58 protein-coding genes and 1 tRNA gene (2 of these 59 running past the window's edge) are annotated in these 57,671 nt (G+C 48.7%); 32 read left to right on the forward strand and 27 right to left on the reverse strand.

Annotated features, from left to right (window positions below; all coding sequences use genetic code 11):
- Both PV02_RS11115 and PV02_RS11120 read right to left on the reverse strand, forming a co-directional pair.
- On the reverse strand, positions 1–64 hold the beginning of the coding sequence (locus PV02_RS11115) for an acyl-CoA thioesterase (RefSeq protein WP_256623488.1). Its footprint begins 356 nt before the window's first position; only the first 64 of its 420 coding nucleotides appear in the window; its start codon is at positions 62–64; the stop codon falls past the left edge of the window.
- A 13-nt stretch (positions 65–77) separates the two neighbouring features.
- Positions 78–653, reverse strand: coding sequence for a helix-turn-helix domain-containing protein (locus tag PV02_RS11120; RefSeq protein WP_256623489.1), 576 nt, complete (start codon positions 651–653; stop codon positions 78–80).
- 248 nt (positions 654–901) lie between these two features.
- On the opposite strand from PV02_RS11120, the gene PV02_RS11125 reads away from it, so the two are divergent.
- Complete coding sequence (locus PV02_RS11125; protein WP_256623490.1) at positions 902–2,836, forward strand: hydantoinase/oxoprolinase family protein; 1,935 nt, start codon at positions 902–904, stop codon at positions 2,834–2,836.
- Positions 2,837–2,862: 26 nt separating this feature from the next.
- On the opposite strand, the gene PV02_RS11130 is transcribed toward PV02_RS11125, so the two are convergent.
- Complete coding sequence (locus PV02_RS11130) at positions 2,863–6,171, reverse strand: GAF domain-containing protein (protein WP_256623491.1); 3,309 nt, start codon at positions 6,169–6,171, stop codon at positions 2,863–2,865.
- Positions 6,172–6,478: 307 nt separating this feature from the next.
- Between PV02_RS11130 and PV02_RS11135 the strand changes: the two genes are divergently transcribed.
- The gene (locus tag PV02_RS11135; protein WP_256623492.1) at positions 6,479–7,282 is read left to right on the forward strand and encodes an SIR2 family NAD-dependent protein deacylase; all 804 of its coding nucleotides are present in this window, start codon (positions 6,479–6,481) and stop codon (positions 7,280–7,282) included.
- Positions 7,283–7,299: 17 nt separating this feature from the next.
- Here the strand turns inward: PV02_RS11135 and PV02_RS11140 are convergent, their stop codons facing one another.
- Positions 7,300–7,803: an Hsp20/alpha crystallin family protein gene (locus PV02_RS11140; protein ID WP_256623493.1), complete on the reverse strand. Its 504-nt coding sequence runs from the start codon at positions 7,801–7,803 to the stop codon at positions 7,300–7,302.
- A 198-nt stretch (positions 7,804–8,001) separates the two neighbouring features.
- Between PV02_RS11140 and PV02_RS11145 the strand changes: the two genes are divergently transcribed.
- From PV02_RS11145 to PV02_RS11165, 5 genes are all read left to right on the forward strand, one after another.
- Positions 8,002–9,261, forward strand: coding sequence for a diaminopimelate decarboxylase family protein (locus tag PV02_RS11145; RefSeq protein ID WP_256623494.1), 1,260 nt, complete (start codon positions 8,002–8,004; stop codon positions 9,259–9,261).
- A gap of 195 nt (positions 9,262–9,456) precedes the next feature.
- On the forward strand, positions 9,457–11,022 hold the full coding sequence (locus PV02_RS11150) for a S8 family peptidase (protein ID WP_256623495.1): 1,566 nt from the start codon (positions 9,457–9,459) through the stop codon (positions 11,020–11,022).
- Between the two features lie 324 nt (positions 11,023–11,346).
- Positions 11,347–11,415 (forward strand): hypothetical protein, encoded by a 69-nt coding sequence (locus PV02_RS11155; protein WP_256623653.1) that lies wholly within the window; start codon positions 11,347–11,349, stop codon positions 11,413–11,415.
- On the forward strand, positions 11,396–11,527 hold the full coding sequence (locus PV02_RS11160) for a hypothetical protein (RefSeq protein WP_256623496.1): 132 nt from the start codon (positions 11,396–11,398) through the stop codon (positions 11,525–11,527). The genes PV02_RS11155 and PV02_RS11160 overlap by 20 nt, the downstream gene beginning before the upstream one ends.
- 196 nt (positions 11,528–11,723) lie before the next feature.
- Positions 11,724–12,116 carry a secondary thiamine-phosphate synthase enzyme YjbQ gene (locus tag PV02_RS11165; protein WP_256623497.1) on the forward strand — a complete coding sequence of 131 codons (393 nt, stop codon included), beginning with the start codon at positions 11,724–11,726 and terminating at the stop codon, positions 12,114–12,116.
- 56 nt (positions 12,117–12,172) lie between these two features.
- On the opposite strand, the gene PV02_RS11170 is transcribed toward PV02_RS11165, so the two are convergent.
- Both PV02_RS11170 and PV02_RS11175 read right to left on the reverse strand, forming a co-directional pair.
- Positions 12,173–12,355, reverse strand: a complete 183-nt coding sequence (locus tag PV02_RS11170) for a MarR family transcriptional regulator (protein WP_256623498.1) — start codon at positions 12,353–12,355, stop codon at positions 12,173–12,175.
- A gap of 77 nt (positions 12,356–12,432) precedes the next feature.
- Positions 12,433–12,846 (reverse strand): HIT family protein, encoded by a 414-nt coding sequence (locus PV02_RS11175; RefSeq protein ID WP_256623499.1) that lies wholly within the window; start codon positions 12,844–12,846, stop codon positions 12,433–12,435.
- Positions 12,847–13,028: 182 nt separating this feature from the next.
- Between PV02_RS11175 and PV02_RS11180 the strand changes: the two genes are divergently transcribed.
- Positions 13,029–13,487, forward strand: coding sequence for a hypothetical protein (locus tag PV02_RS11180; protein WP_256623500.1), 459 nt, complete (start codon positions 13,029–13,031; stop codon positions 13,485–13,487).
- A 153-nt stretch (positions 13,488–13,640) separates the two neighbouring features.
- Positions 13,641–14,270 (forward strand): diacylglycerol/polyprenol kinase family protein, encoded by a 630-nt coding sequence (locus PV02_RS11185; protein ID WP_256623501.1) that lies wholly within the window; start codon positions 13,641–13,643, stop codon positions 14,268–14,270.
- A gap of 47 nt (positions 14,271–14,317) precedes the next feature.
- Here PV02_RS11185 and PV02_RS11190 read toward each other — a convergent pair whose 3' ends face one another.
- Positions 14,318–14,809 carry a DUF2892 domain-containing protein gene (locus tag PV02_RS11190; protein ID WP_256623502.1) on the reverse strand — a complete coding sequence of 164 codons (492 nt, stop codon included), beginning with the start codon at positions 14,807–14,809 and terminating at the stop codon, positions 14,318–14,320.
- 140 nt (positions 14,810–14,949) lie between these two features.
- On the opposite strand from PV02_RS11190, the gene PV02_RS11195 reads away from it, so the two are divergent.
- From PV02_RS11195 to PV02_RS11210, 4 genes are read left to right on the forward strand one after another with little or no spacing between them, the layout of a single operon-like run.
- Positions 14,950–15,165, forward strand: a complete 216-nt coding sequence (locus tag PV02_RS11195) for a hypothetical protein (protein ID WP_256623503.1) — start codon at positions 14,950–14,952, stop codon at positions 15,163–15,165.
- Positions 15,147–15,308 (forward strand): hypothetical protein, encoded by a 162-nt coding sequence (locus PV02_RS11200; RefSeq protein ID WP_256623504.1) that lies wholly within the window; start codon positions 15,147–15,149, stop codon positions 15,306–15,308. The genes PV02_RS11195 and PV02_RS11200 overlap by 19 nt, the downstream gene beginning before the upstream one ends.
- Before the next feature lie 21 nt (positions 15,309–15,329).
- Entirely contained in the window at positions 15,330–15,464 is a 135-nt protein-coding gene (locus PV02_RS11205) for a hypothetical protein (protein ID WP_256623505.1), read from the forward strand.
- On the forward strand, positions 15,430–15,675 hold the full coding sequence (locus PV02_RS11210) for a hypothetical protein (RefSeq protein ID WP_256623506.1): 246 nt from the start codon (positions 15,430–15,432) through the stop codon (positions 15,673–15,675). The genes PV02_RS11205 and PV02_RS11210 overlap by 35 nt, the downstream gene beginning before the upstream one ends.
- 122 nt (positions 15,676–15,797) lie before the next feature.
- Here PV02_RS11210 and PV02_RS11215 read toward each other — a convergent pair whose 3' ends face one another.
- On the reverse strand, positions 15,798–16,376 hold the full coding sequence (locus PV02_RS11215) for a flavodoxin family protein (protein ID WP_256623507.1): 579 nt from the start codon (positions 16,374–16,376) through the stop codon (positions 15,798–15,800).
- Between the two features lie 90 nt (positions 16,377–16,466).
- Between PV02_RS11215 and PV02_RS11220 the strand changes: the two genes are divergently transcribed.
- Together PV02_RS11220 and PV02_RS11225 are read left to right on the forward strand one after the other, a co-directional pair.
- Positions 16,467–16,865, forward strand: a complete 399-nt coding sequence (locus PV02_RS11220) for a winged helix-turn-helix transcriptional regulator (protein WP_256623508.1) — start codon at positions 16,467–16,469, stop codon at positions 16,863–16,865.
- Positions 16,866–17,307: 442 nt separating this feature from the next.
- The gene (locus PV02_RS11225; RefSeq protein ID WP_256623509.1) at positions 17,308–18,093 is read left to right on the forward strand and encodes a helix-turn-helix transcriptional regulator; all 786 of its coding nucleotides are present in this window, start codon (positions 17,308–17,310) and stop codon (positions 18,091–18,093) included.
- 42 nt (positions 18,094–18,135) lie between these two features.
- Here the strand turns inward: PV02_RS11225 and PV02_RS11230 are convergent, their stop codons facing one another.
- From PV02_RS11230 to PV02_RS11270, 9 genes are all read right to left on the reverse strand, one after another.
- Positions 18,136–21,177, reverse strand: coding sequence for a histidine kinase N-terminal 7TM domain-containing protein (locus PV02_RS11230; protein WP_256623510.1), 3,042 nt, complete (start codon positions 21,175–21,177; stop codon positions 18,136–18,138).
- Positions 21,178–21,464: 287 nt separating this feature from the next.
- Positions 21,465–23,735 (reverse strand): right-handed parallel beta-helix repeat-containing protein, encoded by a 2,271-nt coding sequence (locus PV02_RS11235; protein ID WP_256623511.1) that lies wholly within the window; start codon positions 23,733–23,735, stop codon positions 21,465–21,467.
- A gap of 285 nt (positions 23,736–24,020) precedes the next feature.
- Entirely contained in the window at positions 24,021–24,755 is a 735-nt protein-coding gene (locus PV02_RS11240; RefSeq protein ID WP_256623512.1) for a DUF3307 domain-containing protein, read from the reverse strand.
- Between the two features lie 27 nt (positions 24,756–24,782).
- A complete protein-coding gene (locus tag PV02_RS11245) occupies positions 24,783–25,472 on the reverse strand; it encodes a SatD family protein (RefSeq protein WP_256623513.1) in 690 nt (229 codons plus the stop codon).
- 140 nt (positions 25,473–25,612) lie between these two features.
- Complete coding sequence (gene sfsA, locus PV02_RS11250) at positions 25,613–26,359, reverse strand: DNA/RNA nuclease SfsA (protein WP_256623514.1); 747 nt, start codon at positions 26,357–26,359, stop codon at positions 25,613–25,615.
- A gap of 1,206 nt (positions 26,360–27,565) precedes the next feature.
- Entirely contained in the window at positions 27,566–28,465 is a 900-nt protein-coding gene (locus tag PV02_RS11255) for a VOC family protein (RefSeq protein ID WP_256623515.1), read from the reverse strand.
- Positions 28,466–29,097: 632 nt separating this feature from the next.
- Positions 29,098–29,183: transfer RNA gene (locus PV02_RS11260), tRNA-Ser, on the reverse strand.
- 105 nt (positions 29,184–29,288) lie between these two features.
- On the reverse strand, positions 29,289–30,023 hold the full coding sequence (locus tag PV02_RS11265) for an FKBP-type peptidyl-prolyl cis-trans isomerase (RefSeq protein ID WP_256623516.1): 735 nt from the start codon (positions 30,021–30,023) through the stop codon (positions 29,289–29,291).
- A gap of 96 nt (positions 30,024–30,119) precedes the next feature.
- Complete coding sequence (locus PV02_RS11270) at positions 30,120–30,881, reverse strand: hypothetical protein (protein ID WP_256623517.1); 762 nt, start codon at positions 30,879–30,881, stop codon at positions 30,120–30,122.
- 198 nt (positions 30,882–31,079) lie between these two features.
- On the opposite strand from PV02_RS11270, the gene PV02_RS11275 reads away from it, so the two are divergent.
- Genes PV02_RS11275 through PV02_RS11285 form a run of 3 tightly spaced genes read left to right on the forward strand, consistent with a single transcriptional unit; the run spans position 31,080 to position 33,272 of the window.
- The gene (locus PV02_RS11275; protein ID WP_256623518.1) at positions 31,080–32,270 is read left to right on the forward strand and encodes a geranylgeranyl reductase family protein; all 1,191 of its coding nucleotides are present in this window, start codon (positions 31,080–31,082) and stop codon (positions 32,268–32,270) included.
- Between the two features lie 2 nt (positions 32,271–32,272).
- Complete coding sequence (locus tag PV02_RS11280) at positions 32,273–32,644, forward strand: gamma-glutamylcyclotransferase family protein (RefSeq protein WP_256623519.1); 372 nt, start codon at positions 32,273–32,275, stop codon at positions 32,642–32,644.
- Positions 32,637–33,272 carry a TatD family nuclease-associated radical SAM protein gene (locus tag PV02_RS11285; RefSeq protein ID WP_256623520.1) on the forward strand — a complete coding sequence of 212 codons (636 nt, stop codon included), beginning with the start codon at positions 32,637–32,639 and terminating at the stop codon, positions 33,270–33,272. Before PV02_RS11280 ends, PV02_RS11285 begins: the two co-directional genes overlap by 8 nt.
- Positions 33,273–33,274: 2 nt before the next feature.
- Here the strand turns inward: PV02_RS11285 and engB are convergent, their stop codons facing one another.
- The 6 genes from engB to PV02_RS11315 are packed head-to-tail and all read right to left on the reverse strand — an operon-like array spanning position 33,275 to position 39,147.
- The gene (gene engB / locus PV02_RS11290; RefSeq protein WP_256623521.1) at positions 33,275–33,901 is read right to left on the reverse strand and encodes a GTP-binding protein EngB; all 627 of its coding nucleotides are present in this window, start codon (positions 33,899–33,901) and stop codon (positions 33,275–33,277) included.
- Positions 33,894–34,937, reverse strand: a complete 1,044-nt coding sequence (locus tag PV02_RS11295; protein ID WP_256623522.1) for a DHHA1 domain-containing protein — start codon at positions 34,935–34,937, stop codon at positions 33,894–33,896. The genes engB and PV02_RS11295 overlap by 8 nt, the downstream gene beginning before the upstream one ends.
- A 31-nt stretch (positions 34,938–34,968) precedes the next feature.
- Positions 34,969–36,234, reverse strand: coding sequence for a DUF11 domain-containing protein (locus PV02_RS11300; protein WP_256623523.1), 1,266 nt, complete (start codon positions 36,232–36,234; stop codon positions 34,969–34,971).
- Between the two features lie 5 nt (positions 36,235–36,239).
- A complete protein-coding gene (locus PV02_RS11305) occupies positions 36,240–37,838 on the reverse strand; it encodes a CARDB domain-containing protein (protein ID WP_256623524.1) in 1,599 nt (532 codons plus the stop codon).
- Between the two features lie 52 nt (positions 37,839–37,890).
- Positions 37,891–38,391 carry a hypothetical protein gene (locus PV02_RS11310; RefSeq protein ID WP_256623525.1) on the reverse strand — a complete coding sequence of 167 codons (501 nt, stop codon included), beginning with the start codon at positions 38,389–38,391 and terminating at the stop codon, positions 37,891–37,893.
- 12 nt (positions 38,392–38,403) lie between these two features.
- Entirely contained in the window at positions 38,404–39,147 is a 744-nt protein-coding gene (locus PV02_RS11315) for an RAD55 family ATPase (protein ID WP_256623526.1), read from the reverse strand.
- 166 nt (positions 39,148–39,313) lie between these two features.
- On the opposite strand from PV02_RS11315, the gene PV02_RS11320 reads away from it, so the two are divergent.
- Positions 39,314–40,054, forward strand: a complete 741-nt coding sequence (locus PV02_RS11320; RefSeq protein ID WP_256623527.1) for a Nif3-like dinuclear metal center hexameric protein — start codon at positions 39,314–39,316, stop codon at positions 40,052–40,054.
- A 12-nt stretch (positions 40,055–40,066) separates the two neighbouring features.
- The gene (locus PV02_RS11325; RefSeq protein WP_256623528.1) at positions 40,067–40,225 is read left to right on the forward strand and encodes a hypothetical protein; all 159 of its coding nucleotides are present in this window, start codon (positions 40,067–40,069) and stop codon (positions 40,223–40,225) included.
- A 20-nt stretch (positions 40,226–40,245) separates the two neighbouring features.
- Here the strand turns inward: PV02_RS11325 and PV02_RS11330 are convergent, their stop codons facing one another.
- From PV02_RS11330 to PV02_RS11340, 3 genes are all read right to left on the reverse strand, one after another.
- Positions 40,246–40,788 carry a tRNA (cytidine(56)-2'-O)-methyltransferase gene (locus tag PV02_RS11330; protein WP_256623529.1) on the reverse strand — a complete coding sequence of 181 codons (543 nt, stop codon included), beginning with the start codon at positions 40,786–40,788 and terminating at the stop codon, positions 40,246–40,248.
- Between the two features lie 11 nt (positions 40,789–40,799).
- Positions 40,800–42,320 (reverse strand): AMP phosphorylase, encoded by a 1,521-nt coding sequence (locus PV02_RS11335; protein ID WP_256623530.1) that lies wholly within the window; start codon positions 42,318–42,320, stop codon positions 40,800–40,802.
- A gap of 121 nt (positions 42,321–42,441) precedes the next feature.
- Positions 42,442–42,735, reverse strand: coding sequence for a DUF4405 domain-containing protein (locus tag PV02_RS11340; protein ID WP_256623531.1), 294 nt, complete (start codon positions 42,733–42,735; stop codon positions 42,442–42,444).
- Between the two features lie 343 nt (positions 42,736–43,078).
- Between PV02_RS11340 and PV02_RS11345 the strand changes: the two genes are divergently transcribed.
- The 12 genes from PV02_RS11345 to PV02_RS11400 all read left to right on the forward strand — a co-directional run bounded on the left by PV02_RS11345 (position 43,079) and on the right by PV02_RS11400 (position 57,256).
- A complete protein-coding gene (locus tag PV02_RS11345; RefSeq protein ID WP_256623532.1) occupies positions 43,079–43,540 on the forward strand; it encodes a nucleoside deaminase in 462 nt (153 codons plus the stop codon).
- Positions 43,541–43,626: 86 nt separating this feature from the next.
- Positions 43,627–44,811: a mechanosensitive ion channel domain-containing protein gene (locus PV02_RS11350; RefSeq protein WP_256623533.1), complete on the forward strand. Its 1,185-nt coding sequence runs from the start codon at positions 43,627–43,629 to the stop codon at positions 44,809–44,811.
- A gap of 91 nt (positions 44,812–44,902) precedes the next feature.
- Positions 44,903–45,790 carry a prephenate dehydratase gene (gene pheA / locus PV02_RS11355; protein WP_256623534.1) on the forward strand — a complete coding sequence of 296 codons (888 nt, stop codon included), beginning with the start codon at positions 44,903–44,905 and terminating at the stop codon, positions 45,788–45,790.
- A 40-nt stretch (positions 45,791–45,830) separates the two neighbouring features.
- A complete protein-coding gene (locus PV02_RS11360) occupies positions 45,831–46,703 on the forward strand; it encodes a DUF7502 family protein (protein ID WP_256623535.1) in 873 nt (290 codons plus the stop codon).
- A 69-nt stretch (positions 46,704–46,772) separates the two neighbouring features.
- Positions 46,773–47,744 carry an AAA family ATPase gene (locus PV02_RS11365; RefSeq protein ID WP_256623536.1) on the forward strand — a complete coding sequence of 324 codons (972 nt, stop codon included), beginning with the start codon at positions 46,773–46,775 and terminating at the stop codon, positions 47,742–47,744.
- 38 nt (positions 47,745–47,782) lie between these two features.
- Complete coding sequence (locus PV02_RS11370) at positions 47,783–48,664, forward strand: DUF58 domain-containing protein (protein WP_256623537.1); 882 nt, start codon at positions 47,783–47,785, stop codon at positions 48,662–48,664.
- Positions 48,664–50,535: a BatA domain-containing protein gene (locus tag PV02_RS11375; protein WP_256623538.1), complete on the forward strand. Its 1,872-nt coding sequence runs from the start codon at positions 48,664–48,666 to the stop codon at positions 50,533–50,535. The genes PV02_RS11370 and PV02_RS11375 overlap by 1 nt, the downstream gene beginning before the upstream one ends.
- Positions 50,535–52,982 carry a vWA domain-containing protein gene (locus PV02_RS11380; RefSeq protein WP_256623539.1) on the forward strand — a complete coding sequence of 816 codons (2,448 nt, stop codon included), beginning with the start codon at positions 50,535–50,537 and terminating at the stop codon, positions 52,980–52,982. The genes PV02_RS11375 and PV02_RS11380 overlap by 1 nt, the downstream gene beginning before the upstream one ends.
- A 283-nt stretch (positions 52,983–53,265) precedes the next feature.
- Positions 53,266–54,564 (forward strand): O-acetylhomoserine aminocarboxypropyltransferase/cysteine synthase family protein, encoded by a 1,299-nt coding sequence (locus PV02_RS11385; protein WP_256623540.1) that lies wholly within the window; start codon positions 53,266–53,268, stop codon positions 54,562–54,564.
- A 1-nt stretch (position 54,565) separates the two neighbouring features.
- Positions 54,566–56,038, forward strand: coding sequence for a homoserine O-acetyltransferase MetX (gene metX / locus PV02_RS11390; protein ID WP_256623541.1), 1,473 nt, complete (start codon positions 54,566–54,568; stop codon positions 56,036–56,038).
- Between the two features lie 147 nt (positions 56,039–56,185).
- The gene (locus tag PV02_RS11395) at positions 56,186–56,557 is read left to right on the forward strand and encodes a MarR family transcriptional regulator (RefSeq protein WP_256623542.1); all 372 of its coding nucleotides are present in this window, start codon (positions 56,186–56,188) and stop codon (positions 56,555–56,557) included.
- 84 nt (positions 56,558–56,641) lie between these two features.
- The gene (locus tag PV02_RS11400) at positions 56,642–57,256 is read left to right on the forward strand and encodes a 4Fe-4S binding protein (RefSeq protein WP_256623543.1); all 615 of its coding nucleotides are present in this window, start codon (positions 56,642–56,644) and stop codon (positions 57,254–57,256) included.
- A 116-nt stretch (positions 57,257–57,372) separates the two neighbouring features.
- Here the strand turns inward: PV02_RS11400 and PV02_RS11405 are convergent, their stop codons facing one another.
- Positions 57,373–57,671 carry the 3' portion of an immunoglobulin-like domain-containing protein gene (locus PV02_RS11405; protein WP_256623544.1) on the reverse strand. 211 nt of this gene lie beyond the right edge of the window, so the window shows 299 of its 510 coding nt (coding positions 212–510); its start codon lies off the right edge, out of view; the stop codon is at positions 57,373–57,375.

Here is a 57,671-nt window from a genome sequence, read left to right on the forward strand (position 1 = left end):
TATTGTTGGCGTGCTTGAGTCCGTCTATATCACCAAACCTGGGAGTGACTGTTGTTTTGAACATGGTCATCTTCCGCTCAGAACGGTGCATATACTACCGCAAGTATCTGTGCATCGGTACCTACGGCATGTACATGGTGAGGGACCACGGAATCATAATAGATGCTGTCGCCTGCAGTAAGAGTATATGTATCTTTTCCGTACAGGATCTCTATCTCTCCCCTGGTAACGAAAATGAACTCTTCACCCTCATGGGAGGACAGTTTGACTTCCCCTGACTTCGGCGGGTGAACATCAATAAGGAAAGGTTCCATGTGACGGTCGGCCTTATCAGAGGCAAGTGAGAAGAAGTCAAGGGTGCTGGTCTCACACTTGTCACAGTTGCCTGAGAAACGCACCACCTTGGTTGATCTGCCTGCCTTTACAACAACCGGCCCTTTTTGCGGAGCGTCGTCCAGGAAAGTGCCAAGACGGACACCAAGAGCCCGCGCTATCTGCAGAAGAGGCGTCAGCGATGGGACAAGAGCTCCTTTTTCAAGCTGGTCGATGAGTTCCACATTTGTATTGCTGGCCTGTGCCAGGTCTGCCACTGACATTTCCTGCGTCTCTCTAATCTGGCGTATCTTACTGCCTATCAGGTTTTTTTCCGACATGGTGATGACCTCACATACTAGAAGAGTTCTAAAGAGCTGAATAACCAAATGAATTGGATAACGTAATGCGTATGGCATTTTGAGTTAAAAACCTATCCTTTTGAGATGAACTAGGCATCTGTTATCCTTAAGACATGCGATATCTACTGTTAACTGCGTTACTCCAAATCTTCCTGTTCAGGTAAACTATTAATAACTCTTATATCCAATGAATTACAAATTATTTTGAAATAAGAACAGGTGACAACATGCATTACGGATTAGGGATAGATGCCGGAGGAACGTACACAGACGCCGTTATAATCCGGGGCTCGGATGGGGCAGTGGTCGATTCGAAAAAGTCATTTACCACTTATCCTGACCTTCAGGAAGGTATAAGGAAAGTATTGGATTCCCTGGACCCGCAGTATCTGAAAGATGTCAACCTTGTCTCTGTCTCAACGACGCTATCCACAAACTCTCTGCTTGAGGGCACAGGCGCACCTGTAGGGCTTATACTTGTAGGCGAACAGACTGTTGAAAAGGTATTTCCCACACAGCATGTCAAATGGGTAGCGGGCGGACACGACACCAGAGGAGATGAGGAATTTCCCCTTGATGTGGATGCAGTCCGGGATTTTGCCCTTAAGAGCAAGGATGTTGTTTCAGCATATGCCGTTTCTGCCTATTTCGGCGCACGTAACCCTGAGCATGAGCTGAAGGTCAAGGAGATCGTAAGGGAGATGACCGGGATGCCTGTGGTCTGCGGACACGAGCTTTCCCTTGAGCTTGGAGCCTACGAGAGGGCTGTGACAGCAGTCCTGAACGCACAGCTGATCCCCATAACCCATCATTTTGTCAGTTCCGTCATGAAGGACATAAAAAGAAGAGGCATCAATGCAAGGATGCTGATGCTCAAATGTGACGGCTCTGTCTACAACATCGAAGACGCGCTGGAAAAGCCCATCGAGACTATCTTTTCAGGGCCTGCTGCCAGCCTGCTGGGTGCATCCTATCTGTCAAAGATAGAGACCTGTGCCGTGATAGACGTTGGCGGTACGAGTACCGACGTGTCCATGCTTCAGAATGGAGTGCCCGAGATCAGTACTTCAGGAGCGGTTGTGGGAGGATGGAAGACAAGGGTCCGGGCAATGAGAATGGAAACTTCGGCAACAGGAGGGGACAGCCATATATGGGTGGCCGATGACATTGTTCACATCGGACCCAGAAGGGTCATCCCTCTGTGTGTGGCATCAGTGCAGTACCCCGATCTTGCGGACAAGTTAAAGAGAAGCAGGACTCTCCCGAGGACCCTGATGGATGAGAATTACCAGCCTACTAAGTTCTTTGTCAGGACAGGCTACGAGGCCGCAGGTCTTGATGAAGAGGAGAAGGACCTGCTTTCCAGGATCGGTCCGGAACCGGTCTCCGTCAATGAGCTCAACATACTGCTCAAGAAGAACCCTCCCACCAGACTACTCGACTCCCTTACAAGGAAACGGCTGATCCAGGGTATCGGTTTCACACCTACCGACGCCCTGCATGTACTGGGAATATACACGCAGTGGGATGTCAGTGCTGCAGAGATGGGATCGGCTCTCCTCTCAAGGTATGTACAGAAGGGGAAATACGAGTTCTGTGCCCACGTAAGGGAACTTGTGGCCAAGAAGATGGCAACCGGCCTTATGTCTTTCATCCTTCCGCATCATCCCGGAGATATGATAGCAGATCTCCTGAACCGCTCCTACCCTGCAAAATTCAAACTTGAGATACCCGTGGTACTGCTGGGGGGACCTGTAAAGGCACACGCCGACGAGCTCAGGTCGATGATCGAAGCTGATGTTGTCGTCCCGGATTTCGCGGAAGTTGGGAACGCCGTGGGTGCCCTTGCAGGAAAAGGGGTAAAGAGGATAGAGATAAACGTAATGCCTGCATCGATCCAGAACCCGGATGAGGACTTCCTGGTGTTTTCCCCGCTTGGAAGGGAGCGTTTCCATTTGTACGCAGATGCCGTGGATTTTGCCACTAGGGTTGGAAAGGATCTCGTGCTGGATTACGAAAAAAGATGCGGCATACTTGAACAGGATACGCAGATAACGGTTTCCAGAAAGACCATATCACCTGAGAACTGGCCTCATCCCCCACTTGAGACCAGGGTCATCATCGTAGGTGTTGGTAATCCCATGATGGTACTGAAGGATTGAAAAAGAGACAGGATCAAAACCGGCTCTCAGAGAAGTACGGGGAAGATTATGTGCACCCTGGTGCCCACATTCTCCTCGCTTTCTATCCAAAGCCTGCCTCCGTGATCCTCTGTGATCTTTTTGCACATACTCAACCCGATACCTGTCCCTCCGTACCTGCGGGACCTTGAGCCATCGATCTGGTAAAAGCTATCAAAGGCCTTCATGATCTTGTTTGCTGGAATACCTATACCAGTATCTTCCACGGTCAGGTGGACAGAGCCATTCTCGTTCCAGCCGGAAACAGAGACCCTGCCACCGGAAGGAGTGAACTTGAAGGCATTGTCCACAAGGTGCATGAATAACTGGGACAGGTAATCCGTATCTCCATTTATAATACTCAGGTCAGATGGGATATCCTTGTGTAAAATAACCTTTTTATCCCTGTTCTCAAGTGATATTATCACTATGGCCTTCTCGACTATAGGCTCAAGGTGCACAGGGTTCATATCATAGGCAAACTGTTTTGCTTCAAGGGAACTCATGAAGATAAGGGATTCTATCAGCCGTTTGAGCTGTCCTGAGCTATGCATTACAGTCTCCATTGCTTTTTTCTGCTCATTACTGAGAGGGCCCAGAGTTCCGTCTGCGACAAGCTCACCAAAACCCAGAATGGGTATAAGCGGCGTTTTAAGCTCGTGACTTATATTGCAGAGGAAATTGTTCTTTAGCTCATCAAGGGACTTGAGCTCTTCATTCAGCTTTGATAGCTCTGTGTTTGCCTCCGAGAGCCTGGATGCATAGTTCCTCAGGGCACTCTCTGCATTCCTGCGCTGTATCAGTCTCCACATGCCGTGCATCAGGAGCGTAAGTTGTCTTGCGTCCGCCTGGTCGTAATCGCAGGTCTTATTGGCAACCCCTGCAAGACCTACGATCTTGTTCCCGTCTACTATGGGAACGGCCATGTAGCGTTCAATACAAATATGCCCTTCCGGGCATCCGGTCTTATGTGAATGAGGAGCATCATAGTCGTTTATTATCACAGGCTGGAGTTGCCTGATGGCATCGGCCCAGAGCCCCGACTCAGAAAGGCGGAACTCAGTATTTGAACAATCCATATTGCATTCTATAATGACATTCTCTGACCATGTGTGCATTATAAGGGACCTGGAATCTTCGCTGAGGAAGCCGATATAGCCGGTTTTGCTGCCTGTGAGCCTGATACCTTCTTCCAGTGCGAAGTCCTCTATCTCACTGACCGAGAGTTCTGTCATCTGGTTCAGTTGCTGCAGGGCCTCCAGACGCGCCTCTTCAAGCAGCAGGGCATCCTCGAACTTCTTCCTTTCCGTGAGATCATGCGCAACAATGATAACCTCATCCGAAGTTCTGGCAAAATGGAAGTCGATGTTCCTTACAGTACCATCCTTACACACCACGTCCGAGTTCCTGACCACGCCCGCATCGTTGCTGTTGAGAATACGCTCCCACTCTTCGTGCCAGTCCTCCCTGTAAACCTCGTCCGGATAAGCATGCAGCCACCAGTCACCGATCGAAGCAATATCTTCCTTTGTATAGCCAAAAGCCTCTATGAACCTCTTGTTACCGTACTCTATCAGGCCCTCAAGGCTTACGATCGCGATAGGCATAGGGGAGTTCTCAACAGTCTTGCGGAACTTTTCCTCGCTCTTCCTGGCGTCCTTTTCAGCATCTCTTACTGCTGTAATGTCGCGTGCCAGCTCCAGGCGCACATCACGCCCGTCAGGCCATTTGATTATTCTGTCAGTGACGGAATAATTTCTCTTATCTGAATCATTATAATGCTCCCAGACACATGATTCGTTCCTTTTTCTCAGGATGACGGGATTGGTGCAGAAGTCACATGGACTCTCCATACCCTGAAATACCTTATAGCACATATCCCCGACAGGGTCTGTTCCGAGCTTTTCCCGGAGCTGCTTGTTCACATACAGGATCTCATATGTTACAGGATCGGAAACATAGACCAGTTCTTCCATACTGTCAAATATGGACAGCAACTGGTCCCTCTCAGTATTAAGTGACTCAACTGCCGTTTTTTCCTGCAGGGCGGATGCGAACATCTGGGCCAGCACCTTTAACAGGCGGACCGATTCATCCGACCACTTTTTCTCCTCTCTGACCGAATCAAAGCCAATGTACCCCAGCAGGTCATTATCAATGACCATCGGAACAAGAATAAGGGACTTGATCCCCTGGGATTCCAGTATGTCTTTTTCAGACTGCGTGTATTCAGGCGTCATGGAGGCTACGGAGATGTGTACTGGCTTGAATGCAGCAAGATCCCTGATGAGCGAGGGGGCATCTGCTGTGGGCATGCTCTGAAGATTGTCTTTTTCCGGCTTTACACCGGAAGCACACCATTCATGAGTATTATGCATCAGGGACTTTCCGTCAGAGAACTGGAACACATAGCTGCGGTCGACACCGGCGAACTCTCCTATCTTCATAAGTGCAAGGTCAATGCCGCGGTCAAGCTCTTCAGCCTTCAGGGAGAGGAATTTTGTTGATATCTCACTTATAAGGCTTTCAAACTCAAGCTGATGCTCAAGCTGGGCCCTGTTCCTTTTTAGAGACTCAAGAGCCTGCTTTTTTTCAAATGCGATTCCCAGGAAACTGGAGAACATGTCAAGCATTCCCTTCATCTCATTCACTGCATTGTTATCCTCATACCTGTACCCCAGAACAATGAAACCTGAAAGCTCTCCACTGGTTATGACCGGATAGGCCACGAGGGACCTTAGCTGCATGCACTTCATGAAAGCCTTCTCAGGGAATGCCTGTGCGGGGAGACCGTCAATACATGCGACTATAACTGTTCTCTCATCTGCTAACCGGGACAGAAGCCACTTGAACTGTATTTCCTCCATGCTCCCGTTCTCATCCGGAAGACGGGTATCCTTTGGTGCGTACCACTGATGCAGAACCGCCTTTGATCCGTCATTCCTTATTACCTTATAAAAAGAAGCTATGTCAGCATGGCGTATAAGAGCCAGTCTTTCAAGCGACTGCCTGATCATATCATCAGTATCTTCGGAAAAGACAAGAATGGAAGAAATGTCGAAGAAGGCTTTTTCGATCTCATTCATGTATATCGGCTTTTCAATGCCATGATCATCCGGTCTGCTCTCAGACCGAAGCTTCCTGTCAATCCTGATCAGTTGCCAGCTGTAAACTAAAAAGAATAACATTAGAAGACTAAGCGACAGTATCCAGAACAAATGGGTGCCCAGTGTCAGCATATGCCACGATCCGATCATCATGAAGCTCAGGATGAACAAATAAATGACAGAGTCTTTCTTTCCCAGGGTCAGCTGCATGTTATCGCCGTTTTAACGATCGGATATGTTTTTTGTCTAGCCAGATAAGTAGAATGATAGTTAGATAGTGGTTTTTCGTAATTCTACATCAATCAGACATCACTAATAATGATATTTAAATCCATGCGGTTATTCCGCAGCGTGCTTTTGCATGAAAATAAGAAAAAAATAAGTTGTCATCAAGTATATTTAATCGGATCTTATACTACAGCAGGATTAGCGGAAATTGTTTATAGGAGTTGGTTCACGGAGCATTATATAAAGTTACCCGCTTGAAAAAATGAGATCATAGAAAGTGTTATAGTGCTTGGGATCCGAACATACAGGGATGGACAGGTTCATTGAACTTCTCGAGGGATCAAGACACTGCGTATTCCTCAGCGGAGCAGGCATCTCAACCTTTTCAGGCATTTTCGACTTCAGAGGAAAGAACGGCATCTACAGAAGATTTGATGCTGACAGGATATTCGACATCGATCACTTCCATTCAAGTCCCGAGTACTTCTATTCACATTCCCGGGAAATGGTTTTCAGTGTTGGCGAAAAGGAGCCAAACTTCATCCACAACACACTTGCAAAGATGGAGACTGCAGGGATGATCAAGACCCTCATTACCCAGAACATTGACATGCTGCACTGGAAAGCCGGCTCCAGGAACCTTATTGAGATCCATGGCTCTGCAAGGGAGAACACATGCCTGTCATGTGGTAAGAAATACTCTTATGAGCATGTAGCAAAAGTGGTCAACAATGGCAGAGTACCGGAATGCGTTTCCTGCGGAGGCCTTATCAAACCCGACATAGTCTTCTTTGGAGAGATGCTTGATGAAGGAACAATAACAAAGGCTATGATCGAGAGTTCCCTCGCCGACCTGTTCGTGGTCATAGGTTCTTCACTGGTGGTGCAGCCGGCAGCCTCACTTCCCCTCTGCTCAATAAGAAACAAAGGGAAACTTGTCATAGTTAACGATATGCCAACCCCGCTGGACGAGTACGCGTACCTCCGATATAACGACCTTGAAGATGTTTTCAGGAAACTGGAGAAACACTTCTTTAGAGGTCAATTGCAAGCCGAACAAAAAGATGAATCTAGCATTAAAGAAAAATTATGAGATGGCTGTACGCCCTTTTACTCGTCATGCTGCGGATACTCAAATGAGATTTCCAGCACGCCGTTCCTGCAGGTTGACCTGGCTGAATCAGGGTCAACTCTTGCCGGCAACCTCACAAGTTTTGAATAACCCACACCATCGACCATGACATTAATCTCTACATGCATATCCGATGGACAGTACTCAATGCTATCTTCATCGGCCCCGAGATCAGCCAGCAGATACACTCTGTCACCTGTCTGCTGAACTTCGATCAAAGGATCTTGCTGCAGGATATAGAAGTCCCCTTCCTTCTCCTCTTCATCACTCGGCTTCACAGACTTTCTCCCCTCAAACCCAAAGATCGTAGGATTCTTACCAGGCTGACTGATGATAGTGAAACCCTGAACAAGAGGCCGGTCAGCATCATCACTGATGCTGTTTTCGAGCATACTCAGGATATGATCTATCAACTGGTCTATCGTTTCGATCTTTATTTCATTGGACTTATCGTCATTTTCATGACGTCTTTTGTCGTCCATGTATTCATCTCCATTCATATTTTCGCGTTCTTCATTTATATGACTATGCTTCCGAAACCGGGTTCGTTTTACCATATACGAACAAGTTCTATAAAAACTAAGCGCACAGATAAAACATTTAATTCTTAGAAAAGTTTCCAATCAACTATTTATTCGTGTATTGACTTGATATGGACAACTCTTAAAAGAGGTAATATCATGGTCTCAAAGGAACTGCCGTTCACTCAAGACAAAATAGCCGAGATAATAACAGAACACCCCACCCCTTTCCACCTGTATGACAAGAAGGGCATCCTGAGCAATGCAAAGGACCTGAAAGAATCTTTCAGTGTAGTGCACGGGTTCAAGGAATTCTTTGCAGTGAAAGCACTGCCAAACCCCTACATCATGAAGATCCTCAGGAAAGAGGGGTTCGGTGCTGACTGCAGTTCAATGGCTGAGCTCCTGCTTGCAGAAAAGGCAGGTATTGTCGGAGAGGACATAATGTTCAGTTCCAATGACACGCCTGCAGAGGAGTTCATCAAGGCCAGGGAACTCGGCGCCATAATAAACCTGGATGATATCAGCCACATAGATTTCCTTGAGAGGACCGCAGGACTGCCTGAACTTGTATGCTGCAGGTACAACCCCGGTCCGCTCAAGGAGGGAAATGCGATCATCGGAAATCCGCAGGAAGCAAAATATGGCTTTACGCGGGAGCAGCTATTTGAAGGATACAGGATGATGAAGGAAAAGGGAGTCAGGCGGTTTGGCCTGCACACCATGGTCGCATCCAATGAGCTGAACCCGGAGTATTTTGTGGAGACTGCAAAGATACTCTTCGATCTCATCGTTGAACTTTCCAGGGAACTGGACATACGCTTTGAGTTCGTGAACCTGGGAGGAGGCATCGGTATCCCCTACAGGCCCGAGCAGCAAAGGGTTTCCTATGATGCCATAGCCACAGGAGTGCAGAAGGCCTATGATGAAAAGATAAGAGCTAACGGGCTGCATCCTCTCCGGATATACCTCGAGTGCGGAAGAGTGATCACCGGACCATACGGATACCTTGTGACAACTGTCAGGCACCTGAAACACATATACAAGGACTATGTGGGTACTGACGCCTCCATGGCAAACCTGATGCGTCCCGGCATCTACGGAGCATATCACCACATTACAGTACTGGGAAAAGAAAAGGAGGCAGCGACGCATATGTACGACGTCACGGGCTCCCTCTGTGAGAATAACGATAAGTTCGCCATCGACAGGAAACTGCCTGAGGTCGAGAGAGGCGATGTGCTGGTCATCCACGACACCGGCGCACACGGATATGCCATGGGATTCAACTATAATGGCAAGCTGAGATCTGCAGAGATCCTGCTGAACGAGGACGGGAGTTTTATCCAGATCAGAAGGGCTGAAACAGTGGACGATTATTTTGCCACCCTTGACTTTGAGGGCCTTGAAAGATTCTGAAAGTAACCCTGCTTCTAACGGATATAGGGATAGTATCTTTTTTAATCCTATGTCCATGATTTTTCTTCCCGTAACGAGCTCTACTGAAGGCGCTTTTTCTTCATGTTTTTTATAAAAATAGCATTTTAATTTCATAAATTATATATATGCGTCCATCAGCCACTTGGATTAATAAGAATCTCAAGTGGTGTTTCAATGGCCCTGAAAAAGATAACATTGTTAGTCATTGCATGTATCCTGCTGTCTTTTCTGGCAGTACCCGCCGTGGCAGTCCAGGAAGAGAAGGATAACGAGAAGATCCCCGTACTGATAAGTTTCAAGGGGAAGGCAAATGCCGAACTTGTGAAAGCGTACGGCGGCAATGTAAAACATGAGTACACTATCGTTCCTGCAGTCGCTGCTGAGCTTCCGCAGAAGGCAATAGATGCCCTTTCGAAGAACCCTAACATCGACTTCATCGAACCCGACGGCCAGGCACAGATCCTTGCCGACGAGGTTCCCTGGGGGATCACCCGTATCAATGCAGTCAACGCTCAATCAAGCGGATTCACAGGCACCGGCATAAAGGTCGCAGTCCTTGACACAGGTATTGATTACACGCATCCCGACCTCATGGCCAACTATCTGGGAGGTTACGATTTCGTTAACCGTGACAACGATCCTATGGATGACCACAGCCACGGAACACATGTTGCGGGAACAGTAGCTGCGGCAAGTAATGGAATAGGAGTGCTCGGAGCAGCGCCCCAGGCAGGACTTTACTCTGTAAAAGTCGCTGACAGTTCCGGGTACTGCTCATACAGCAACATCATAGCAGGCATAAACTGGGCGGTCGATAACAATGCCGATGTGATCACAATGAGCCTTGGAGGCACATCATCATCATCCACGCTGCAGAGCGCATGTGACAATGCATACAGCAAAGGCGTGGTGCTTGTGGGAGCAGCCGGCAATTCAGGCGGCTCTGTTATCTACCCGGCAGCATACAGTTCTGTGATAGCAGTCTCTGCTGTGGATTCCACCAATGCCAAAACCTCATGGTCATGCTATGGTCCCCAGATAGAGTTCGCAGCTCCCGGTGTCAGCATCAAGTCAACAATGCCCGGGGGACTCTACGGTTTCAAGAGCGGCACAAGCATGGCAACACCGCATGTCACAGGAGCCGTGGCCCTGCTGATGAGCACGGATGCTGCAGGTACAAGTTATGATGCCAACAAGAACGGCAACTGGGACCCTGCAGAAGTTCGTTCCAGGTTGCAGAAGACCGCAACAGACCTGGGTGCCACCGGGAAGGATGATTATTACGGCTATGGACTTGTCAATGCCTACGCTGCTGTCAATGGTCTTGAGAATGCACCGGCAGGAGAAAGTACACCGGTCCCGGATACGTCATTAGATACAGAACCGGTAATTGTGCCAGATGCGACCACTGAGAACAAGATCTTTGTTGGAAGCCTCACAGCGGTAAAAGATTCCTCCCTTAAGGGGAAGAACACTTTTGGCTGGGCTGTGTTCACTGTAAAGGTAGTAGATTCCAGTGGCAAGGCTATCCCTGGGGCAAGTGTGAACGGAAGCTGGAGCGGACTGACAAGCGGGACCGTCTCAGGAGTTACAGATGCTGGCGGTGTTGTGAAATTCACATCATCACAGGTAAAGAGTCCGGCAGGTACATTTACATTCACGGTAAATGAGGTCGCATGCAGCGGATACGTGTATGATCCGTCACAGAATGTACTTTCAACCCTTAGCGTAACGTTTTAAAGTGGATTTTAGGAGCGGACCTTGCCAGACAGGGTGCGCTCATTATTTTTATTTGGCTGTATACATATTATTTACTACTATGTTCATTTTTAAGTCATTCAGATGAACATGCAGTAAAAAAGCCAGGCGCCCAGGATAAGATAAAATGCCTGCTTGCCCTGTATAGGCAGCATACAGCTCGGTCATAGCTGCCTCTGCTGTGGATTCCACCAACACCGAAATCTCATGGCCATGCTATGATCCACAGGCTGAGCTTGCAGCACCAGGCATCGGCTTCAAGTCAACAGTGCCCGGGGACTCCACGGTTTCAAGAGAGGCACAAGCATGGCGACACCGCATGTCACAGGAGCCGTGGCCCTGCTGATGAGCACGAATGCAGCAGGCACCATATGATACCAGCAAGAACGGTAAATGGGACCCTGCAGAGCTTCGTTCCCGGCTGCAGAAGACTGCAATCGGCCTGGCTGCCAAGAAAAGGCTAACTGCTACGGCTATGGCCTCGTGAACTCCAATGCGGTTGTGAGCGGACTTAAAGCCTCATAACGCCAATCCTTTAACAGATCAGAAGTAAGGATGCATCCGTAAGGAATACTCCTGTTTTAGTTCATTTTAAGCTGAATATCAGTTTTCATCTATAAGCTACGCAAAACAGAAACCTATGTTTTTAATCCCATGTATCCTAATGCATGTAAAGGGATAATATGCAAGTGAATACCAGCAAACGCACGGAACTCATTGATATAACCGGTAATGTGAAAAGGCATGTCACTGAGAGCGGAGTTAAGAACGGCATCTGCATTGTCAGCACAATGCATACGACCACTGCAATATTCATAAATGAAAATGAACAGGGTCTCGTTGCGGATATCCTGTCAGTGCTGGAGAAGATCATCCCCGAAGGAGCAGGCTATCAGCATGACAGGATAGACAACAATGCCGCTGCACATCTCAGAGCCGTGATGCTGGGAAACAGTGAAAGTATCCCCGTCAGGGATGGAAGGCTTGTGCTGGGAACCTGGCAGAGCGTTTTTCTTGCTGAACTGGACGGCCCCAGGAAAAGGAATATAGATATCACCGTGATCGGCAGGAATTAATGTAGCCGTGGCAAACAAATCAAAAATAAATTCATAAAGCAGGCATTAAAGCCTGCTCATTCGGAAGGTGCATAGAAACATCTTTTCGGCGAGCATATGGTACCGGCATCTTTCATGAACTTCAATGCCTTGCTTACCTCTTTGCTGTCTATGCCGGTCATCTCGACAATATCTCCTGGCCGGAGTGGTTTTCCTGCACTTTTCAATGCCTCAAGGACTTTTTCTTCATTCTGGGTCATTTTTTCCCTCTTTCATTTTTCTGTGATACCTTATTGTCTGAAGTCACTGTTGTAAGTCAATAATCTGAAATTTGTCCTCAGAAAGCCTTTTTGATAATATCGGCCAGCTCCCCTAGATTGCCTGTATCAGGATGCTGGTTCACTATAGTGTGCATGGAACCGCCCTTATCATTCACTCTTCTTGGGATTATGTGCACATGCACATGAGGCACGCTCTGGCCTGCGACCTCTCCGTTGTTGAGGCCGATATTCGATCCTGGGACATCCAGCGCCTCCTCCACTGCCCTGGCTACCTTGCTCACAGAGGCAAAAAGAGAGGACACCTCTGCCTCACTCATTTCTGTGAACCGCATGGAATGTTTTTTAGGAAGGACTATGGTATGCCCTTCGGAAGTGGGATAGATATCCAGAAAAGCATATACAGCGTCATCTTCATAGATCTTGTATGAAGGCACTTCACCTGAAACGATCTTACAGAACAGACAATCCATGAACATCACCTGTAGGAACTTAGATATACGGTTATTTATTGATTCTGATTGGAAGTTCCGTACATAAGTTTCTATTTATATGGACATGGTCTTATAGTATTCATGCGTAGGTTCTATTGATAGGCATGACCATGAACAGGAAACAGATAATAACTGTTGGGGTGTTAATAGCGGGAGTTCTGTTGTTCTCAAATCCTGCCCTGGCAACTACTGCGAAGATTACAGACCAAGATGCATTTGCGAGCCTGACGGCCCCTGATGACCTTTACAGTGAACTGGAAGAACAGATACTGCGTTATAACTCCAGGCTGGATGATGTTCCCTGGATTGTTAAAAGGATAGCAGGGAACGATGTGATACTTTTTGACATAACTACCGCTGAGGGTGAGAAACTTTATGCGCAGGTAATAACCAATAATGGAGAGGTCCTGTACTATGAAAAAGTATCCTCACCTGCCGAGGTCGATCCTTCTGTCACCGTCACGACTGATGAAGAGACAGCCAGGGAGATAATTGATTCAGACAGTCCCTACAATGAATTTAAAGATGCTTTAGGCAGGGAAGAAATATCTGTAGAGACAGAGAGCACCCTGAAGAGGATCGCGCTTGGGACACTCATGACAGTAAATAAAGTACTATAAACATGCTAAGGCGCTACAACAAGCCATCTGGCGGCTGCCCGGGAACACAACACCGCCAGAAGACTATTTTTAACTCCCATACTTAATATACTATAGGTATCTAAAGATATACGTAGGGGATATAACGAGCTCTAAAGGAGAGGCCTTCCACACATGAGTGATAAGAGGCCCTTTTTGACCGGCGAGATCGGACGCCAATTAATACATATGCTGACGGGCGCAGGCTTCATTATTGCCATTTATTTATCGGGAGACCACGCGGTACCGGTATTCGCAGTCCTGCTGGCTGTAGCAGTGTTTATGTCCGTATTGTTCAAACAACCTGATATTTCCAGGAAAACGCCGGGTATTTTCCGCAGATTCGCAAGGCCACGGATACAAACAGTAAAGATGCAGGGAACCATACTGCTGCTCTCAGGAGTACTTGTCACTTTGTTCTTCTTTCCCAGGAACATAGCTTACGCTTCAGTTGCCATAGTTGCTCTTGGTGATTCGATCGCCACTGTAGTAGGCGTACTTATAGGAAGGCATAGGCTGCCCTATTCGAAAAGCAAGACTGTTGAAGGAACAGTGAGCGGACTGGCTGCCGCCTTTGCCGGAGCTCTGCTGTTCGTGAGTCCTGTCCAGGCAGCTGCAGGAGCATTAGGTGGCATGTTCATTGAGAGCGTTATCAAACTGCAGACGGTAAGGAAAGTCAGCCTGACCGGTTTGATAAAGTTCTTTCTTAATGATAATTTCCTGATCCCGGTCTTTTCAGCCATGGTGATGTTTGCCATCAGGTAGAGACAAAAAGCAAATAAGGGCAAGGCACCCTCAGGCATGTAAGGCGTTTAGATACTCGTACTGCTGCTAAACGCTTCCAGCGCACGGTCCCTTCTGTCATCCATGGAAGAGACACCATCAAAGTCTCCACGCAGGGACTTGAGCGCATACTTCTCGACATCTATTTCCTTCCGGGTACGCACTCCCAGCCTCCTGAATAGTGATACAGGAGGACACCAGCCCTGAATAGCATGCTGCAGCAGGAAACCTGTGACTATCCCGGATAGGAGGAACCATCTTTTACTCCTGGAGAATCCAAGCACCACCCCAAGAGAAGCCAGGATACTTGCATTGGTTTCAAGAGTGCGCTCGATATCCCACTCTTTATCCAGTTTCTCGATCCTTCCGGCAACCTCATAATCGGGCCTTTCTGCATAATACATTACACTGTCTTTGATCTCCCTGTTTATTTTCTCGTTTATCTTCCGGGGCGTGTTAGCCCGTACCCTATCCCCTTTGACCAGTTCTTCACGATAGTTCTCGTTAGATATTGATTCCATTATCACCTACTCCCGCCAGTCCCCGACCCAGCACACCTGTTCCGCACACCGGATCATAAAAAGAGTATATGTGCAATCCTATAAAGATGCGGAGGAAACGATTATATAATCCCGTTTAAGAAATTTAGCGGGGACTTTTGTTGGATAACAGGGATATTGCCGATCCTGAGAGCGATGGGACACTGCAGGAAAGAGTGGAGTATCCGAATGTACTACTCACAGGCACTTTCAATTTCCTCAGGGGCATAGCATATCCCAAGAGTTCTATCAAGTTACTTGGCCTGTCAGGGAAAGTAGTAGGGATGGAAGCACTGGGAGGAGCTTTTTTCAGTCCAGGGTGCTGTTCATTGACCTGAGCAGCTTTGAGTCGGAGAATGAAAAGCTCAGGAACGTTATCCGCAAAGCTGCAGAGCGCAGGATCGGAGTACTGTTGCTGGCCCTCCCCAGGGACGCTTTTTTCGGCAGGGAGAACTCCATCAACCTGTGGGTGGAAGATTGAAGCCCTGACTGGGATATCAGCATGGAACTGGGAAATATGGATCTCTCCATTCTCATAGTAGATAAGCTCAAAAAGAACTGGAAAGCAGAGCTCAGAATGATAAGCTGCATGCAGGATCAGCTTGATACCCAGGAAAGCGCAGGAATACCTGAATAACCTTGCCGAGATAGCGAGGATACCGAACGTTATAGCGGAAGTGATACCCGGCGATATGCAGGCCGTCCTATCAAAGGCACCACAGGCCTCCATTAACATATTCAGCCTGGACCTTGGGCCTGATTTTGATCTCATACGCATGGCTGTGGAAAAAACAGGATCATCATGCCTGTTCGCACTGGACCCCGGAGAAGAGAACGCACTTGCATGAGCTTCTTTTCATCCTTGATCGCTGACGTGGAAAATCAAAGAACTCCTGAAGGGATGACGCGGGCCAGGACCCGGTCCCCTTCAGGATCGTCCCGTATGTTTCTTATGCAGCCGGTCTTCCAGCTACTTGAAAAGTGAAGCACCCGCAGCCTTTGCGTCTCCCATCAGCTTTGCGTTCTCCTTCACTCCACCCGGAGCATGATGTCCTGCGTCTATGAAGGTGCCTTTCACGTCCATCCCGAACATGCCCAGGGTTCTTGAGAATTCATCATAGACACCGTTGAAGGAGCCTGCTTCAGGAGCACCGTGTGCGCCCACAATCACAACCTTTTTCCCGACGCTGATACGTGGAGTAAAATCCGGATTCACAAGTGCCCAGCAGCGGTCAATGAACTGGCGCATCTGGCCCGTGAACTGGAAGAAATAGATCGGTGAACCGAATACGAAACCGTCTGCGTTCTTCAGGGCGTCGTATGCCTTTGACATATCATCCCTGATCTTGCAGCCATCGATACTCCTGCAGTAATCACAGCCCTGGCAGCCCTTAAGGTTCATATCGTTTATGTAGAACTTCTCTACCTGAGCTCCTGCCTCCATGGCCCCGTCAAGTACCTGCTGCACCAATACATCCGTATTCCCGTTCTTCCTCGGGCTTCCAACAAAACCAACTACTTTCATTGCGATCATTTCCTTTTTTAACATTCTTGATCTCATGACGCTGTTCTTTAACAGTATCATACAGTATTGGCAGTTAATAAGCAGCGACTATATTTATATATCATACACTCACTTTTGAGAGGAACTAACAAAAAGGATAGTAATGTTATCATGCTCATGGAGAACGAGGCAAAAGATGCCGGAAGATGCAACGGGTACAAGTGTCCTGTGGAAGCAACTCTGGATGTCATAGGAGGAAAATGGAAACCTCTTATCTTGTGGCAGTTGAAGGAAAAGACGTTCCGTTACAACAGCCTGCAGCAAGTCCTGCCAGGCATTTCTCCCAAAATGCTGACCAAGCAACTCAAGGAACTGGAAGAGGACGGCCTTGTAAGGCGCAAAATGTACCCGGAAATACCTCCGCGGGTGGAATATTCGCTTACGGATTTCGGAAGAACTGTCATTCCCGTACTGGAGGAGCTCTGCCGCTGGGGAGAAGGATACATGCAGCAGCGTGAATGCACTGGCAGGTAAGGCATATTATACACCGTAAATTATTAAAAGGATTAGATATTATGTTCAACTGGTATAGTTGGCTTTCTGAGATGTGTATATTTTATCGTACATCCCCTTCAACTTGCCCGTCAGTTTGGCCACATCTCAGGCCACAGCCATGAGGATTCGGCAGGCCTCAACTCTCTTTTCTCTTATCCCTCTGGCTGTCCCTTTCGGGTTCCTTTTTGGCAACATCCATGACCAGGTGATTACATCGCCCGCTTTTGGCCCCGCATACACTGCAATATCTTGGCATATGAACCTGTATTAATGAACCGAGCCCGGGATATAAATGTTGTGCGCCCCGGTATTCCCCAAGAAGGATAAGCAGATCAAACTACGTATAAATAGTACGACTCATATAAACTGAATAGTGGAAAGGGTATATCCGGATTGCAGATTTCTATAGGATGTGCGGGAAATGGAGAAAGCTCTGCTTGACATAGTCTTCAGATCAGAGAAAAGAAAGAATATTCTTCTACTATTGCATGATGGAGCAAGGGAAATGGAAGGTATCTTCAAAACCCTTGGAACAAGCAGGCAGGCATTACTTCCCCAGATGAAGATACTTGAGGAATCATACCTTGTTGTCCACTATGACGACACCTACGAACTCACACCTGTAGGAAAACTGATAGTCGACGAAATGGCGCCTTTCATAGATACTGCAGATGTCTTTGATACCAATATCGAATACTGGGGAACCCGCAGCCTTGACTTCATCCCATCGCATCTGTTTAAAAGAATAAGTGAACTCCGACGATGCGAAGTTGTGAATCCCTCAATAGTGGAGGCACACGAGATAGACAGAAGATTCTATGAAGCAACCAAACGATCCCGGTCACATTCTGCAGTTACTGCGCTGCTTCACCCGAACTTTACGGAAATGGCTTATGAACTGATAGACTGCGGGGTGAGACTGGATTTTGTGATCTACCGGAAGCTGTATGATAAGTTGATCAGGGATAATTATAGCAGCCTTGCAGGACTTCTTCGGAATGATCTTGTCCACATTTTCGTTTTCCCTGGAAAAATGGATTTTAAGTATGTCTCATACAATGACCATTGCATCATGCTGGACCTAATAAGAAATGACGGGAGAATTGATAATAGCTACCTGCTGTGCAGCAGCAATGATGCCCTCCAGTGGGGGAGAGAGTTTTTCGAGTATTATGTAAATCGATCAGTTCCCTTAACAGAGATATGACCGCATTCACATAAGATCGTGCCAGATATAGTAATAAACCGATCAATCGGCACAGATATCCTCCCTTATCAATGCAATTTCATTGCTCATTTCCTGCAATAACATCTCAACTGCCATATCGTTCTTTTCTGCTGCATCTTCAACCTTCGATGCTATTTCTGCCAGCATATTGCAGCCAATGTTCAGAGCGCTTCCCTTTAACTTATGGGCACGCCTCTTTAAGTCCTGCATATCATTTACCTTATAAGCCGCCCTTATATCTGCAAGGTTCTGATTGAAGGCGGCCATTGCAGTGGAAATGAGCGAATTGAACATCTGCAGGTCTCCGCCTATATTGCTCAGCAGTTGCTCTTTGTTGAAGCGATCGCAATCTGAGTTGCTGTCTCCCTCAGGTAACCCAGGCCTGTAATCACAGGTTGGCAACCATTTATGTAAAATATCCCTGATAGTTCCGGCGATAACAGGTTTGGTTATATAGTCATCCATGCCTGCTTCCATGCAGCGTTCCTTTTCCCCTTTCACAGTTCCTGCCGTAAGCGCTATTATAGGTACGCGCCTGTCATTTCCGCCGGTATCTGCCTCTATCTTCCGGATGGCCCTGGAAGCATCATATCCGCTTAGCTCAGGCATCTGGATATCCATGAATACCATATCCGGCCCCGTATCCTTAAATGCCCGGACAGTCTGCTGCCCGTCAGTCGCTTTTATCAGCCTGGCCTGCGGGAACAGGCCCGAGATTATCGTGGATGCCAGGATCATGTTGATCTCATTATCCTCAGCGAGTAGTATCGTATATTTGTCACAAGGCTCTCCTTCCGGTCTTTCCGGTCTGGTTTCGGTCCCTGCTGTGAGGAAAGTCTCTTCAGTGGAGCGGACGTGAGCAAGCGTCCTGAAGAACTCTGTGATCCTGACCGGTTTGGTGATAACGGACCGGATGCCCAATTCCTTGCATCCGTTGTGAACAAGGGAACTGTCCGGTAAGTTATGCATTACTATGAACGATCCCATATCCCGGGAAAATGCGGATTTGTCCCTGAAGGCGCGCACGAGATCAAGACCGTTCATCAGAGGCATATCATAATCCACGATAAAAAGATCGTAATCGTGCTCGTCAGCCATGCAGAGAGCCTCTGCCCCATTGCCTGCAAGATCGACTTTGATACCTGCTGAGCGCAGCAGCCTCTCCAGAATGGAACGGCTTGTAATATTGTCATCCACTACCAACACCCGGCGGATGCCTGATAGATCGTAGCCGACGAACTGCTCCCCTTCCTCGGCCTCGAAGCTGACGGTGAAACGGAATGTACTTCCCTTTGCGGGCTCGCTTTCAAGTTCAAGCCTGGAACCCATTTTTTCAAGCAACCTGTTTGAGATTGTCAGTCCAAGCCCTGTCCCGCCATACCTGCGGGTGATGGAGCCATCTGCCTGTGAGAAGGAGTTGAATATACGGGAAAGGTTTTCCCTTGCAATACCTATCCCTGTATCCCTTACTGAAAATGTGAAATCGGCAAGTCCGGTATCTGTAACAGGCATCGCTTCTATTCTCAGTTCTATCTCTCCTGTTTCCGTGAACTTGACAGCATTGCCCAGCAGGTTAACAAGCACCTGTTTCAGTCTTAGCCTGTCAGCAATAACGTAGCGTGGCATTTCCGGAGAGATGTTGAGCAGCAATTCAAGTCCTTTCTCATGTGCCCTGCATTTTACAATGTCTGCAACCTGCTCGCATATTTCCGTGAGGTCGATCCTCTCAGTATCAAGTTCAAGTTTGTCAGCCTCGATCTTTGAGAAATCCAGCACATCGTTTATCAGGTCAAGCAGTGAGGTCGCTGAGGTGTAGACTGCTTTCATGTGCTGCATTTGAGCCTCCGTAAGTTCGGTTTCCATGAGCAGGTCGGTGAACCCGATTATACCGTTAAGGGGAGTGCGCATCTCATGGCTCATTACAGCAAGGAACTGGCTCTTGGCACTGTTGGCCATCTCTGCCTGGGAAGCCATGTGATTGGCATGATCGGTTGCTTCTTTAAGGAGGCGATTCTTTTCAAGCAGTTCCTCTTCTGCAGTCTTCCGGGCAGTGATGTTACTTATGATCACCATATAGCCTGTTATACCCCTATACTTGTCATTAAGCGGCAAAGATGTGACCGAAAGCCAGAAAGTAGAATCTTCAATGGTCATCTTTACTTCCCTGCTGTCCTTCATGCCCGTTTCTGACCCCTCTGTCAGAAGGCCCACCCAGGGAGCCGGGAGTTCCGAGACCCGCTTCCCCATATCTTCGGTTTTTATACGCAGATGCTTCAGTGCAGTATGGTTACAGTCCACTATCCGTCCTTCCATATCGAGGACTATCACGCTGTCCGGGATATTATCAAAAAGAAGACTGCGCGCCATGGGTGCGAAATCGAACAATTTGTAGCGGGTGAATCCTACATAGATGATGAATCCACTCAAGGTCATGGAAAAAGGCGCAGGATCAATACCCCAGGGTTTCATCCCTGCCAGGTACAACAAGAATGTCATGAAAGGGATAATGGAACCCAGCAACACAATGGAGACCTGTTTACGCAAGGCAGGTGAGGCCCCCAGCAGCATACCGAAAAGCAGGTTTACACCCAGAACGATGCAAGTGATTGTATATGCATTTTGCACCCAGAACCATATACCGGGTTCATAGACAGCCACAGGAAAAAGACCTTCGTTGGCAATATAGAAGTTTTTATGGAAAAGATCGTGATATTCAGTTGTAAAGACAAGTAAGAACGTGGTTAACGGAACGATCATGAAAGCAGCAATCAGTGAATTGGATGACCACTGCTTCTTCCCTGTGTAATTAATGGCAAAGAGCAGGAAAAAGAAAGGTATTGTGGAAACCCCTATGTATTCCAGCTTATAGAAGACCAGGACCGTTTGCAGATCATAGGAAGATATCTCCAGTGCATAGAAGAGGGAATAAAACGCAGTGGATAGCAGCAACAATGAAAAGTAGCGGACACCCGGGGTCGTTTTGATCTTTTGTATATAGAAGGCCAGTAAGCAGAGAGCGAACACCGAGGCAATCAAGGGAATCGTATAAATATTGAAATACATACATACCTCTTGTTTTAATTGTGCGCACTCCTAGCAGACTGTTCCGGTGAAGGAACACCTTAAACAGTATGCATAAACCTGCCTATGGAAACCTTGCCTGAGAACATCTGTTATCTGTAAGCTCACTTGTGCACATGTCCGGATACTCTGCTGCTCACGCATAAATTACTCATTATGAACAAGTATTTTTATACATTTTAACTATATATAATTACGTGAGTGTCAGGATTAAAAGAGTGCACCATCAAGATCAAATTGGCAGTATAAAAAAGAAAGAACATGAAGGATCAAAGTTCCTTTTCACCTTTCTGCCGGTTTCTGGAAATCACTATCAATAGTACTAGTACCAATAGGATCCCGATACTCGCTGACCAATAAAAATGATCAGGATCGCTGTCATTATCATCCAGGCTGTCAACTTCAGCAGATAGTCCGGCATCACTTACAGGTGCTATCGCTACAGTATCCCCAACATCTGTCACGGAGAGCGCATAGAGTGAGAAATGGCTTATAATTGCGCTTGCCCTGCCAGTCTCCCAGTCTACCGTTGTTTCCAGAGAGATCCAACCGTCTTCAGACGTGCAAGTGTAGATGGCAGGGGTCCTGTCTTCAAAATCTGCAGGGTTGAAGTTAATTGAGACCATTACATCCTGGCTGAATACGGTCCCTGAGGGACCGAAGTCAAAATAAAGACCTGACCTGATCAGCTCTTGAGGGGTTCCTGGGGGCAGGGAAGCAGGAACGGTTATTATAATCCGATTAACAGGATTTCCATAAGGATCAAAAGCCTGAGTGCCCCCGTAGAGCGTCAAAGTGGTTGCTGAATCTGCTGATCTCACTATGGTGTCACTGATAAGCTGCCCATTCTCTCCCAAAGGCAGGTCAGTTACCGTTCCCTGTGACCTTATTCTTGCAGTCAGGGAGCTATCGCTGGAACCAGAAGAAACAGAACTTTCAGGATTCTTGAAGAGTGCAAATGTGCCAAACTCTGAGAGATTGGCATAAACATAATTCCCAGCAGTGTCAAGTGATGTGTTTGTAACTTCTGTCCACTCTATGCCATTTAACCTGAACAGGCCTATCGAGGATTCACCTGTGCCACTCATTCCTGAATCCTTATAATAGAATGTGACGCCCATGTCACTTGAACTGTCAATAGTTACGTATCCATTTAAATTTCTTTTCCCGGGAAGGGCCACTGAACTCATGTCATCTCCGGCTACTCCTATTTCAGAGCCATCAACTACAAATGATATTTTAGCAGCATCAGATGTCAGAACTAGCTTATCTACTATTGTATTACCTGAATAGCGAACGTGAATGCCGTAACCAGAATTATGCGAAGCGATGCTATCGGTGAGTCTATTGCTATTTGAGGATTCAACAAAAATGCCTGTTCCGGCATTGTTATTGGCAGTGACAGCATCAAAACTATTGAGATTGGAAGATACCAGATGCACTCCGTAATAGTTTCCTGATGCTATGACATTCCTTACAGTTGAATTATTGGTGTATGCAAGCAATATACCATCATAACCGTTTGACAGCTCGATATCCCTTACAGTAATATTTGTGGAGTTTACCAGGCACACGAGTCCTGCATCCAAGGGCACTACTGCATCCGAGCGGTTGGTCCAATAATACAGTGGCTTACCGTCGACAAGATTTGTCTGGTCTGCATCATGCATAAAATGCTCCAGATCCGAGCCGAAAACCTCAAAGTTATAGTCATTCGATAACATCCCATTGCTGATCAAAGTATAGTTGACAGAGGTCCATATAGAGATACCATATTTGTTAGAGCTGACTGTATTGTCTTTCAGGGTGATGTCACTGGAGCTACTAAGGAGAATTCCATAACAAGTATTTGAATTGGCAGTATTGTTCGTTAAAAGGTTATTATCGCTAAGATGACCTATCTGTATACCTATGTAATTGAAGCTGGCATTATTGTTTGCGAATGTATTATTGCTTGAAGAAGTAGTTAGGATAATGCCTGCATAGTTATTGCTGTTAGCAACATTGTCAGTGAAGACATTGTTATTTGAAGAATCCAGGTAAACACCTGCATAGGAATTGGAACTGAGATTGTTATTTTGAATGATATTATTACCTGAAGATTCGAGATAAATGCCATAGTGATTTGCATTTACCTGATTTTCGGAGAAGGTGCAATTGGAAGCTGAAATCACGTAGATGCCTGCTCTTCCATAGTAGCTCCCACCTGTGATATTGAAACCCTGGATAGTGACATTGCTGGCAGTTACTTGAAGAGTATGACCGGAAGATAACGAAGGTCTAATAAGGGTATTTGCAGAACCGTTTTCTGAAATGATAGTCAGATTTGTCTTGCTGATGATAATATCCTCGTTGTAGACACCATCGCTCACAAGAATGATGTCATCCGGGCTTGCTGCAGTGACTGCAGCGTTTATTGTAGTGTAATCCTTATCACTTGGTCCGACAGTAATCGTTGCAGCAGATACGGTTTCAAGGCAAAAGAACAATATCAATAATGTGACCAACCTTTTTAAGCCAGATTTGTTTATCCAAGCCATTCAATTCACCTATTAGAAGTAGGTGAATATAATCACCGACATAGATATACTTATTTAATATATTATTTTCTCAAATACTTAAAAATTATAAGAGTTTAACCATAACAGAAATAAAACAGGAGAAGAAAAGGCACGTGCACTTGTACAAAAAGGTGGTTGGTATGCCAGCTAGTGCTAAAGACATGCTTCTGCCGCATATCATCGTGCTCTGTTCAGGAGATTGGCAAAGTCTTATTTAAGTCTTCTTAAATTATTCTACAGTTTAGACGACTGTTTACCGGACAGCTATAAAGCCAAGCCAAGCAGCCATCTTGTAACGATGCCCACAAGCACTGCAGCAGTGAAGCTCAGGAGAGTGCCTATCAGTATATATTCACTAACTCTCCTGTCCGTGGTGAACCTGAATATAGACTTTGCAGCAACGAGAAGACCTATTGCCTGATACTGGTCAAGCAGCACAAAGGTCAGGATCAGGAACCGCTCCAGGCGGCCTATCCACAGGCCCGCGTTCAACAGGCCTGCATCCTCGGTCCCTTCCTTGTCACTGTGCCAGGGCCCGGTGAATTTACCAATAATGATCCCACATGGCCATATAACGACCACGTAGGCAACAAGCAGTATCCATAACCCTGCCCCGGCAAGAGGCAGCAAGATGGCTTCCGGGATAGACAGCGCGCCTGTGAAACCCGAGATCACAGCCCATAAGGCAAGGATTGTGAATAGATGGGCCACCTGGTCCAGAACGAACCATTTGAGGTTGTCCTTGCGGCTGGATTTGAAGCCATCGATCAATATGTGCAAAGCCGCGTATGCCGCGAACAGCCAGGCATAACCGAAGGCTCCTGAAAGTACGTATGCAAGCATTCCCGCCAGCAGGCCATGTACGTAAAGCCATCCGGAGCGCCATTTGTTCTCAAAGCGATCACTCACCATGGACCCTGTCTGGAACACAAAATCGGCAAGCAGATGTGCAAGAATGAGTCTTGCCAACAGCGATATGTTCAGATAATCCAGGTCCATCAATATCACTTCTTATGCGGGTATCCCTTATTGATCACTTCTTAGAAAGATATCCGGATATTTAAATAAGTTCTCGTAGTTAGCGATAAACTTTTTCACAGCATCAAAGCCTGCTGCCTTCAGGCTCTGGGAAACAGCGGACTGGGATTTCCTATGGCGGGCAGCTATTTCTTCCTGGGTTGAGCCCGAAAGCTTTTCCATTATCAGCTCTTTCTGAATACCTGTCCACCTGCCGTAAATGAGATCAAAGAACGCACACTGGGTTTCAAGCATCATGTTCAGTGCCGGACCCTGGGTGCTTATCAGCAGGCTTTGCTCTTTTTGTTTCATACTGTCGAGCATTTTCCCTGAAAGCCTGAAAGCCGTTCCATCTGCCTCTCCTACATTGCCGGAAGGGGGAATATAGCCAACGGTCCCGATCCCTATTGAGATCCTTGCAGAAAGGCCTTTCTCCTTAGCAGACAGATCAAGCATCAGCGACAGTAATACGGACAAGAGCAGGGCGCGTTCCGGCCGGGCAATAACTACCTGAAAACTGTCCCCTCTGAAGATTTCAAATGGCAGGAGAACAGTATCCTGAAGATGTAATTGCTCCCCTATCGACCCGAAGGACTCGCGCAGGCTGGAAAGTACGGATTCCCTGTCCTGATATTCCAGTTCCGAGGACTTTACAAGATCCCCTGTTATGACTGCGCACAAATCATTTTTATGCATCATTTTACAATTCCATCCGATCGTTCATGGACTCGAGAACTTATATTAAGTAATTATTAGTTGTTAAGCTTATATTATAAGTTTATCGGCTGTAAAGCTTATATTTTCCGGTAAAAGATATAAGTTAGCGCCCAGCTAAATCGCTAAGGAGGGCAGACAGGGAGCTGTTTGCAAAAACATATAATCCCTGCCTTAAAAGCAAACAGCAAAGGGAACACAGCAACACCCGATCCAATTGCCCTGCTGAACACCTCTGAGAACTCAGGATCTATTATTTCATTGGCTTTGAAACATTCAGCTTCAGGCCTGAAGATAAGTACAAGCATGGCGGCTTCATGACCTTCAGCCCTTGCTTTTACAAGCTCTTCGACGTGACGCCTCCCACGTGTAGTGGGCGCATCCGGAAAAGAGGCTACCCCGCCTTCTGCCAGCGTGCATCCTTTAACCTCTACCCATATATCCTTCCCATCCTTCCGAAGAAGATAGTCAAGCCTGCTGCTCCCATACTTCTGCTCCAGCAGGATGCTGTCACAATCACTCAGCAGATCCACGATACCATTTTCTATCACCCATCGTGATATCTGCCCGTGAAAAGAGGAGTTGATCAGTATCCAGTCATCTGAAACCTTACCTGCTATCAGGTCCCATCCGGTCTTCCTCTTCAGGCCTGTCGCTTTTCTCAGGAGGACACTGCTCCCCGGATAGAGTATGTCCGTGAGCCTCCCAGGGTCATGCACATGAGCTTTTACATGCTCCCTTACCCCTCCGGTGCCCAACTCAACAATGGCAAGGAACCTGTTGGGCCTTGCTATGAGCGTACCCTGGACATCTGTACGGATGTGGATGACTTCGGTCTGATATCTGGCAGAATGAATCCTTTTATCTGTCATGGGCACTCATCCAAAGATCATAACTCACCGGCCAGCCCGGATATGAGAATCAAGATATATTGCCACTGCACGGGCATATTCTCCTGCAAGGTGATGCTGATACAACCTGTAGGTAAAGAGTCCTTTTGTCCCATCGTGGAAGCCCATTCCCCCTGTACAGGTAACTGGCAGCCGTTTATGCCGTCCGGTGAGAATACGACTACTTCCCATATAGATATGGCTGAACACAATAAAAGACATTGCAACAAATAGGATCATGATCGAGCTCAAGTCCTTTAAAACAAGAAAAGATTGATTGCGCAGCAGCAGAAAATTCTAGAATGAAAAGAATAAAAAAAGGATAGGAAAAGGACAAGAGAATAAAAACAATACAGGGAGCACAGGAAAGATCAAATAATAGAATTTACGTTATTCTGTTTTTTCCTGTGGGGGTGACTGTCGCTGGTTGGTGCACTGAGGATGCACTTGTGAAAGTAGCCGAAATGCATACGGCAATAACGCTTCCCTGCTGTATCAGATCAGCCTTGACTTTCACTTGCGGAGTAGAATCCTGTCTTTCGTTGTTCCTGGCAGGATGCTTATCCCGGCAGTCCCATGCGAATAGAACTGCAATTGAGGATAAGTGTCCATCTTACTTAACATAACCGATGATTATTCAAAAGCAGTTGCCTTTTATTATCAAGACGTTAGAATTTAGGTATAGGGCTGCTGAAAAATATTAACTGCATCAATCTGTCGGAAGAAAGAATCTTTTTGTTGACTGAACTTTAATTGCAGACTTAAATTTAATTTAGCAAGCCATCCAGGAAAGAATCTTCTGTCAACTCGGGAAAAATGCCCTGCACAGGAAATAAAGATTATCGGTGGGAACGTTTTTTATATGAAAAGGTCAGTCTTAGGCTCAGATCTGAACAAGGTAGTATGAGGCGCCTGGAAACCACCACGCTTTAAGGCGCCTCTTTCCTTACGAATCCGAAATATTCCCCAATATTTCTTCTTAGGTTTGCGAGTGTCCCTTACTCGCAATACCTAGTAGGCATTTTTTGTATATAACATGATTTGTTCTTAATTCTGCGAACTATATTATATTTCGGTCACAACTGATTATTTAGCGGCATTATAATTTCAGTTGCTTTTGAAATGATCTTGTCTCAGATACAATGATCAGGATACCTGAGCATGAGCTGAAACATATATTCAGACCATTCACAGAGCGCTGATCTGATTTCCCTCGTATGCCCTTTGCAATTCCGCAATATCGAACTTTTTCATCTTAAGGAACGCTTCTGTTACCCTTGCCAGTTTTTCCGCATCCTGGGTCTTCATCATCTCATCCATCACGGCGGGAACGATCTGCCATGAAACCCCGAACCGGTCCTTGAGCCAGCCGCACTGCTCGGCTTCAGGAACAGCCGACAGTTTACCCCAGTAGTGGTCGATCTCTTCCTGATCCTTGCAGTACACCATAAGGGAGATCGCTTCGTTGAATGTGAAACCGTGCGCATAAGCACTGTCCATAGCCGCAAATTCCTGTCCCTCGAGGGTGAATGAGGCATGCTTTATTGTTCCTTCCCTGTCAGGCTCCTCACCTTTACCATACCTGAGGATATTGCCAATTTTTGCATTATGGAACACGGAAGCATAGTAATTGATGGCCTTTTCCGCGTTCCCGCTCTGATCGCCGGTGAACAGGAGAGTCGGGGTAATCCTCTGTGCTATTTCAGTGTCGCCTTTGAACATTATCTGCCACGAAAGACCGTACTTATCCTCAGTCCACCCATACCTTTCACTGAAAGGATACGCGCCTAAAGGCATGAGCGCATTGCCTCCTTCGGACAGTCTTTTCCAGAGCGTATCCACTTCGTCCTTCGTGTCGCAGGCAACAAGGAATGATATGCTAGGATTGAACCTGAAGAGAGGATCTGCTGACAGAAGCATGAATTCCTGTCCTGCCAGCTCAATGGCAACTGTTTCCGCGGTCCCGGAAGGAGTATCAGGGAGAACGGTCCTGTTTTTGACCCTTGAGTTCCCGAAAAGGGAAGTGTAGAATTCTGCAGCTTCAACGGCCTCTTTGTCAAACCATAGATGTGGAACTATCTTTTGCATGCTGATCACCATTCTTACATTAAAAGCTGCAGTTATTGTATAAAGTGATGAAGGAAACAATGGTGATATGGATTGATTTCAGTTGAGCATTGTATTCAAATCTGACTACATATAAAGGGTCTCTAACTATTTGAGTCACCTCCATAGAAATCCTCCTTGAATCTATCCGTTTTTGAAATTATAGTAAAGTCCGGTTTTCTATAGGCCATGTCCAGATGATTTATATAAATATAAAATATATAAGTATACATGCAACCTTTTCAATCGTATACATTTACTTGGTGGCAAATAGGGATGTTTAAGCTTGCACTCCTCGCTATCGGCGTTGCTGTTGGTGCTTACTGGGACGATTTTTTTAGTAGATATTTAATAGCTTTAATTGCCATTGCAGTAATCACGAGTGCATACATAGCATACATATCATTGAAACAGGCTAATCTGAGTAGCTGACACCTTTTTTCAGAAGAGCTCTTCTCATTTTTAATCAATTGCCGAAAATAGGCATGTTTTAAAATATTATTGATTACGCTACATGACATTAGGACATAATTCAAACTCTAATCCATATATGCTGATCTTAATAGGTTTTCTACAGAGCCAAGATAATCTAATTCATAAAAAACTAGTAAAAACGCTGAGGGGGAGGTTCGAACTCCCGCAGCGCGTGAGCACTACCGGTTTTCAAGACCGGCGCCGTGGACCACTTGGCTACCTCAGCATATTGGATTGTGGATGGTTCCTTAATAGCGGATTCAGATATAAGGCTTTTGATACTAAAACGATGTGGGAGATGTTGAATAAAGAATGAAGGGAGAGGGAGGGTTTATTCCTCGCTCTCTGTGGTCCCAGCTGCTTCCTCGGCGGGTGCTTCCTCTGTTGGCGGGACGTAGGGGTGCTTCTCTACGTACTCGAGGTGGGGGATGCCGAGCCTTTCGATAAGTTCGCTGGCTATGTTCATCTTGCTGACAAGCCATCTCTGGTTGAAGCTGAGCTCGAGGGGTGTGACGATGCGGATAAGGTCGTCAGTGACCTCTGCCTCGATGTCGGTAACGCCGGTGTAGAGAGCGATGAGACCCTTGACCTTCTGGAGCTTGTCCTCGATCTTCTCTTCGATGGTGTACTCGTACTCGACTTCCTTGCCTGCAAGGGCGTGGTTGAAGTCAACACGGACCCTGCGGCCAATGATCTGGGCGATGACTCCGCGCTTGCCGTTAACTTCCACAGGCATGCCGGGGTATGGGTTCTTGCCCTTGAGCTGGTCGCCGAGCTTGGTCACGGACATGGTCTCTACAAGAGCAGGGTTGTGCTTACCGAAAGCCTTCTCAGGAGGAACGGTCAGAGTGCCGGAATATCCTGGTTCCTTGCCCACGAAGTCCTCGTCAAGGCCCTTGATGGTCTGGCCTGAGCCGACAACGATGATGTCCCCGCCGTAAACGCCGCGAGGGTTGAAAATACCGTTGTCCTTTGCAAGCTGCTCGTCGGTTGTGTCGAAAACCATGCCGTCACTGAACTTTCCAGTGTATTTTATTCTAATGAAATCGCCTTTCTCGATTGCCAAATTGATCAACTCAGTTAATTGGTTACTGCTCTATGAATAGAATTACCTGCACGCTATACTCATATTTCTTTAAGAACCTTTTGGCAGTCAGGACATTCAGAAAGTGCTTCTGGAGACAATGTCCATTATAGTTTCCCTGCAGCTGCCCTCAACAGGTATGACAGAGTGCTTCGACGCCATCAGCCCGGCAAACTCTGAACAGAAGCCCGAAAGTGGTACCTTGTCGTCAGCCCACCACATCCGCCGGTAGTGGCTCAGGTAACCAAAGCCTTTCCTGAACCTGTAATTCTCCCTGACCTTTCCCACGCCGGCAAGACCTTCCGACTCCAGCGGGAGTATCACAATATCGTTCAATTTCATGCCGATAGTAAAATTGAAAACATCCTCGGACCACACATCGAGTACCGATTCATCAAGCTCAGCCAGTTTTGTAACGATCATTTCCTTGATCTGCTCGCGCCTCTCGAAGTTATCGAACTTATGCATTGTCTCGTCAAACTGCCTCAGTTCCTGGTTGAAGCTCTTAAGTTTCCTGTTGAGATTATGCATCTTCCTGACCACTTCAGGGCGTTCGCTCTCCGAGGAAATATCAACACCCTTAGTAGCATCCTCGAACTCCTTCCTGAACCTGTCGTCAAACTCCCTGTACTGTTCGCCAAGATAGAAATGCTTCTTGTGGTCAACAGGCGTATCCCTCAGCTCCATGAACTCCTGACCGAACTGCTCCAGAAGATGCAGGTTCAGGTCCAGGGAGAGCACACCCTTCTCAAAACATTCCCTTTCCTGCTGCCCGCAGTACCCTGCACGCACTATCCAAACATTAGCCCTGTATTCGTAAACCATTGTCTCTCGCCACAAGTATCAGCCGTTAGCTGACAGTCACTTATAGTTGCTTAAATAGATGATAGTTAGATATATCTAATAGAATGTGGTTTGTGATAAGCATAATGCATGAGAGCTTGCAGGTATTCCGTCCTGCACGAAAACACAAGCACGGCATATTTCTGTAAACGTTCATAACCCTCTATAATTCTCGGTCAAAACAGCGGACATACCATGATGCCTGATGATTCGTACGATATAATAGTTGTTGGTGCCGGTCCTGCAGGTTCCACGGCAGCCATGTATGCAGCCCGGAGAGGCCATTCGGTGCTCCTGGTGGACAAGAAGAAGGATATCGGCACACCCCTGCAGTGCGGCGGCTTCCTGCCCCATTACGAGACCCTGAGAGAGCTGGTCCCGAACGCGGAGCTGCCCTTCACCCTTGAGGAAATACCTGCATCCTGCATCCACACCACCACTTCCTACCAGCGCTTCATATCTCCCGATGGCTATTCAAAAGGCTTCAACGTCAGGGCCGATGCCATCGACCGCAGGCGCTTTGATAAATATCTCGCAAGACAGGCGGCAAAGGCAGGCGCACACCTGCTTGTGGGAACCAATGTCACTGAAGTGAGAGGCACCGAACTTATGATGGACGGAGCTTTTGGCGATGCCATTGTCAGGGGCAAGGTCATCATCGGAGCAGACGGCCCCAACTCCGTCGTCGCAAAAGCCGCCAACATGCCCAGGAGTGCAGACCCCATGGGCACAGGCACGGCGTTCGAATACGAGGTCAGTGGCGTGGATGTGGACAGGGAAGCCGTTGAAATGTACTTCGGCAAGGATTACGTGCCCGGAGGCTACGCATGGATCATCTCCCAGGGAGAGGACACGGCCAATATAGGCGTCGGCATCCGCGAGGCAATGTTCGGGGAAGGGATGTGTGCAAGGGATTACCTTGACAGGTTCATGCACAAGCATCCCATCGCAAGCAAAAGGCTTGAGGGCGCCTCAGTCCTGTCTATTGTCGCAGGCCTTGTCCCGGTTGGTGGCGCACCGAAGATGACCGCCACCAGTGACACTGTAATTGCAGGGGATGCTGCAGGACATATCATTGCCACCAATGGGGGAGGCATATCCACAGCTATGGTAGGCGGCAAGATAGCCGGCGAAACTGCGGCCGACAGCCTGGAAGGCAGGTGCAGCCTCATCGAGTACGATAAACGCTGGAGGGAGCAGATGGGACTTGAGATCAGGACAGCGGTCTATGCCCGCAGGCTCATGGACAAGCTCATGCTCTCGGACAGACTTATGAGCGCAGCCATCAGGGTCATATCACCGGAACACATGAAAGCCATCCAGTGCGGCCAGCTGCCCGATCCCGTCAAAAAAAGCCTCTTAAAACTTAATATAGGTCTTGAGTGAATATGCATATATTTGTCTACGGTTCATTGAAGAAAGGATTCTCAAAACATGGACTGATGGAAGGCTCAGAACTCATCTGCAGGACCCGCACCCGGGAATGTTTTGCCATGATCGACCTGCATCACTTCCCCGGTGTTCTCAGGGACCGGCAGGTTTCCCCTATATACGGCGAGGTCTATGATATCAGCAGCGAACTGCTGGGAAAGCTGGATGACTACGAGGGTGATTGGTACTACAGGGAGCACGTGGAACTTGAATCCGGCCTTACGGCCTGGATGTATTTCCTCAGGGAAGCCCCATGCAGCGTGGAAAAGTGCGGTACTGTAACTGAAGGTATCTGGAAAGAAAAGCCTGTGGAGAATAAAAATGCCTGATAGCAGCAAAGTTGACAGTAATAACTCACAAAACCGGTTCACCGGGGGGACCATCGGCTATGAATCCCACGGGAACCTCTACCTTAATATTACAAACAGATGCACCGCAAAGTGCAGCTTCTGTATCCGTGATCTGTGTGACGGCGTTTACGGTTATAATCTGTGGCTTACGGCAGAGCCCAGCTATGAGGAAATCATAAACGAACTTGAGAATACAGATCTCAGGCGATATAAGGAAATAGTGTTCACCGGTTTCGGGGAGCCAACATGCAGGCTTGATACGGTCCTCGGGATAACCCGCTGGTTGAGCGAAAGAGGCAAGCGGGTGCGCCTTGACACCAACGGCCATGCCAAGCTCATGTATCCCGGACGGGACGTCGTAGCAGAACTCAAAGCTGCGGGCATGGAGTCAGTCTCCGTAAGTCTCAATGCGGAATCCGGGGAAAAATATAACCAGCTCTGTCACCCGGCTTTCAGCGATGCATATGATTCCGTCCTGGAATTCACGAAAGAAGCCGTAAAAGCTGGCCTGAGGACGCAGATGACCGTTGTGGGCATGCCCCAGATAGATATCGATAAATGTGAAAGGATAGCGTATCGCCTTGGGGCCAGTTTCCGGGTCAGGTGAGCTCAGAAATACCTGAACAGGTCGTCCCTTTTCTCGGCATGCAGGCGCTGCCGGATAATTGAGTTGAGGGGCTTGATCTTACCCTGTTTTGCGCTTATGGGCGCAATGGAATCTATCCACTGTCTCCAGGGAGGCAGCATCCCTAGCTTGTCCGCGATGCCGTCGAGGATATCGTTCTGCTCCTCTTCCTTCAGCTTGTCCATTTTGTTGACAGCCACAACCGTGTCGATGCCGAGCTCCCTCAGGAAGTCATACATCTCCAGGTCTATGGGTATCTCGTTCCTTGACTCCCAGCGGTCCACAACCTCCACGAACACGGGGCCGTCGACAACCATTACAGCAAGCCTGATACGCTCAGTGCCTCTCTCTATGTAGCGCACGATCTGGTCCTTCACAATGTCCTGCTTGCGCTCCTTTACGCCGCTCATGAACCCGAAACCGGGCATATCGGTAATTAGGAGGTCTGAGAAACGTATCTGCGTGGGTTTCAGTGTGACGCCGGGGCGCTTGCCCACCCTCACCTTCTGTCCGGTGAGCTCCCGTATAAGGGAAGATTTGCCCACATTGGACCTGCCCACGAACACTATCTCAAAATTCACTCCTTCAGTAATATCGTCATTATCAGCCATTATAACTCACACTTAAGACCTTCCCTTTTTCAGCACCTATTGCAGCATCGAGATCCTGCAGGAAATCCACAAAGGATGCAGCCGGGATCCTTGCTCCGGCAGCCGAAGCATGTCCCCCGCCTGTGCCCCCATGCTTCAGGGCCACAGTCCGCAGCAGCCTGTTCAGGTCTATATCCGCCCGGGATCTGAGGCTCATATCATATACATCCTTATGCTCGCGGTACTCGGCAGCAATGCCCACTCCGCGCATACCATAGGATGCTGCGTAAATAGCAGATTTGGACATATAGCCTTTCGGGTCGATCACATAGGCCAGGTTCTGGAGGGATGTGACATCCTTTTTGATCCTCAGCCTGAGGGCTTCCTCAGCCCTTGCACCCTCCCTTGCGATCTCTGGAACGGAAGGGATCTCCGTGGGAATGGTATCCCGTGAAAGAGGAAGGAGCAGCTTCCTCTTGAACTCATAATTGCGGCCCATGTGAATAAGGGCCTGGATCAGGGTGCCTGCCTGGAAGAAAAGGCTCCTCTTGTCCCAGTCCTGCAGCCACTCTTTAATGGAAGGGGTATTGTCGTAGTAGTCCCCTATAGCCCCGTAGATAGCCACCCTGCGCATGTCACTGTTCAGCCGGTCCTCAAGCACCTTGTATGTCAGTTCGGAAGCGCACATGCTCAGGTCATTATGGAGCCAGTCCACGTCCCAGCATTTATCAGGCAGGGGATGATGATCAATGTATATGATGTTCGTATTACGGGAAAGTTCCTCAAGCCGATTGAACAGTGCTGTGCACGACCTTGCATCAATGGCGATATCACAAATGATGACATCCCTGAAACCTTCAGCCATTCTCAGGTCGTCAAGCACACCTACTGGCGAAGTAAAATAAACTTCAGCCTCAGGGTAAGCACTTTTGGCAATAGCTCCTGAACAGACGCCGTCAGAATCGCCATGCGTCAAAATGAGGGACCTGTCAGTTCTACTGTTGGAGGAAGACCTATACTTTGGCCTGCCCCTTATCTTTGTTTCTGATCTGTTCATCTGTATTAAAAGGAAAGCACTATCAACTATTTTACTTTTGCCTAAGACCGGATATTAATTGCCTTACAGCATCTATCAGGTCATAGAATATCCGGAACATCCCGTGATCTTCCTTCAGAGGCTCCGGCTGTTCTGCACTCTCGCCGGCGCTTGTATACTCCGGGTAGCCCGTATCATAATAGTCTGCCGGTCTGTCCTGTTCGCCATATTCCCGGACATAAAGCATATAGCGCCTTGAGTAAACTACATCCTCGTAATCCCTGGGGTCCTTAAAGCTTGCTTTTGCTGATGGCATTACAATATTGCCTGCCTTTCCCATCCTTAGGGAATACTCCAGGGTGATATTTTCCGAAGGATACAGTATCCTGCTGCTGCCGGTAGTGCCCTCCATCAATACGGCACCCTGGGGAAGCTCATCGGAAACTGACACATAGGCAGCCCTGTCCCCCTCATTTACAGCCGTTACCCGCATCCGGATAATATCATTAACCTGCACGCTTTCCGCAGAGTGGGCCTTCGTAAGATTGATATGCGGACCATGTACAACGAACTGCGTATCGTTCAGGACTTTGCTGTAAACCCGCCCGTCCATCCGGACCAGCACCTGCGTACCGGTAAAATTGTAAGTGCCGGGCCTTAGTGCCTTCAGGGAATACTGGAAAGACTTCTGTCCCTCCGGAGCAAGGGTGCAATTCCATTCCATATCCACATCAGGATCAAATATGAGGCCATCGGGTATTGTCTGGACAACTTGTATCGACGTCGGAACAAACCTGAGATTCCTCACCTTGATCTCAAAGTGGCCCCGCTCACCCATGTAGACCTCTTTTGCCCTGTTCTCCTCCACTGAGATTGTCGCATCTATCTTCTCTATCACGACCTCCCGGGACGCGGTCACATTCGCAAGATAGACACTGATATTTGTATAAGGCACGGGGATGTTGCTGCCTGTGACGACGCTCAGAACAGTGACATTCAGCCTGTCCCCGAATATCTGATTATCCGGGATGTCTGAATTATTCCTGGCAAGGATAGTCTGCCATGTCTCGGAGCGGTTGCTCTTCACAGTAAGCATTACATAATCACTGTCAGTGTCAAAGGCTTTGGATGGTGAGAAGTCAGCGGCCTTTATCAGATAGCCGCTGGTATTCACCTCCTGCCCCCAATAAAGGGTGTAGTTGCCTGCGTCGAGCCACTCAAGGCCATCCTCATCGGTGAATGAACCGGCACTCGCAAGGCCGGACAGGCACAGCAGGGATACCAGCAAGCAAGCAACTCTGAGATATACCGGGTTCATAACAATTACTGCTTTTCCCTGCGCCTGATCACTGCAAAGGCACATCCCAGAACGAATATCATAAGGGATGCTTCAAATCCCGGCTGCACCCTCTCATCCGAGGGATCGGTGCTGTCAGTGGAAGGAGTGCTGCCTGATGTACCGCCGGAAGTGTCCGTCTTCGGATCATCTGCAAGCGAGGCAGAACCCTGCGCCTGCGGATCAACAACCGAGAGTACAGGCATATTTGATATCCTTTCGCCTTTGAACCCTTCCATATCAATGAACGTTGCAGCCGTTGCCGGGAGTTTTATCTCTCCTGCTTCCTTTGTCCTGATGACATAGGAATAGGTGGAGGACTTACCTCCTTTAAGCACTTCCTTGAATTCCAGGTTACCGCTTACGAAAGATACACTTGAAGGCAGGGTCTCTGACGTGATCACACTGGCATCCCTGTTACCCTGATTCTCAACCTTTACAGTGACAGTCGCTTCCTTACCCGGATTTACGGAAGAAGGGCTTATTGTCTTGGTAAGCACTATATTGGGCCCGTTCACTGTGACCTCGGAGGTTATTGATTTGAATGTGCGCACTTTGCCGTCAGGAGCCGTGAATGTCGCAATCGTTGCAGGAGGTGTGTTCTTGCCTGTTTTTACAGGTTTCATCGTATATTTGAGCAGGTCCGATTTTGTCTCACCCGGTGCAAGGGAAACTGTGGTCTCCAGATTGGCATTGTCCTGCAGCTCAAAGTATTGATTAAGGGTGTCTGTAACAGTTGCAGAACTTACACTGTAGAGGCCTTTGTTGTAGACGCTCACCGTTACATAAACAGACCTATCCATGTATATTTCCTTTGGAATGCTCTTGGTGATGATGAGTTCGACAACAGGCTCTATGGTGAGTGTCTTCTTTCCTTCGTTGGTGTGGATCTGGTTGTTGATATCCCTGGAGCTTGTTGTGACTTTGAAGTCGACCTTTGTCTGGTCCCAGTATTCAGATACCTTGAACTTGACAACTATAGGCTCAAGAACATCATCTTCCTTCACGTCTGTATAGCTGTACTTCAGTTTTCCTGAAGTCTGCTCCATTCCGCACGGGTCAATCTCAACATCCATATTGAAGGCTTTGGCATCCCCTTCGTTCTTGATCTTGATAGTTGCCGTAACAATAGATGAACCCGTCAGCCTCGGATCATATGTAGCCGGATCTTTATCGGTGGTGATCTCGATCTTCATCTTGGGATAGGCTCTCTTATACACTTTGATGGCAGCCTTGGGGTCCTTCATGTTGCCGGTCCACGGATCGATATTAAGGGTTACCGAATCGACAACCACTTTTACGTCGTTACCGTTTTCCGTATCACGATATGTCAGGCTTTCCCCCACTCTCACAGGAGAAATAGCTTTTACCTGATTGTTGCTGGTTATGCTGATACTGACAAAGCCGTCAGTATTGAAGTCCTCGGCTTTGATGACATAAGTGTCCATGGCAAGGGTAGCTCCCCAGCCAAGGGTACCGCTCTTGGTCGCACTGTCCGCCCATTCAATATCATCAGCGGTATAGGCTAATGCAGGCAGGCAGAGAAGCATCAATGAAAATAAAAAGATAAGGGATTTTCGGAACATTGCTCATCCTCATGCGTTAGTAGTAAAAATTAAGAAGATATCATTTTTAGGACTATTCTTTCGGTATCAGTGACTTGAAGCCCTTGAGCTGGGAAGGCCTGTCAATTACAGTGGTCCTGGAAGTGGAGGTCGGGAGATCTGTAAGCGCAGGCTGCTGTATAAGTCCTGCAGTATTATCGTCCGCTTTACGCTGGCTTTTGTAGCCCGCTTCAATGGTGTGCTTTACGCTTAGCTCCACAGGATCTGAGAAAAGGTTCGCTCTCTCTGCTTGCTTTTCCGAGCTCCTTTTGGACATGTCGACCTTGAGATCCCGCTCCCTGGCCCTGGAGCCATATTCCTTGCCGTCCCTGTAGTTCTGCATTACAAGTTTCCCAAGACCGGACTCCCTTGCAAGGTCTTCCAGCATCGAGTATTGCTCGCTGACCCAGCCGAGCTCGGAATGCTTATGGTATCCTACTTCAAAACCGAGTTTATAGGCACTTTTGACAAGCTCGTCGACCTCAGACCTTGTGAGCTGCGCTTGCTCCTCTTTCTTTTTGAAAAACCTGACCATAGCCTCACATCCTCATTCAAGCATTCCCAGGACACACAGGCCCCTTTCATTAAAACCCACGCTGCGCAGGTTACAGTCGTGCTTCGTCCCTCTCATCTTGATGATCTGGATAGCGCGCGTCATTGTCTTATCATAGAGGAAATTGTGCAGGAATATGACCCCATGTGATGCGAACTGTTCTGTGGAATATGCCGTGGGGTCCGTCATCTCGGATATAAGTATCGTGGTGCAGCCCAGCTTCTTCAGGTTGCGTATGAACCTGCTCATCTCCTTTTCCTGGAGGGACATGTCCTTTGATGTGAAACGTATGGCTGAGACCGAATCTATCACCAGTCTCTTTACACCGTACTCAGCAACATATGATGCAATTTCCTTATACACCGTTGCTGGGGAAGGTGCCCCGTGGTCTGCCGGAGAGTTGATCATATCATGGTCATTAAGACCGCTTTCATGCAGCTCATCAATAAAACCATAGTCCATCCTTGGCCCAAGGTCCGCAAACAGGAGCTTATGCATCTTGATGAGGGTTATAACGTTCATGGAGTAATTGGACATATCATCGATGATGTTCTGCGGGCTCTCAACGAGGCTTACATAAAGACCTACTTCCCCAAGCGCCGCCCCCTGTGCAAGGTACTGGACGCAAAATGTGGTTTTGCCGCTTCCGGGAGGACCACTTAGAAGATAAACACGTTCCGATAGTAGTCCTCCTTGCAGGATCTCGTCAAGACCATCAATTCCAGTTCTAATTCTCATAAGGTGCCCTCGGTAAATATATTATCTTTTATTATATTTATTACGTGCAGATATATTACTGTTATTATGCAGCTAATAATATACATAATAGTATTATACATATTAGTATCCTAATTACCTTCCAGGCTGCGACAAATTGAAATTGATTGGAAAATATCCTTTATCTATGAAGCTATCAGATGTAGTTGCCACCTTGGAACAAATAGCTCCTCCTGAACTGGCAGAGGATTTCGATATTGGCAGGATTGGACTCACCCTGGATCTTGAGAATGACATTCAGAAAATTGCCGTGTCTCTTGATCCTACACGGTATGTGCTGAAAAGAGCAGCAGATATAGGAGCGGATCTGCTCATAACACATCACACCCTGATCTTCCACCCATTGAACCTCATCAATAAGCCTCTTGCGGAAATTCTCAGGATAGCCCTGGACAACAATATCTCATTGTACTCGATGCACACCAATCTCGATAAGGCAAAGGGAGGCATCAACGACGCACTTGCAAGAAGGATAGGCCTTTCCAACATTGTTGATACCGCGGTCGGAAAGATCGGGACTGTCAGCTCCTGTCCTGCCGAGACCTTTGTGAACCACGTTGCAAAGAGCCTGGATACCCATGTCCAGTTCACGGGCCGCAAGGAAGAGATCAGCAAGGTCATGGTCTTTGGAGGAAGCGGCTTCAGGAACGAGTACCTCGCGGTGGCAAAGCAGTATGATGTCGATGCCTATGTTTCTGCAGAGCTGAAGCATGACATCATCCGCTCATGGGAGGACATGCTGCTGGTGGACGCCACCCACTACGCAACAGAGAATCCGGGCATGCAGGACCTATGCACTGTGCTGGAGGAGAAGCTGAGGCTTGACGTGGAATTCATCGACCACAACCCTTTCATCGAAGTACTCTGAGGTTGCAGGGCTATGCCAGACGGTGATTCACACATAGATGAAGATGAACTGGAAAGAATGCTGGAGGAACAGTCAAAGCTCAAGGAAAAGCCCAAGCACAGAGGCTACGGCGACTATGAGAGAAGAGGCATCTACAGGGGCCCTGATGTAAAGAACGAATCAAAGGATTGAAAGACGGTCTCCAGCCGTCCTCAATCTCGTCCTTCCAGCCTGTTATCAACGACCTTCTTCCCGCGTTCAGCCGGGATGATCTTCAGTTCCCCGCCAGCGAACTCTTTTTTGAGGGGATCGGTCGAAGCTATCCTGTCAAGGGTCACAGCCACTGCAGCGACCTCCGAATGGGGCTGGTTCCCTACCGCAACATTCCAGTCAGCCATTTCGTATATCTCGAAGGGTACTTTCTCGGCTCCCACGACTATCAGGAGCTTCTCACACTGCCCAATATCGCTGGCTGCGTCAGGAAGGTTGACCCCGTACATGGACAGGTGACATACCTTGCCACCTTCTTCCTTCCATTTTCGTATCTCGGCCTTCCAGTTTACATCGTTCCTGACGTAGAATTCCCCACCCCATCTTTTTGCAACGTCCATGATGTTCTCTGCGAGCTTACTGTCATCCGATGCCAGCAGCATGCCCTCGGCCCCGAAGGCCCTTGCAGTAAGCCCGACATGAGTGGTTATCCTCTTATCCCTCACAGGACGATGGCCAAGCCTTAATATAACTATCCTCTTCATCATGCACCCTTTCAGAGTCCCTTGACCTCGTCAACTCTTTCAATGAGCATGCCTTCGACGAAAATTGGCGGGAACTCCCTTGCATATCTTACTGCGTCTGCAAGCTTCTCTTTCTTGTCGGCATAGACGGTGAGCACAGGCTGGCCTTTCGCCACGGATTCACCGCGCTTCTTGTGGATAAGGACACCTGCCCCCTTGTCGTTGGGAGCGCCTGCGAAGCGTGCCAGCTGGACGATCCTCTTGTTATAGAACTCGATGATATACCCGTTGGAGGGTGCCAGGATCTCCGCAGTGTGCTGCCCAACAGCTATATCCCTGTAACTGACATCAGGGTTACCGCCCTGTACCTCGATTATCTCTTTCATCTTTGCCAGGGCCTTGCCGTTCCTAAGCGTTTCGAGAGCAAGCTCCCTTCCCTGGCCACGTGGTGCGGCTCCACCCATCTCAAGCAGCATGCCTGCTATAACGACACTCTTCTCGATGAGGCTGTTGGGACCTTCCATTGTCTCAAGGACCTTCAGGGCCTCCCTGACTTCAAGTGCCGGACCTACTGTCCTTCCCACAGGCGAGGCGCCGTAGGTCAGGGCGCAGTCCACATCCATGCCCAGGCGCTCTCCAAGGCTTATGAGATCCCTCGCAAGCTTGCGCCCGGCCTTCACATCGAGTATCTTGGTGCCGGGACCTATTGGTATATCCATGACGACCTTCTGGGCACCTACAGCGCCCTTTTTGGCCATGATGGAGGCAAGGAGCTGGCAGTGGGGGTCGACTGAAAGCGGGTACTCGATCTTGATAAGCTTGTCGTCGGCAGGCGCAATGTTGGTTCCGCCTCCCCATACGATGACCCCCCCGACCTTTTCCGTCATTTCCTTGATCTGCGTGGCTGTGAAGTCCACCGGCGCCAGGATCTCCATCAGATCTGCAGTGCCTCCGGCCCCGGTTATGGCACGGGAGCTGGTCTTTGGTATGAGCAGGCCGTTGGCCGCGACTATAGGAACAACCAGCAGTGTTATCTTATTCCCTGGAACACCGCCTATCGAGTGCTTGTCCATTATAGGGGAAGTGGAGAACTTTATCTGTTCCCCGGTCTCGATCATAGCCCTTGTAAGCCATTCGGTCTCATCCTCTGAAAGGTCCCTTATATAGGTGGATGTAATGAAAGCGGCAAGCTCAACATCGCTCAGGTTCTCCTCAACTATATCCCTCACAAGGAGGTTCACCTCGTCCCTTTCCAGTTTCTTGCCATCCATCACCTTGCGGACTATATGGGCAGACTTGGGCTTCTCCGCGGGCTCAACATCGACTGTCTCGGTCCATTCCTTGCGGAGCTGTTCCTGTACCTCATGGTAGACGCCTATCATTCCCGGGGCTATCATATCTTCCGTGAAATCCACTATTGCAGTCAAAGTAGCGTGATTACGCACCCTTACCCTGTCACCCTCATAGACGCCAAGCTCCTTGGCATCCAGTGTGTTCATAACGACCTTGTATTTACCGACCTTGATATCAATAGGCTGTACTTTTAACTGCATGGTTCCACCTTTTTTAGTACTGTCAAATGCACTACTAGATAACAACTAAGGGTAAATATGTTTATGGTAGTTGTGCTTAAATATGGAAAATATGATGGAAATGCTTCAAGCAGGCAATGTTCTAAACCTCTGCAGTCACTTCCATCTGACACTTAGAGGATGCTCTGTCCTTACTGGTGCGGAAGAGATTGCTGGTCAAGCAGACCATCCATCTCCAGTGCAGTACGACGTGAATGACTGAGAATGCAACCATGATAATCCCGATCTGTTCATGCATATGAAGCCATTCCCTTCCGTCCAGCCCCAGGTAGCTTATACCCTTGCCTCCGTACATCAGGATCCCTGAAAGACTCACTATAAATGACTGTGCCAATAGTGGGATGTCCACGATATAATTCAGCTTTGACCTGTTCATTCTAAACTCCTGTTTTACTTCTTTATCCTTTGGTTCTCGTTTCAACCCGATTTTAGTTCATGAGTGATGATAAGATCACATACACTGTTGCAGAGGTAGAGGTTGTTCGTTGTGATAGTTTGCAGTGGTTGGTAGTGCTGCATATGTGATCTTAACAATCCCCTGATCCGGAAGTTCAAATAAATAGATGCTTACAAAAAATTGAGCCTCAAACAAACTTAGTATGACTAATGAAGGTTTAGTGAACCTTTGATTGCCTGAGAAAGCTTTACATAACAGATAATGATGCCGAAGCCTCAGTGCAACCACTGTACTTAAAAACAATCAGTAGTGATACGTTTCTATGAATTATTTCATGCAGACAGCCATAGATGAAGCCCGGCACGGGATGGACCATAATCACGGCGGACCCTTCGGTGCGGTGATAGTAAAGGACGGTGAGATCATCTCCAGAGCCCATAACGAAGTACTCAGGACAAACGACCCCACGGCCCATGCGGAGATACTGGCCATAAGGCAGGCTTCTGAGCTGCTTGACAGGTTCGACCTGTCAGATTGCGAGATATACACCACCTCGGAGCCCTGTCCCATGTGTCTTGCCGCTATTTACTGGGCGCGCATCAGGACAGTCTATTTCGGCTCCGGCAAGGAAGATGTTGCACGCATAGGATTTGATGACAGCCGTTTCTATGAGATAATCAGGAGTGGGAATGGTTCGGAGCTCAGCCGTATCAACATCGAAAAAGAAAAATGCCTGGAGCTGCTTAAGCGCTGGGAAAAGAAACCGGACAAGCAGATGTACTGAAAAGTAAGGGGAAACATCAAGTATATTAAGTAACTTTGTTTAAAATATATTAATAAGAATAAGGGCCTGCAGGCGGATGGACAGGAATGCCACTTCAAGATTTTGCAGTAAGTATCGTATCATTTGCTATCACATTATTGCTTTTGCTCGTGCTCAGTTATCTTTTCAGGAAGAAGGCATTCTTCTCAAAAGACAGGATAATACAGCAACTGGTCATTCTGATCATCCTTGCTGCCGGCCTCGGGATAGCAGTACTGACCCTTCCCCTGAGCACTGATGACAAGAACCTGATCCTGACCCTCGCAGGTATCGTTATCGGTGCAGCCATCACCTTTGCTTCGACCACATTTGTCGCCAACGCCATGGCAGGCATAATGCTCCGGCTGATCAACCCTTTCAGGAGAGGGGATTTCATAAAGACCAACGACACCTTCGGAAGGGTGACCGAGATAAATTTCCTGCACACCCAGGTACAGTCTGTTGACAGGGACCTCATAATGATACCGAACAGGATGCTTGTATCATATCCGCTCAAGACCATCAGGTCATCGGGTACGATCATTTCTGCAAGTGTTTCCCTTGGATATAATATATCACGCAAGACCATTGAAAAGAACCTGCTGATTGCAGCCGAAAGGACAGGGCTTGAGAACCCTTTCGTGCATGTCACCGAACTGGGAGATTTTTCTGTCACCTATAAAGTTGGAGGATTGCTCAGAGACGTGGAAAGCATCATAACAAAGAGGTCCGATTTTAAAAAGAATGTCATGGACTCACTTCACGAGGCTGACATTGAGATCGTTTCACCTACTTATACGAACAGGAGAAACCTGAAAGACGATTACGTATGCATACCTCCTGAAGAGAAGGGAGGAACACCGGTAATGCACGATGAGTCAATACCAAAGACCGAGGACATTATATTCGATAAGGCTATCGAGGCCAGGAACCTGGAAGCCATATACACCAACTGGGAGCGCTTTCCCGAAAGAAGAAAAGCGATAGAGGAAAGAATAAAGGAACTGCCGGATGAGAAAGCCCTGGAAAGCATGAAGATTGAACTAAGGTCGCTGGCAGAGCAGGAACAGGAACTGAAGCCTTCCCTCGACCTACTGAAGAGCAAAGCTGGTATCAGGAAGGATATGGACGAAGAGGAGAGGAAGCATATCCTTGACATGATAGCTGACCTTGATACAAGGGAACATGCAATAGATGACAGATACAGTAAACTGGAACTCAGGGTTGATAAGTTACTTGAGGGACGTACATAGATTTTTATATAATCGAAGGAATGGTTCACCGATGGCAGCGCCATACAGATAAAGAAAAGATGAATTGAATCAAAGGTTGTTTATTCTTTCAATGATGATCGGTGTGCTTGGACCAAAAGGTTCCTACTCTGAGAAAGCTGCTGGACAGTGGCTTGCTGAAATATTTCCCGGGGAAACTGCTAGTATCCACTCTGAGAGTTGCCGTGACCCTGTCCTGCATTATTGCGACGATATACAGGATGTTTTCTCATTCCTTAGAGAAGGTCCCGTGGATATTGGCCTGGTGCCCGTGGAGAATTCCATTGAAGGTTCTGTAGGAGTAACCCTTGACATGCTGCTGGAGCATGATGTGACCATAATCGGTGAGACCGTTGTTGCCATCGAGCATTGCCTGCTTTCAAAGGGCAGAAAGGAAGACATAAGGATAATACTCTCACATCCCCAGGGTCTTGCACAGTGCAGGCATTTCCTGAAGGAGAATTTCAGGGGAGCGGAGCTGAGGACCACAGGCAGCACATCCCATGCTGCAAAACTGGCCACGGAGTTCGAGGAGATGGCAGCCATCGCATCCCGCGAGTCGGCTCAGACGTACGGCCTCAACATCCTGGTATCCAATATCCAGGACAGGAAGCACAATCACACCCGCTTCCTGATAATGGTGCGTTCGGATGAGGCTTCTGCCGGATACCCCTACAGGAGCTATGAGGACCGCACTTACAAGACATCCATAATAGTGTATCTGGACCGCGACAGGCCAGGAGCTCTTTACGAGATACTCGGGGAATTTGCCCGCAGGAAGATAAACCTCACCAGGATAGAATCCAGGCCCTCCAAAAAGACTCTTGGGGACTACCTGTTCTATATCGATCTTGAAGGCAGGACGAGCGATGATATTATAAAAGAAGCAATATATAATGTAGAGTCAAAAGTCGGCATGTTAAAGATGCTTGGCTCCTATCCTGCATCAGAGCCAGTGTGATCGAAGAGACAGCGGGCCACGACAACAAGCGGTACTTATCATGGACATCAGGAAATTCGTGCAAACACAGGAAGCTGCCCTGAAGAGATACCGCAGGACATATAAGCTGCTCGACTTTCTCACGATCCTTATCCTCATTTATACATTTCTTATCTTGCTGAGTGCCGATCAGGCACTGCCGTTCATAAAGAGTTTCGAGGTTCGCTCAGGAACAAGTTATGATCTTGCCGGGTTCAGTATACCTTTTGCAACAGTGGTGCTCCTGGCCCTGTCTGCGCTTGTGTCTCTGGCGTTAACCCTTATCATTCACATAAGGGACAAGAGGATCAATACCATCGGGCTCGTAGAAGAAAAATATCCAGGACTTCGGGAAAGGCTGCGAACCGCCTATGATAACCTGGACCTTGACAATATCATTGCCAACGACCTGCGACAGGCAGTATCGTCATCCGTGGAAAAGGTAAGTTCTTCCGCTTTTCTAAGGAAAAGAAGGATCAACTTTGGCATAATGGTGATAATAGTCTCCGTTATCTTACTGGCCTTTGTCACTATGAACAGCATACACGTAGTGGACCCCGGTGACTGGGAAAACGTACTCGATGATCTCTTTCCGGACAGCTCGGATGATGACCTCTTCGAGATAGATGAGGACACTCAGGAGAATACAGGCGCGGAGAACATTACAGGAGAGCCGGCAGTGATAGTGGTGGAAGGGACTGAGGTGGACCTTAGCCTGCCCCCCGGATCGGGAGTCGGCTTTAACGAGGGCAATGACAGCGAGCAGGACACGGATTTTGTGCCTTCATCGTCCTACGAGATCGATGCCATATCCTCACAGACCTATTATGAGAGCTTCCCTGAAGGCTATGAGAGCGTTATCAAGTCATACTTTGAACAGATGGCTCAAAAGTAACATAACTATAGATTTAATCACTGATCACATTAACCAATATCCAAAGGACGAGAACAAAGGAGAGAACAAATGGCTAGCGACATGAACTCAAGGGATCTGACACAAACATACAGGGTTGCCGGGGATATGTTTGCCACCCTTTTCAGAGAGATCGGAAAAGTGGTTGTCGGTCAGGACGAAACCGTAGAGCAGATAATCATTGCGATACTGTGCAACGGGCATGCCCTGGTGGAAAGTAACCCGGGACTTGGCAAGACGCTCACAATATCCACAATAGCAAAGGCGCTGGATCTTAACTTCAGCAGGATACAGTGTACCCCTGACCTCATGCCTGCAGACATCACCGGAACCCATATCATCGAGGACGTGGGCGGCTCAAAGCAGTTCAAGTTCGAGGCCGGACCGGTATTTGCCAATATCGTGCTGGCGGATGAGATCAACCGTGCATCCCCGAAGACACAGTCAGCACTCCTTGAGGCCATGCAGGAAAAGCAGATCACCGTGGGCAATGATACTTTCATGCTTGAGCAGCCGTTCTTCATCCTTGCAACCCAGAACCCCATAGAGATGGAAGGAACTTTCCCGCTTCCAGAGGCCCAGCTTGACAGGTTCCTCCTCAAGATCCTTGTGGATTACCCGAAATATGAGGATGAGATCGAGATAGTTAACCGCTACACCCGCTCAATAATGCCCACCGTCGGCAAGGTCGTTAACAAGAACTCCCTCCTCGACCTGCAGAAGCTCACAAGGGACGTGCCAATCGCAGACGACATCAAGAGCCGTGTCATCAAGATAGTCATGAGCACCCGTATCAGGAACGAGTTCATTGAATACGGCGCTTCCCCAAGGGCTTCCATTGGACTCATCCTTGCGGCAAAGGCAAGGGCCCTGATAAAGGGAAGGAACTATGTGAGCAACGAGGATATCGATGCCATGGCCTACCCGGTGTTAAGGCACAGGATAATCCTTACCTTTGAATCAGAAAGGAAAGGTATCACAACTGACCAAGTCATCAGGAACATCCTTGAAAAGATCAAATAATCCCGGTCCCCGACCAAAACCTAATCCAATAACCGGCAATGAGCGACAAGAAACATACCATAGATGTTGACTTCTTCAGGCAGCTTGACCGCTTCACCTTCATGGTGAAGAAGAGGATGTCGAGCACATATGCCGGAAGCAGGCGCTCTCTCCATAGCGGCAAGGGGCTTGACACCGTAGGCTACAGGGAATACAACAGGGGAGACGAACTCAAATCCGTTGACTGGAAAGCCTATGCGAGGTCCGAGAAGCTCTATGTGCGCCAGTTCGAGGAGGAGAAGTCACTCACCACGCACATCCTGCTGGACGCCAGCAAGAGCATGGACTACGGTAGCGGCGACATCTCCAAGTTCGAGTACGCAACAATGCTGGCAGCAGGCTTTGCATATCTTGTCACAAGGGATAATGACAAATTTGCCATATCCACCTTCTCCCAAGAAGCGGACATCACAAAACCACGCAGGGGAAGAAGGTATCTCCTGCAGACCATCGAACGGCTCGAGAGCGTGAAGCTCGAAGGCAGGACCAATATAGACCATGTCACCAACCTTTATTCGAAGGCCATCAGTTCGAGGTCACTTATAGTAATCATATCTGATTTCCTTGATGACCCCGCATCCATCGAGTCAGCCATCTATCGCTTTGCCGATCATGACCTCCTGCTTGTGCAGGTGCTTGACAGGACAGAGAGCATGCTTACCCTGCACGGGCACAGCAGGCTGGTGGACGTAGAGACCGGGGTCAAGCTGGACACCTACGTCAGCGAGGACTTCAAGAGCGAATACAACAAAAAGCTGGCAGAGCATATCGCCAGGATCACTGCGGCATGTGATAAGGTAGGTGCCGAGTTCTACACTGTCAGCACGGACGTACCTATATTTGATGCGTTCCTCAATACTATAAGCAGGAGGATGTGGTAATGCCTTTTGAGACCCCCCTCGCGCTCGCCGCCCTTGCAAGCGTGATACCCCTTATACTGCTCTACCTGCTGCGCCCCAAGCCGCTTCAGGTAGTGGTGCCTTCGCTGATGTTCCTTATGAACATCAAGGAAGAAAAAAAGCGCTTCTACACATCGATAACCAAACTGATAAAAGACCCGCTGTTCCTTATACAACTCCTTGTGCTTATACTGCTGGCACTTGCTGCAGCAGCGCCTTTCATCGAGACGCAGGAGCCTCTCAGCGGGGAGCATACTGTCATAATCATCGACGCATCCGCCAGCATGCAGACTGACAACAGGTTCAGCGACGCGCTCTCAAAGGCAGGTGACTATGTAAGCAAGAAGAATACCATCATCCTTGCAGAGAACGTACCCGTGACAGTACTTGCCGACGGCGGTTCCTCGGCAGCCGATGAGACCCTGAATACGCTTAAGCCCAAGGCAGTGGTCGCAGATATCTCCGCGGCCGTCTCGGCAGGCATGAGGACGCTATCCCAGGAAGGCGGGAGGATAGTTGTGATATCCGATTTCTCTTACTGGGACGGGGATGACCCAGTGAACGCCAAGAACCTCGCCGAGTCCTACGGACTGCAGGTTGAGTATGTCCTTGTGGGCAGCAGCACCGACAATGTGGGCATCATCCAGGGAGAGGTCTCAGCGGTTGACGGAAGCTACACCTATGCGGGGATAGTGAAGAACTACAATAACGGCAGGCAGTCCGTGAGACTGGATGTTGTTAATGAGGACGGAAGCTCACAGCAGGTGAACCTTAACGTGGCTGCCCGCTCCACACAGCAGTTCAAGGTGACAAACCTGAAGCCCGGCATAAGTGAAGTAAGGATCGCAGCTGCCGACAGCCTCATGGTCGATAACGTGGCATATATATCGGTCCCTCCCTCCGCATCAAAACAGATGCTTGTGGTTTCGGATACCGGGAAGCTCCCTTCCCACACCGCGCTCTCGCTCATGCCCAATGTCAGGACCAACCTGCTTGAAGGAGTGCCTTCGGACCTTTCCCGGTACAGCGTGGTCGTGGTTGCCACTAAGCAGAGGGCTCTTGCATCAAACGAAATAGCCACCCTCAACAGCTTTATCAGGAGCGGCGGCGAGGTAGTGTTCATAGCAAGCGATGCGCTGGCTTCGGATAAGGCCGGTACGGACATGCAGGAACTGCTTCCTGTCAGGACGGGAGATGTCGTGAGTGCCGAGAGAGGTGTAACGCTCAAGGTGCTCCAGGAAACGAGGCTCAGTGAGGACATACAGTTCAAAGAAGTGGCGGTGTACGAGTACCTCAACGCTACTGCAAGGAGGGACACAACGACCCTTGTATCAACCACTGCGGGCACTCCCATGCTGGTATACGGCACGCTGGGAGATGGCACGGTGGTCTACCTGGGACTGAATGACGCCATGGGAGAAGATGCCTGGAACAACTTCCATAACCTTCCAGAATACCCGGTATTCTGGTTCAAGCTGGCCGGCTGGCTCGGAGGTACGGGAAGCGTTACGGATTACAACCTGAAGACAGGCTCGGTATCCGCACTTGCCAGGGAGCAGGAGATACAGACCCCCTCCGGCCTCGAAACAACATCAAGGGTGCTCTATGATGAGGCCGGGGTCTATACGGTGGTCGGAAAAAGGATTGCTGTCAACCTGTACAGCGACAGGGAGTCGGATACGACCCTCACAGGACAGGAGCTTATCGACAGATCGAAGGCTAAGGACTCACCCGGCATCGTGCGTGCCAGCAGCTATACCGCAAAGAACTATCTGGACACATATATGATAATCATAGTTTTCCTGCTTGTACTACTTGAACTGCTGATAATTAGGAAGAGGGGTGAGCTCTGATGGTCAGCTTCGAGCACCCGGAAATGTTCGGGCTTATCATCCCTGTGCTTATAGGCGGAGCCTACATGCTCAGGAAAGCCCGGCAGAAAGGCCTCATAGTTTCCAGGATGATCGTCCTGACGCTGCTTATCATTGCACTGGCATCGCCCTATACGTTGAGCCCAAGGGTGACCGTGGACGACAGCCCCAACCTTGTCCTGATAGCGGATGAGACTGACAGCATGGGACTGTTCGACAGGCAGGCCTCCACTAAGCTCTATGAGCACCTGGCAGCAAATACCCCCACGACCCTTGTGACGCTCAGCGGGGACAAGACCGCCCTGGGAGATGCGATAATGCAGTATGCCACCGGCGATAACCAGATACTGATGGTCACGGACGGGAACAGCAACAGCGGGGCTGACCTTGAGGAGGCCCTGAAGTTCGCGCAAGACATAGGCACGACTGTGTACTATGTGCAACCGGACCTCATCTCCAATGATATCAGTGCACAGATCACCGGTGATAAAACGGTTATCGTGAACAACGAGAACCAGTTCAATATTGTCATCTCACAGGCAGGTACAGGAGAGATCAGTTACCGCTATGAGCTTTACATAGATGACCAGCTCGCAAGGAGCGCAAACGTGGTGCAGGTAGAGAAGCAGAAGACCATACCGCTCCATCAGATCAAGTTCTCGAAGCTCGGTAAGCACACAATGAGACTTGTGGTAATCCCTTCCGGGGACGACACCGACGACATAAACAACGAGTTCTACAAAGCAGTTTATGCTATTCCCAAACCCAAGATTACCGCTATCGGTCTTGAGAGCGGCTCCCCGCTGGCATACTCTCTCCGCAACCTTTACGATGTCTCGGCAGCATCCGATCTTTCAGGCATCGATGGCAAGAAAGCAATCGTAGTAGATAATGTGCATGCCAACTCCTTCTCACAGAGCGATGTGGCAAAACTTAAGCAATTCCTTAATGACGGACATGGCATCGTGGTAGTGGGCGGCGATCGCTCCTATAATTTCGGTAACTACCTGGACTCTCCGATAGAGGAGATACTGCCGGTCGCTTCCAGGCCCACGGACTGGACAGGAGGGCGCAATGTGGTAGTTCTGCTTGACATCTCCTTCAGTACAGCTGCTCATGGCACCCAGGGAGACATTCTTGGGAACGCTATTAATATACTTGAGAATGAGAACCTGCGCGATGCCTATATGGGAGTCATTGCCTTCGGTACTGAGGGCTATGATGTTTCCAACGGGCTTGTCTATCTTGGGACAACTTCGAACATAGAGCTTCTCAGGTCCAAGATAGAGACTCTCACACCTTCCTCCACCAGTCAGACATCGCTTAACGAAGGACTCCTGGTTGCAAAGGGCTGGCTAGATAACGAGGCAGGTGAACTTGACATTATAATCATATCCGATGGAGGGATTGAGAAGTCCTACGACAGCAGCCTTGACATTGCCAGGGAGATCACAGGAGATGGAGTGAACCTTTATTACATCCATATAAGGTCCAGTGCTCCCTCACAGTATGATGAGAGACAGGTTGCATATGCTCAGCGACTTATGGAAGAAGTGGACGGTACATATTTCAGTCTGAACCGGGGTGAAAGGGCCAACATTGTATTCCATGAACTGCCACAGCAGACCGAAGAAAATGAGAGTGCATTCGGCACCTTCCCGCTCATTGAACTCAACACACAGCATTTCATAACCAGGGATGTGGAAGTAGAGGGCGAGATAACAGGATACAACGACGTCACGCCAAAAGCCGGCGCCGACAGGATCATTATTACCGCCACCGGCAAGCCGGTCATAACCACCTGGAGATACGGGCTTGGAAGGGTCGCGGCCGTTACGACCGATAACGGCGAAAGGGGAGGGAACAGGTGGGGAACTGCACTGTACTCAGGCAACAATTCAAGACTTATTTCCTCCACTGTGAACTGGGCCATCGGCAACCCCCGTGAGGAAACGGGAGCCGTGGTGGAAGCGGCAGATACCTGGTACGGGACGCCTACAGACGTGGTGCTCACAATGTACGATACAGGCACGCCGATCCTCAAGCTCAACGGTAACAACGTCGATCTCTCCCTGACAGGCAACAATGTCTATGAGGCCAGTGTCAGCTCGAACAGTATAGGAGTTCACGACCTCTCAGGCTATCCCATAGCTGTCAACTATGCACTGGAATATCGCGATGTGGGACTTAACGAGGAACTGCCTGTGCTCATAAAGGCATATGGCGGCAGCACATATACCGAGGACGAGGCACGCGCCAGCCTGCTCACGGAGGCAAGGGAGAAGTCCGAGAAGCTGGTGCGCGACATCGTCAGCTACAAGATGTATTTCCTGATCGCAGCCCTGATGATCTTCCTTGGCGAGGTCATCATCAGAAGGCTCAGGGAGATCAGGGAAATGAAGAAGATGCAGAGCGAGATGCAGGCTTAGACAGACCTTCAATGCCTGCATCTTTTGCTTTTAGGATACGCTGCGGTCTTCTCAACCTACATCATCTGTTATCAAATCGGATAACAAAGCTTTTTAGATCGTACTTCCTGGACAGGAGTGTGCTGCACAGCTGCTTAAATAACCACAGGTTATATATTCACAATTGTTATATGCGAAACCAATAAATACTTGTTCCAACTACTATACTCTGAAAGCGATCATGTGATCCAGAGGCACAGAGCCGTAACAACTCACAGAAGCACATTTTACAGAGGAACAGCAAATGGACAACAATGAATATGGATTTGACACCCTGGCACTTCACGCAGGGCAGGTTCCTGACCCGACCACAGGCTCAAGGGCAGTACCTATCTACCAGACAGCATCCTACGTGTTCAGGGATGCTGAGCATGCGGCCAACCTTTTCGGACTCAAGGAGTTCGGCAACATATACACCAGGCTGATGAACCCGACAACCGATGTACTTGAAAAGAGGGTAGCTGCCATTGAAGGCGGCACCGGCGGGCTTGCTGTGGCCTCTGGAATGGCTGCCATAACCCTGGCCGTCCTCGGGGTGACAGGGCCGGGAGATGAGATCGTTTCGGCCAACAACCTATATGGAGGCACCTATCAGTTATTCAACAACACCCTGCCAAACCTCGGGAGAAAGGTCAGGTTCGTGGAATCCACAAAACCGGAGGAGTTCAGGAAGGCCATCAACGAAAAGACAAAAGCGGTATATGCAGAAATTGTTGGTAACCCCAAGCTCGACGTGCCTGACCTTGAAGCTATAGCAAAGATAGCGCATGAGGCAGGGATACCTTTCATAGTGGATAACACGGTGGGCATAGGTATCACCAGGCCTATCGATTTCGGAGCCGACATCGTGGTGCTCTCTGCTACCAAGTTCCTGGGAGGACACGGGACCACCATCGGCGGCGTCATAGTGGACTCCGGGAAATTCAACTGGGATAACGGGAAGTTCCCCGGACTGACAGAACCCGATCCGAGTTATCACGGCCTCAGATACTGGGAAACCTTCGGGAACCTCCCGGGAGCTGGGAACATAGCTTTCATCATCAAGCTCAGGGTACACCTGCTGCGCGACCTTGGACCCGCACTCAGCCCCTTCAGCGCCTTCCTCCTCCTCCAGGGACTCGAGACCCTTCCCCTCAGGGTGGAAAGGCACAGCAGCAATGCTCTCAAGGTCGCGGAATTCCTCAGGGGACATCCCCTTGTGGAATGGGTCAACTATCCGGGACTCGAGGGCCATCCGAGCCACGAGCTTGCAGGGAAGTACCTGAACGGGAAATACGGGGCCATCCTTGGTTTCGGGATCAAGGGAGGACTTGAGGCCGGCAGGAAGTTCATCGATAACGTGAAACTGCTCTCCCACCTGGCAAATATCGGGGATGCAAAGAGCCTTGTCATCCACCCGGCTTCCACGACCCACCAGCAGCTCACCCCGGAGGAGAGAAAAGCCACAGGTGTAACCGACGACTTCATCAGGATGTCCGTGGGTCTTGAAGATGTGAAAGATCTGATAGCAGACATAGACCAGGCACTGAAGAGGTCGCAATAATATGAAAAACGAGTCACTCGGGATCACAGAGACGCAGTATTTTCACCTTCCCGGAGAGCTGCAGCTGGAAAGCGGGAAAAAGCTATCCTCGGTGACGCTGGCCTATGAGACCTACGGCAGCCTGAATCAAGACAGGAGCAATGCTATACTGGTATGCCACGCCCTCAGCGGGGACGCGCATGCGGCAGGCTGGCACCCCGGAGACCAGAAACCGGGCTGGTGGGACACCATGATAGGCCCGGGCAAGGCACTGGACACAGACAGGTACTTTGTGATCTGCTCCAACGTGCTGGGAGGGTGCAAGGGCTCCACCGGGCCCTCCAGCACCAACCCTGCTACAGGGAAGCCATATGGCATTGATTTCCCCGTGATAACAATAGGGGATATGGTGAAAGCACAGAAAGCGCTTACCGATCATCTTGGCATCGGAAAGCTCTTTGCTGCCGTCGGAGGCTCCATGGGAGGCGTGCAGGTGCTGCAATGGGCGGTATCTTATCCGGACTCCCTCAGTAAGGCTATAGCCATAGCGACAACATCACACTCATCCCCGCAGCAGATAGCCTTCAATGAGGTGGGCAGGATAGCCATCATCTCGGACCCTAAATGGAATGAAGGTAATTACTATTCCCAGAGCCCGCCGGTCCACGGTCTTGCGCTTGCCAGGATGATCGGGCACATCACATACCTTAGTGATGATTCCATGCAGTATAAGTTCGGAAGGAGGCTTCAGGACAAGAACAAATACGATTTTGACCTGGCCTTCGATTTCGAGGTGGAGAGCTACCTGCATCATCAGGGGCAGTCCTTTACCAAGCGCTTCGATGCAAACACCTATCTGTATATAACCAAGGCGCTTGATTACTTCGACCTGACAAAGAACGGCTCGCTGCGGGATGGACTGAGGGATGTACAGGCCAAGTTCCTTGTGATAGGGGTCAGTTCTGACTGGCTCTACCCGACCTATCAGTCCAGGGAGATCGTGGCGGCGCTGACAGCCAATAATAAGGATGCAAATTATCGGGAAATAGAATCCAACTACGGGCACGATGCCTTCCTGCTGGAGACAGGGCAGCTTAGCTACCTCATAACGAATTTCCTCTCCCATGTGAGCGTTGCGGACATCATGAAAAAGGATATCGTATCCATTCAGGAAGGAATAAGCATCGAGGAAACTGCACGGGTGATGTGCAGGGAAGGGATAACTCACCTGCCGGTGGTTTCCAAAAGCGGCGAGCTTGCAGGGATAATCACCTCCTGGGACATATCCAAGGCGGTTGCCCTGAAATATACCTCTCCTGAACACATCATGACCAGGGAAGTCATTACGGCAAGCCCTGACGAGTCTATCGAGAGTGCCGCAAAGAAGATGCAACGGAAGAATATCTCCGCCCTGCCGGTGGTGGACGCTGGCAGGAAGATACTGGGCATTATCGGCAGCGATGAGATCAACAGGCTTGTTGGCGGCTACATCTGAGCTACATCCGGCTGATGATCTGGGAACCGCTCCTTCCATTTAACGGCAGGGGCGGTACTTCTGTTTTTTGATATTTGATGCAGTACTTGCAACTGCTTATATAGACTGCTGCTTTAGTACAGTACTGTTGATAAACAGAGGTAGCATATGATCGACTTTGCGTGTAAGGAGTTTGAGATAGAAGCTGTCATCAAGTGCGGGCTGAACCTGACAAAAGCCGATCTTGATGTGTTAAAGCATTTCCTTAAGTTCGGCCAGGACTGGCTCAACACGGACCATATTGCAGAGGAGCTCGGGCTGAACCTTTCGACGGTCCAGAGGAGCGTCAAGAAACTCTACGAGCGCAACATCCTGATCCGCTCCCAGAACAACATGGACGGCGGAGGATACTTCTTCGTGTATAAGATCCGCAGTAAGAAGGAGATCAGGGAACTCATCATGCAGGTAGTCAACAGCTGGGTGAACAGGGTCGATACGGAACTGCAGAGCTGGGCTGAAGAAAAACACGAAAAGAAGTGATCATATCATAATTAATCGGTTTACAACAATCAAGATCAAATCAAACGAATCCTCATCGAACAGTCTTAAATCAGGAGTGTAATCATGCTTAAAATAACCCCATATCTCGGCATACTTGTGCTTATCGTGTCCATTGCAGGGCTCTGGTTCCCCCTGCTTGGCTATCTGCTGCTGGTGGTCTTTGCCACTCTCATGATAACCAGCATCTTCAGGGGAAGGTGGTTCTGCGGGAACCTCTGCCCCAGGGGAAGTTTCAATGACTTCTGGGTCGGTAAGATATCCAGGGGTCGGAAGATACCAAAGATCCTGAGAAGCTTCTGGGTAAGGGTCCCTCTCCTTGCATTCATGATGGTATTCATGGGTTACAGGCTCATGTCAACGCAGGGGCTCATCAACCAGATAGGGATGGTCTTTGTGATAATGTGCCTGATGACCACAACCATAGCACTGATCGTGGGTGTCAGTTTCAGCCCCCGTACCTGGTGTACCTTCTGCCCCATGGGGACCATGCAGAACCTCATCGGAGGAAACAGGTACAGGCTCCATGTGGACGATTCCAAGTGTATCGACTGTAACAAGTGCGAGAAAAAGTGTCCCATGCAGCTTGAAGTGCACACTAACGACCACAAGCCCGACTGCATAAAGTGCGGCAGGTGCGTGACATCGTGTCCCACAAAAGCACTGGCGTTCAGGAACTGAACTCCTCGTCCGGCCCAGGCCGGAGGCCCTGATCGATTAAAAAAGGACTGATTCAGGCCCCTTCTGAAGGGGCCATGGATCTGTCTGTTCAGCCATTGATGGCTGCCATTTATTCTTCACTCGGTGTCTGCCTTGATACGGAAAACCTTTTCCAGTTCCATGCTTTCATCCGTGTCATCGACTGATACGGTCTTCCTGATCCTGTACTGTCCTTCCTTCACCCCATCTACAAAGACCTCTTCAGGATTGAAGCTCTGGGTGAAGGCATCTCCGGGGGACAGGATGATCATATCCATTGTCACGATCAGGTCCATTTCCACAGCTTCCCATTCCGAACTGCTTTCATTGAAGGCATCAACACTGAAGCTGCGCCCGAACATGAGGTTGGTGTTGCCTGTGTTCCTGACCTCAAGCT

The sequence above is a fragment of the Methanolobus chelungpuianus genome (assembly GCF_024500045.1).
GTDB classification, from domain to species: Archaea; Halobacteriota; Methanosarcinia; order Methanosarcinales; family Methanosarcinaceae; genus Methanolobus; species Methanolobus chelungpuianus.

Coding starts and splice junctions, on each gene's coding strand:
- PV02_RS11275 (WP_256623518.1), top strand. CDS start 31,080: ATGATGCCTGATGATTCGTACGATATAATAGTTGTTGGTGCCGGTCCT.
- PV02_RS11190 (WP_256623502.1), bottom strand. CDS start 14,809: ATGGAATCAATATCTAACGAGAACTATCGTGAAGAACTGGTCAAAGGG.
- PV02_RS11150 (WP_256623495.1), top strand. CDS start 9,457: ATGGCCCTGAAAAAGATAACATTGTTAGTCATTGCATGTATCCTGCTG.
- metX (WP_256623541.1), top strand. CDS start 54,566: ATGAAAAACGAGTCACTCGGGATCACAGAGACGCAGTATTTTCACCTT.
- PV02_RS11165 (WP_256623497.1), top strand. CDS start 11,724: ATGCAAGTGAATACCAGCAAACGCACGGAACTCATTGATATAACCGGT.
- PV02_RS11360 (WP_256623535.1), top strand. CDS start 45,831: ATGGACATCAGGAAATTCGTGCAAACACAGGAAGCTGCCCTGAAGAGA.
- PV02_RS11395 (WP_256623542.1), top strand. CDS start 56,186: ATGATCGACTTTGCGTGTAAGGAGTTTGAGATAGAAGCTGTCATCAAG.
- pheA (WP_256623534.1), top strand. CDS start 44,903: ATGATGATCGGTGTGCTTGGACCAAAAGGTTCCTACTCTGAGAAAGCT.
- PV02_RS11300 (WP_256623523.1), bottom strand. CDS start 36,234: ATGAACCCGGTATATCTCAGAGTTGCTTGCTTGCTGGTATCCCTGCTG.
- PV02_RS11285 (WP_256623520.1), top strand. CDS start 32,637: ATGCCTGATAGCAGCAAAGTTGACAGTAATAACTCACAAAACCGGTTC.
- PV02_RS11185 (WP_256623501.1), top strand. CDS start 13,641: ATGAGTGATAAGAGGCCCTTTTTGACCGGCGAGATCGGACGCCAATTA.
- PV02_RS11340 (WP_256623531.1), bottom strand. CDS start 42,735: ATGAACAGGTCAAAGCTGAATTATATCGTGGACATCCCACTATTGGCA.
- PV02_RS11130 (WP_256623491.1), bottom strand. CDS start 6,171: ATGCAGCTGACCCTGGGAAAGAAAGACTCTGTCATTTATTTGTTCATC.
- PV02_RS11225 (WP_256623509.1), top strand. CDS start 17,308: ATGGAGAAAGCTCTGCTTGACATAGTCTTCAGATCAGAGAAAAGAAAG.
- PV02_RS11140 (WP_256623493.1), bottom strand. CDS start 7,803: ATGGACGACAAAAGACGTCATGAAAATGACGATAAGTCCAATGAAATA.
- PV02_RS11160 (WP_256623496.1), top strand. CDS start 11,396: ATGCAGCAGGCACCATATGATACCAGCAAGAACGGTAAATGGGACCCT.
- PV02_RS11380 (WP_256623539.1), top strand. CDS start 50,535: ATGGTCAGCTTCGAGCACCCGGAAATGTTCGGGCTTATCATCCCTGTG.
- PV02_RS11175 (WP_256623499.1), bottom strand. CDS start 12,846: ATGGATTGTCTGTTCTGTAAGATCGTTTCAGGTGAAGTGCCTTCATAC.
- PV02_RS11310 (WP_256623525.1), bottom strand. CDS start 38,391: ATGGTCAGGTTTTTCAAAAAGAAAGAGGAGCAAGCGCAGCTCACAAGG.
- PV02_RS11400 (WP_256623543.1), top strand. CDS start 56,642: ATGCTTAAAATAACCCCATATCTCGGCATACTTGTGCTTATCGTGTCC.
- PV02_RS11255 (WP_256623515.1), bottom strand. CDS start 28,465: ATGCAAAAGATAGTTCCACATCTATGGTTTGACAAAGAGGCCGTTGAA.
- PV02_RS11370 (WP_256623537.1), top strand. CDS start 47,783: ATGAGCGACAAGAAACATACCATAGATGTTGACTTCTTCAGGCAGCTT.
- engB (WP_256623521.1), bottom strand. CDS start 33,901: ATGGCTGATAATGACGATATTACTGAAGGAGTGAATTTTGAGATAGTG.
- PV02_RS11350 (WP_256623533.1), top strand. CDS start 43,627: ATGCCACTTCAAGATTTTGCAGTAAGTATCGTATCATTTGCTATCACA.
- PV02_RS11335 (WP_256623530.1), bottom strand. CDS start 42,320: ATGCAGTTAAAAGTACAGCCTATTGATATCAAGGTCGGTAAATACAAG.
- PV02_RS11170 (WP_256623498.1), bottom strand. CDS start 12,355: ATGACCCAGAATGAAGAAAAAGTCCTTGAGGCATTGAAAAGTGCAGGA.
- sfsA (WP_256623514.1), bottom strand. CDS start 26,359: ATGACAGATAAAAGGATTCATTCTGCCAGATATCAGACCGAAGTCATC.
- PV02_RS11120 (WP_256623489.1), bottom strand. CDS start 653: ATGTCGGAAAAAAACCTGATAGGCAGTAAGATACGCCAGATTAGAGAG.
- PV02_RS11375 (WP_256623538.1), top strand. CDS start 48,664: ATGCCTTTTGAGACCCCCCTCGCGCTCGCCGCCCTTGCAAGCGTGATA.
- PV02_RS11230 (WP_256623510.1), bottom strand. CDS start 21,177: ATGTATTTCAATATTTATACGATTCCCTTGATTGCCTCGGTGTTCGCT.
- PV02_RS11305 (WP_256623524.1), bottom strand. CDS start 37,838: ATGTTCCGAAAATCCCTTATCTTTTTATTTTCATTGATGCTTCTCTGC.
- PV02_RS11245 (WP_256623513.1), bottom strand. CDS start 25,472: ATGATGCATAAAAATGATTTGTGCGCAGTCATAACAGGGGATCTTGTA.
- PV02_RS11280 (WP_256623519.1), top strand. CDS start 32,273: ATGCATATATTTGTCTACGGTTCATTGAAGAAAGGATTCTCAAAACAT.
- PV02_RS11240 (WP_256623512.1), bottom strand. CDS start 24,755: ATGGACCTGGATTATCTGAACATATCGCTGTTGGCAAGACTCATTCTT.
- PV02_RS11315 (WP_256623526.1), bottom strand. CDS start 39,147: ATGAGAATTAGAACTGGAATTGATGGTCTTGACGAGATCCTGCAAGGA.
- PV02_RS11345 (WP_256623532.1), top strand. CDS start 43,079: ATGAATTATTTCATGCAGACAGCCATAGATGAAGCCCGGCACGGGATG.
- PV02_RS11205 (WP_256623505.1), top strand. CDS start 15,330: ATGGAACTGGGAAATATGGATCTCTCCATTCTCATAGTAGATAAGCTC.
- PV02_RS11125 (WP_256623490.1), top strand. CDS start 902: ATGCATTACGGATTAGGGATAGATGCCGGAGGAACGTACACAGACGCC.
- PV02_RS11145 (WP_256623494.1), top strand. CDS start 8,002: ATGGTCTCAAAGGAACTGCCGTTCACTCAAGACAAAATAGCCGAGATA.
- PV02_RS11215 (WP_256623507.1), bottom strand. CDS start 16,376: ATGTTAAAAAAGGAAATGATCGCAATGAAAGTAGTTGGTTTTGTTGGA.
- PV02_RS11235 (WP_256623511.1), bottom strand. CDS start 23,735: ATGGCTTGGATAAACAAATCTGGCTTAAAAAGGTTGGTCACATTATTG.
- PV02_RS11330 (WP_256623529.1), bottom strand. CDS start 40,788: ATGAAGAGGATAGTTATATTAAGGCTTGGCCATCGTCCTGTGAGGGAT.
- PV02_RS11320 (WP_256623527.1), top strand. CDS start 39,314: ATGAAGCTATCAGATGTAGTTGCCACCTTGGAACAAATAGCTCCTCCT.
- PV02_RS11295 (WP_256623522.1), bottom strand. CDS start 34,937: ATGAACAGATCAGAAACAAAGATAAGGGGCAGGCCAAAGTATAGGTCT.
- PV02_RS11325 (WP_256623528.1), top strand. CDS start 40,067: ATGCCAGACGGTGATTCACACATAGATGAAGATGAACTGGAAAGAATG.
- PV02_RS11365 (WP_256623536.1), top strand. CDS start 46,773: ATGGCTAGCGACATGAACTCAAGGGATCTGACACAAACATACAGGGTT.
- PV02_RS11385 (WP_256623540.1), top strand. CDS start 53,266: ATGGACAACAATGAATATGGATTTGACACCCTGGCACTTCACGCAGGG.